The sequence below is a fragment of the Kitasatospora sp. NPDC056076 genome, from assembly GCF_042266305.1.
Classification (GTDB): Bacteria; Actinomycetota; Actinomycetes; order Streptomycetales; family Streptomycetaceae; genus Kitasatospora.
Genome location: NZ_JBHJWG010000050.1, coordinates 1 through 56,131 on the forward strand (window position 1 = coordinate 1; position 56,131 = coordinate 56,131).

General features: G+C 74.3%; 48 protein-coding genes and 1 riboswitch (1 of these 49 cut by a window edge). Of the genes, 24 read left to right on the plus strand and 24 right to left on the minus strand.

The window, feature by feature from the left end:
• On the plus strand, window positions 1-3,196 hold a 3,196-nt coding region (locus ACFC1T_RS31605), incomplete at its 5' end, for a LamG-like jellyroll fold domain-containing protein (RefSeq protein ID WP_375894193.1).
• 109 nt (window positions 3,197-3,305) lie between these two features.
• On the opposite strand, the gene ACFC1T_RS31610 is transcribed toward ACFC1T_RS31605, so the two are convergent.
• Together ACFC1T_RS31610 and ACFC1T_RS31615 are read right to left on the minus strand one after the other, a co-directional pair.
• Window positions 3,306-4,043: a hypothetical protein gene (locus tag ACFC1T_RS31610; protein ID WP_375894196.1), complete on the minus strand. Its 738-nt coding sequence runs from the start codon at window positions 4,041-4,043 to the stop codon at window positions 3,306-3,308.
• 177 nt (window positions 4,044-4,220) lie between these two features.
• The gene (locus ACFC1T_RS31615) at window positions 4,221-6,263 is read right to left on the minus strand and encodes an FAD-dependent oxidoreductase (RefSeq protein ID WP_375894199.1); all 2,043 of its coding nucleotides are present in this window, start codon (window positions 6,261-6,263) and stop codon (window positions 4,221-4,223) included.
• 229 nt (window positions 6,264-6,492) lie between these two features.
• Here ACFC1T_RS31615 and ACFC1T_RS31620 point away from each other — a divergent pair, with 229 nt between their 5' ends.
• The gene (locus ACFC1T_RS31620; RefSeq protein WP_375894202.1) at window positions 6,493-7,749 is read left to right on the plus strand and encodes an FAD-dependent monooxygenase; all 1,257 of its coding nucleotides are present in this window, start codon (window positions 6,493-6,495) and stop codon (window positions 7,747-7,749) included.
• A 50-nt stretch (window positions 7,750-7,799) separates the two neighbouring features.
• Here the strand turns inward: ACFC1T_RS31620 and ACFC1T_RS31625 are convergent, their stop codons facing one another.
• A complete protein-coding gene (locus ACFC1T_RS31625; protein ID WP_375894205.1) occupies window positions 7,800-8,375 on the minus strand; it encodes a TerD family protein in 576 nt (191 codons plus the stop codon).
• A 251-nt stretch (window positions 8,376-8,626) separates the two neighbouring features.
• Between ACFC1T_RS31625 and ACFC1T_RS31630 the strand changes: the two genes are divergently transcribed.
• Entirely contained in the window at window positions 8,627-8,920 is a 294-nt protein-coding gene (locus ACFC1T_RS31630) for a hypothetical protein (RefSeq protein WP_375894208.1), read from the plus strand.
• 84 nt (window positions 8,921-9,004) lie between these two features.
• Complete coding sequence (locus tag ACFC1T_RS31635) at window positions 9,005-9,430, plus strand: hypothetical protein (RefSeq protein WP_375894211.1); 426 nt, start codon at window positions 9,005-9,007, stop codon at window positions 9,428-9,430.
• A 34-nt stretch (window positions 9,431-9,464) separates the two neighbouring features.
• On the opposite strand, the gene ACFC1T_RS31640 is transcribed toward ACFC1T_RS31635, so the two are convergent.
• On the minus strand, window positions 9,465-11,024 hold the full coding sequence (locus ACFC1T_RS31640) for a glycerol-3-phosphate dehydrogenase/oxidase (protein ID WP_375894214.1): 1,560 nt from the start codon (window positions 11,022-11,024) through the stop codon (window positions 9,465-9,467).
• A complete protein-coding gene (locus tag ACFC1T_RS31645; protein WP_375894217.1) occupies window positions 11,021-11,701 on the minus strand; it encodes a helix-turn-helix domain-containing protein in 681 nt (226 codons plus the stop codon). Before ACFC1T_RS31645 ends, ACFC1T_RS31640 begins: the two co-directional genes overlap by 4 nt.
• 20 nt (window positions 11,702-11,721) lie before the next feature.
• Here ACFC1T_RS31645 and ACFC1T_RS31650 point away from each other — a divergent pair, with 20 nt between their 5' ends.
• On the plus strand, window positions 11,722-13,344 hold the full coding sequence (locus ACFC1T_RS31650; RefSeq protein WP_375894220.1) for an FAD-binding oxidoreductase: 1,623 nt from the start codon (window positions 11,722-11,724) through the stop codon (window positions 13,342-13,344).
• On the plus strand, window positions 13,341-14,252 hold the full coding sequence (locus ACFC1T_RS31655) for a diacylglycerol kinase (RefSeq protein ID WP_375894223.1): 912 nt from the start codon (window positions 13,341-13,343) through the stop codon (window positions 14,250-14,252). Before ACFC1T_RS31650 ends, ACFC1T_RS31655 begins: the two co-directional genes overlap by 4 nt.
• A 54-nt stretch (window positions 14,253-14,306) precedes the next feature.
• On the opposite strand, the gene ACFC1T_RS31660 is transcribed toward ACFC1T_RS31655, so the two are convergent.
• The 9 genes from ACFC1T_RS31660 to ACFC1T_RS31700 all read right to left on the minus strand — a co-directional run bounded on the left by ACFC1T_RS31660 (window position 14,307) and on the right by ACFC1T_RS31700 (window position 22,878).
• A complete protein-coding gene (locus ACFC1T_RS31660) occupies window positions 14,307-14,765 on the minus strand; it encodes a hypothetical protein (RefSeq protein ID WP_375894226.1) in 459 nt (152 codons plus the stop codon).
• Window positions 14,766-14,791: 26 nt separating this feature from the next.
• Entirely contained in the window at window positions 14,792-15,709 is a 918-nt protein-coding gene (locus ACFC1T_RS31665; RefSeq protein WP_375894229.1) for a DUF6891 domain-containing protein, read from the minus strand.
• 55 nt (window positions 15,710-15,764) lie between these two features.
• Window positions 15,765-16,127 (minus strand): DUF6193 family natural product biosynthesis protein, encoded by a 363-nt coding sequence (locus ACFC1T_RS31670; protein ID WP_375894232.1) that lies wholly within the window; start codon window positions 16,125-16,127, stop codon window positions 15,765-15,767.
• A 94-nt stretch (window positions 16,128-16,221) separates the two neighbouring features.
• Window positions 16,222-17,580, minus strand: coding sequence for a DUF2252 domain-containing protein (locus ACFC1T_RS31675; protein WP_375894234.1), 1,359 nt, complete (start codon window positions 17,578-17,580; stop codon window positions 16,222-16,224).
• A gap of 156 nt (window positions 17,581-17,736) precedes the next feature.
• Complete coding sequence (locus ACFC1T_RS31680; protein ID WP_375894237.1) at window positions 17,737-19,311, minus strand: multicopper oxidase family protein; 1,575 nt, start codon at window positions 19,309-19,311, stop codon at window positions 17,737-17,739.
• Window positions 19,308-19,781, minus strand: a complete 474-nt coding sequence (locus tag ACFC1T_RS31685; protein WP_375894240.1) for a hypothetical protein — start codon at window positions 19,779-19,781, stop codon at window positions 19,308-19,310. The genes ACFC1T_RS31680 and ACFC1T_RS31685 overlap by 4 nt, the downstream gene beginning before the upstream one ends.
• Window positions 19,782-20,030: 249 nt before the next feature.
• Window positions 20,031-20,819, minus strand: coding sequence for an aminotransferase class IV (locus tag ACFC1T_RS31690; protein ID WP_375894243.1), 789 nt, complete (start codon window positions 20,817-20,819; stop codon window positions 20,031-20,033).
• Entirely contained in the window at window positions 20,812-21,768 is a 957-nt protein-coding gene (locus ACFC1T_RS31695; RefSeq protein ID WP_375894246.1) for a GNAT family N-acetyltransferase, read from the minus strand. The genes ACFC1T_RS31690 and ACFC1T_RS31695 overlap by 8 nt, the downstream gene beginning before the upstream one ends.
• Window positions 21,769-21,882: 114 nt before the next feature.
• Window positions 21,883-22,878 carry a DMT family transporter gene (locus ACFC1T_RS31700; RefSeq protein ID WP_375894249.1) on the minus strand — a complete coding sequence of 332 codons (996 nt, stop codon included), beginning with the start codon at window positions 22,876-22,878 and terminating at the stop codon, window positions 21,883-21,885.
• Between the two features lie 126 nt (window positions 22,879-23,004).
• Here ACFC1T_RS31700 and ACFC1T_RS31705 point away from each other — a divergent pair, with 126 nt between their 5' ends.
• Window positions 23,005-23,901, plus strand: coding sequence for a LysR family transcriptional regulator (locus tag ACFC1T_RS31705; protein WP_375894252.1), 897 nt, complete (start codon window positions 23,005-23,007; stop codon window positions 23,899-23,901).
• Between the two features lie 34 nt (window positions 23,902-23,935).
• Here the strand turns inward: ACFC1T_RS31705 and ACFC1T_RS31710 are convergent, their stop codons facing one another.
• The 5 genes from ACFC1T_RS31710 to ACFC1T_RS31730 all read right to left on the minus strand — a co-directional run bounded on the left by ACFC1T_RS31710 (window position 23,936) and on the right by ACFC1T_RS31730 (window position 27,794).
• Window positions 23,936-24,436 (minus strand): S26 family signal peptidase, encoded by a 501-nt coding sequence (locus ACFC1T_RS31710; protein WP_375894255.1) that lies wholly within the window; start codon window positions 24,434-24,436, stop codon window positions 23,936-23,938.
• Between the two features lie 17 nt (window positions 24,437-24,453).
• On the minus strand, window positions 24,454-26,355 hold the full coding sequence (locus ACFC1T_RS31715) for an ABC transporter ATP-binding protein (protein ID WP_375894258.1): 1,902 nt from the start codon (window positions 26,353-26,355) through the stop codon (window positions 24,454-24,456).
• The gene (locus ACFC1T_RS31720; RefSeq protein ID WP_375894260.1) at window positions 26,352-26,909 is read right to left on the minus strand and encodes a TlpA family protein disulfide reductase; all 558 of its coding nucleotides are present in this window, start codon (window positions 26,907-26,909) and stop codon (window positions 26,352-26,354) included. The genes ACFC1T_RS31715 and ACFC1T_RS31720 overlap by 4 nt, the downstream gene beginning before the upstream one ends.
• 63 nt (window positions 26,910-26,972) lie before the next feature.
• Window positions 26,973-27,500, minus strand: a complete 528-nt coding sequence (locus ACFC1T_RS31725; RefSeq protein ID WP_375894263.1) for a MauE/DoxX family redox-associated membrane protein — start codon at window positions 27,498-27,500, stop codon at window positions 26,973-26,975.
• Window positions 27,501-27,593: 93 nt separating this feature from the next.
• Window positions 27,594-27,794: a hypothetical protein gene (locus ACFC1T_RS31730; protein WP_375894266.1), complete on the minus strand. Its 201-nt coding sequence runs from the start codon at window positions 27,792-27,794 to the stop codon at window positions 27,594-27,596.
• A 374-nt stretch (window positions 27,795-28,168) separates the two neighbouring features.
• Between ACFC1T_RS31730 and ACFC1T_RS31735 the strand changes: the two genes are divergently transcribed.
• Window positions 28,169-29,479 (plus strand): carbohydrate-binding protein, encoded by a 1,311-nt coding sequence (locus ACFC1T_RS31735; protein ID WP_375894269.1) that lies wholly within the window; start codon window positions 28,169-28,171, stop codon window positions 29,477-29,479.
• 82 nt (window positions 29,480-29,561) lie between these two features.
• Here ACFC1T_RS31735 and ACFC1T_RS31740 read toward each other — a convergent pair whose 3' ends face one another.
• Genes ACFC1T_RS31740 through ACFC1T_RS31750 form a run of 3 tightly spaced genes read right to left on the minus strand, consistent with a single transcriptional unit; the run spans window position 29,562 to window position 35,479 of the window.
• Complete coding sequence (locus ACFC1T_RS31740; protein WP_375894272.1) at window positions 29,562-32,495, minus strand: hypothetical protein; 2,934 nt, start codon at window positions 32,493-32,495, stop codon at window positions 29,562-29,564.
• Window positions 32,495-34,366: an HSP90 family protein gene (locus ACFC1T_RS31745; protein ID WP_375894275.1), complete on the minus strand. Its 1,872-nt coding sequence runs from the start codon at window positions 34,364-34,366 to the stop codon at window positions 32,495-32,497. The genes ACFC1T_RS31740 and ACFC1T_RS31745 overlap by 1 nt, the downstream gene beginning before the upstream one ends.
• A gap of 54 nt (window positions 34,367-34,420) precedes the next feature.
• On the minus strand, window positions 34,421-35,479 hold the full coding sequence (locus ACFC1T_RS31750) for a hypothetical protein (protein ID WP_375894278.1): 1,059 nt from the start codon (window positions 35,477-35,479) through the stop codon (window positions 34,421-34,423).
• 222 nt (window positions 35,480-35,701) lie between these two features.
• On the opposite strand from ACFC1T_RS31750, the gene ACFC1T_RS31755 reads away from it, so the two are divergent.
• Complete coding sequence (locus ACFC1T_RS31755) at window positions 35,702-36,016, plus strand: hypothetical protein (RefSeq protein ID WP_375894280.1); 315 nt, start codon at window positions 35,702-35,704, stop codon at window positions 36,014-36,016.
• A 411-nt stretch (window positions 36,017-36,427) separates the two neighbouring features.
• Window positions 36,428-36,973 carry a hypothetical protein gene (locus ACFC1T_RS31760; protein ID WP_375894283.1) on the plus strand — a complete coding sequence of 182 codons (546 nt, stop codon included), beginning with the start codon at window positions 36,428-36,430 and terminating at the stop codon, window positions 36,971-36,973.
• Between the two features lie 78 nt (window positions 36,974-37,051).
• On the opposite strand, the gene ACFC1T_RS31765 is transcribed toward ACFC1T_RS31760, so the two are convergent.
• On the minus strand, window positions 37,052-38,494 hold the full coding sequence (locus ACFC1T_RS31765) for a glyceraldehyde-3-phosphate dehydrogenase (RefSeq protein ID WP_375894285.1): 1,443 nt from the start codon (window positions 38,492-38,494) through the stop codon (window positions 37,052-37,054).
• 225 nt (window positions 38,495-38,719) lie between these two features.
• Between ACFC1T_RS31765 and ACFC1T_RS31770 the strand changes: the two genes are divergently transcribed.
• The 6 genes from ACFC1T_RS31770 to ACFC1T_RS31795 all read left to right on the plus strand — a co-directional run bounded on the left by ACFC1T_RS31770 (window position 38,720) and on the right by ACFC1T_RS31795 (window position 47,177).
• On the plus strand, window positions 38,720-40,855 hold the full coding sequence (locus ACFC1T_RS31770; protein WP_375894344.1) for a UvrD-helicase domain-containing protein: 2,136 nt from the start codon (window positions 38,720-38,722) through the stop codon (window positions 40,853-40,855).
• A gap of 161 nt (window positions 40,856-41,016) precedes the next feature.
• On the plus strand, window positions 41,017-41,484 hold the full coding sequence (locus tag ACFC1T_RS31775) for a GreA/GreB family elongation factor (protein WP_375894288.1): 468 nt from the start codon (window positions 41,017-41,019) through the stop codon (window positions 41,482-41,484).
• A 157-nt stretch (window positions 41,485-41,641) separates the two neighbouring features.
• Window positions 41,642-42,880 carry an MFS transporter gene (locus ACFC1T_RS31780; RefSeq protein ID WP_375894291.1) on the plus strand — a complete coding sequence of 413 codons (1,239 nt, stop codon included), beginning with the start codon at window positions 41,642-41,644 and terminating at the stop codon, window positions 42,878-42,880.
• A 59-nt stretch (window positions 42,881-42,939) separates the two neighbouring features.
• Window positions 42,940-43,809, plus strand: coding sequence for a formate dehydrogenase accessory sulfurtransferase FdhD (gene fdhD / locus ACFC1T_RS31785; protein WP_375894293.1), 870 nt, complete (start codon window positions 42,940-42,942; stop codon window positions 43,807-43,809).
• On the plus strand, window positions 43,810-44,727 hold the full coding sequence (locus tag ACFC1T_RS31790; RefSeq protein WP_375894296.1) for a LysR family transcriptional regulator: 918 nt from the start codon (window positions 43,810-43,812) through the stop codon (window positions 44,725-44,727).
• A 131-nt stretch (window positions 44,728-44,858) separates the two neighbouring features.
• Entirely contained in the window at window positions 44,859-47,177 is a 2,319-nt protein-coding gene (locus ACFC1T_RS31795; RefSeq protein WP_375894300.1) for an FdhF/YdeP family oxidoreductase, read from the plus strand.
• Between the two features lie 6 nt (window positions 47,178-47,183).
• Here ACFC1T_RS31795 and ACFC1T_RS31800 read toward each other — a convergent pair whose 3' ends face one another.
• A complete protein-coding gene (locus tag ACFC1T_RS31800) occupies window positions 47,184-48,509 on the minus strand; it encodes a YhgE/Pip domain-containing protein (protein ID WP_375894303.1) in 1,326 nt (441 codons plus the stop codon).
• Between the two features lie 178 nt (window positions 48,510-48,687).
• A riboswitch (M-box (ykoK) riboswitch) is annotated at window positions 48,688-48,865 on the plus strand.
• A 361-nt stretch (window positions 48,866-49,226) separates the two neighbouring features.
• Between ACFC1T_RS31800 and ACFC1T_RS31805 the strand changes: the two genes are divergently transcribed.
• The 8 genes from ACFC1T_RS31805 to ACFC1T_RS31840 form a co-directional block, all read left to right on the plus strand.
• Entirely contained in the window at window positions 49,227-50,876 is a 1,650-nt protein-coding gene (locus ACFC1T_RS31805) for an NRAMP family divalent metal transporter (protein WP_375894306.1), read from the plus strand.
• A gap of 103 nt (window positions 50,877-50,979) precedes the next feature.
• Entirely contained in the window at window positions 50,980-51,300 is a 321-nt protein-coding gene (locus ACFC1T_RS31810; RefSeq protein WP_375894309.1) for a hypothetical protein, read from the plus strand.
• Window positions 51,301-51,370: 70 nt separating this feature from the next.
• A complete protein-coding gene (locus tag ACFC1T_RS31815; RefSeq protein ID WP_375894312.1) occupies window positions 51,371-51,631 on the plus strand; it encodes a hypothetical protein in 261 nt (86 codons plus the stop codon).
• Between the two features lie 35 nt (window positions 51,632-51,666).
• Entirely contained in the window at window positions 51,667-52,080 is a 414-nt protein-coding gene (locus ACFC1T_RS31820) for a winged helix-turn-helix domain-containing protein (RefSeq protein WP_375894315.1), read from the plus strand.
• An 88-nt stretch (window positions 52,081-52,168) separates the two neighbouring features.
• Window positions 52,169-52,651 (plus strand): hypothetical protein, encoded by a 483-nt coding sequence (locus ACFC1T_RS31825; protein WP_375894318.1) that lies wholly within the window; start codon window positions 52,169-52,171, stop codon window positions 52,649-52,651.
• Window positions 52,648-53,013 (plus strand): glyoxalase, encoded by a 366-nt coding sequence (locus ACFC1T_RS31830; RefSeq protein ID WP_375894320.1) that lies wholly within the window; start codon window positions 52,648-52,650, stop codon window positions 53,011-53,013. The genes ACFC1T_RS31825 and ACFC1T_RS31830 overlap by 4 nt, the downstream gene beginning before the upstream one ends.
• 99 nt (window positions 53,014-53,112) lie before the next feature.
• Entirely contained in the window at window positions 53,113-54,891 is a 1,779-nt protein-coding gene (locus tag ACFC1T_RS31835) for an ABC transporter permease (RefSeq protein WP_375894322.1), read from the plus strand.
• 11 nt (window positions 54,892-54,902) lie between these two features.
• Window positions 54,903-56,131, plus strand: partial view of a nitrate/sulfonate/bicarbonate ABC transporter ATP-binding protein gene (locus ACFC1T_RS31840; RefSeq protein ID WP_375894346.1) — the 5' portion only. It continues 187 nt past the right edge of the window; the window shows 1,229 of its 1,416 coding nt (coding positions 1-1,229); it begins with the start codon at window positions 54,903-54,905; its stop codon lies beyond the right edge, outside the window.

Below are 56,131 nucleotides of genomic sequence, written 5' to 3' on the forward strand. Positions count from 1 at the left end.
GTTCTTCGAGGCCAAGTCCTCCGACTTCTCCTGCACCAACAAGTACACCGTCGACCTCAAGCTCACCACCGCGATCGACGGCAGCACCACCTGGAACAACTCGCCGACCGTCCTCAACGGGATCGGGTCGGCGGACGTCGGCGGCGCGGGCCAGAGCGGCTGCGGCACCACCCAGTTCGACTACGACGTCACCGGCGTCTACCGCCAGTTCGTCGCCGACAACGGCAGCCTGACCTTCGGCCTGTTCGCCCGCAACGAGTCCGACTCGGCGGCGTTCAAGCGCCTCACCTACAACCCGGCCGTCGTCATCGAGTACGACCGCATCCCCAACACCCCGACCAACCCGAACGTCTGGCCCGTCCCCTCGACGGCCGTGCCGTGGTCGGACAACCAGGGTTGTGACGGCTCCCTCGGCTGGATCAACTCCTCCGTCGGCTTCAACGGCTCCGTCAACCTCAACACGACGGTCAGCAGCAACGCGCAGAACGCGCTCGGCGCCTGGGCCCACATCTGGGACTACGCCAACCAGAACGCCGACGCCGACTCCGGCTACACCGCCACGGTGGCCAACGGCAGTGTCGCGAGCTTCCAGGTCAAGCCGGGCGTGATCCAGGACGGCCACGTCTACGGCTGGAACGCCAAGGCGACCGACGGGCTCAGCCAGATGTCGGCGTCCACCCCGACCTGCCGGTTCGGCGTCGACCTGACCCCGCCGACCCTCACCGTCCCGGACACCACCACCAAGTACTCGGACGCCGACCTGGCCAACGTCTTCCCGCCCTCGGGCAACGGCCAGGTCACCAAGAAGCACATCGGCGACACGGGTACCGTCCCCTTCACCGCCGCCGACCCCGCGCCCGGCGGCAACGCCTCCGGCGTGGTCTGCGCCCGCTGGTCCTTCGATCCGCAGTTCTCCGGCGCCTCCTGGGCCTGCGGCAGCGACTTCCCGGCGAACGGCCTCCAGGTCCACCCGACCCGGTGGGGCACCAACATCGTCTACATCCAGGTGATGGACAACGCCCGCAACGTCTCCCCGGTCGCCCAGTACTCCTTCTACGTGCCGTGGAACCCCAACGGCCCGCCGCCGGTCTTCGGTGACGTCACCGGTGACGGCGCGCCCGACATCCTCGCGCCCGACCAGGCCGGCTACCTGCGCGCCTACAACGTCCCGGGCAACCCGAACGCCCGGAGCGCCCCGATGACGACGGTCGCCTCCGCGGCCGCCGCCCCGGGCGGCAAGGGGTGGAACGGCATCCAGCTGACCCACCGCGGCACCCTCACCGGCGGCAACAACATCGACGACGTGATCGCCCACGCACCCGGTGACACCGAGCTCAAGCTCTACCCGAACCCGGGCAACACCGGCGTCTACGGCCGGATCGACAAGCCCGTCGCACTCGCCAAGCCCAAGTGCGCCAAGACCGCCACCGAGGACTGCTCCTGGCTGACCACCACCGGCTACAACGCCACCGACTGGTCCACCACCCTGCGCATCGCCGCCCTCGGCGACCCCGTCAACACCGACCTCGACCCCAAGCTCGGCTTCAAGAACAAGACCGGCCTGCTCACCGTCGAGAGCACCAACAACGGCACCGACGCCGCCCTCTGGTACTACCCCGCCACCAACGCCAACACCCTCGGCAAGCCCGTCCGACTCGCCGCCACCGGCTGGAAGGACAAGGAACTCATCACCCCCGGCGACTGGGCCAAGCAGGGCCACCCTGGTCTGTGGACCCGTAACCTCGCCGCCTCCACCGACGCCGCCAAGGACGACCTCAACGGCCTCACCTTCACCACCGGCACCGTCCTGGCCACCGACAACCAGGGCCAGCCCGTCAACGACCCCACCGGCAAGCCCCTGATGGTCCCCACCCTCACCGGCATCGCCACCAATGCCAAGATCGGTTACGCGTCCACCAGCACCTGGACCTCCCTCGGTTCGGACGGTGACATCACCGGCAGCGGCAACGCCGCCCTCTGGGGCACCAAGGCCGACGGCTCCATCGACATCTGGTGGGGCAGGCCCACCACCCCGGGCAACCCGACCGCCGGCTACGTGTGGGAGGACGGCCCCGGCACCGTCGCCAGCACCGCCGTCAACCCGTCCCAGTGGACGCTCGACGGCCGCACCAGCGGCGACACCGGCGACGCGGACAAGAACCCGCTCTACCCGAACGGCGACCCGGCCACCACGTACCCGGCCAAGGCCGCCTTCACGACCGACCACAACGGCACCGCCGGCAAGGCCACGGTGTTCAACGGCTCGACCCTGTACCGCACCAAGAACGCGGTCGCGGCCAACGGCACCACCCCGGGCCTGGACACCACCCAGAGCTACACCGTCTCGGCCTGGGTGAAGCTCAACACCCTCACCAACATGAACGGCTACCCGACGATCCTGTCGGTCACCGGCCAGGAGCAGAGCCCCTTCTACCTGCAGTACTCGAAGAACCTGGGCAACTGGACCTTCGTCCTGCCGGACTCGGACAACTACAACACCGGTGGCTACTTCGCCGCCTACGACCGGACCGGCCGCACCAAGGCCCAGACCGGCGTCTGGACCCACCTGACCGGCTCGTACAACGCCCTGACCCGCATCGCCACCCTCTACGTCAACGGCAGCGCCGTCGGCAGCACCCAGGTGTCGAGCACCTTCAAGGCCCACGGCGCGGTCAACATCGGCGGCGCGATCTCCGACCGCTACCCGGGCGACAACTACATCGACGGAGCGGTCAGCGACGTGCGGGTCTACCCGTACGCCCTGACCGACCCCCAGGTGAACACCGTCGCCACCACCGACTCGTCGGTCCAGATCCACTCCGCCCTCCCCGGCACCAAGTGCCTGGACGGCCAGGGCGGCGCCCAGGGCGCCCTCCTGGCGATCAACGACTGCTCGAACGGCGACGGCCAGCACTTCACGCTGACCTCGGACAACAAGATCAAGGTCAGTACCGGGCTCTGCCTCGGCACGGCGGGTACCCCCGTCGCCAACGGCACCCGGGTCACCGCGCAGCTCTGCGGCGACCCGACGGTCCAGAACTGGACCCGCCGGTACGACGGCTCGCTCGTCCACCAGGCGTCCGGCCTCTGCCTGGACGTCCACGGCTGGGACACCACCAACGGCAGTGCCCTGGACCTCTGGGACTGCAACGGCGCCGCCAACGAGCGCTGGTACGCCGAGGCCCAGACCAAGTAGGGCCGTGCGGCCGACCCTTCGGCCGCCGAGAACGGTGCCCCGCCCGGACTTCCGGGCGGGGCACCGCTGTTGTTCCCGGGGGCTGGCCGTTCCGGGCAGGTCCGGACGGTCAGACCGACATGCCCCGGGTGGTGGCGGGGGCGGTGGGTGGGGTGGTGGTGCCCGCGGTGGTGCCGAGGGTGCGTTCGACCTTGGCGACGGCGGTGCGGTACTGCACGGAGGCGGCTTGGGGGTCGGCGGCCTGGCGCTGGAAGAAGCCGTAGGCCATGCCGACGGTGCCGAAGCGTTCGATGCCGAGGTAGGCGCTGAGCTGGACGCCCGCGAGGGTGCCGTCGAGGCGGACGGCGGGGGCGTCCTGGCGGTCGCCGAGGGTGACGGGGGTGACGGTGAAGGTCACGGAGGCGTCGGTGCCGGCGTTGAAGGTGATGGTGTGGCAGGTCCTGAACGCGTCGGTGGCGGTGGCGAAGTCGGTGGCGAGCCTGGCCGGGTCCTCGGCGGTGAGGGCCTCGGTCACCATCGGGTTGCCGCCGTCCGGGCCGTCGAGTTCGGTCTCGGCGTGCGGGGTGGCGGGGCCGGGGGCAGTGGCGTGCATGTTGATCAGGGCGTTGAGGGCGTCGCAGCCGCGGACGGGGGTGGGGTTCTCGCTCGGGCCCGGGCTGCCGCTGGCGGGGGCCTCGGTGTAGCCGGGGCCGAGGTCGGTCGCGGTGAGCAGCGCGGCTCTCAGCTGGTCGGCGGAGGGCAGCCCCGGCGTGGGAGCGGCGGCGCTCGCGGCGGCGGTCGGGCCCAGGGCGGCCGCCGCGACGAGGGCGGCGGCGGCGAGGGCGTGGAGAGGCCTCGGGAGGGACATGCGGGCCCCCGGTCGAGAGGTCGGGCAGGGACAGGGCACCAGTGTCGCACCGGGGCCCGGGCCGGGCGCGCGGGGCACGCATCACCGCAGGTCAGTACAGATGCGGGGGGGGCACCGGGGCCCGCAGCGCGGCGCCGCGGGCCCCGGTACGCCGGGTAGCCCCCCGGCCACCCGGCGTCAGAGGGTGGCGGCCAGTTCCGTGCCCTGCTTGATGGCCCGCTTGGCGTCCAGTTCGGCGGCCACGTCCGCGCCGCCGATGACGTGCACGGACAGGCCGCGTTCGCGCAGCGCCGCCTCCAGGTCGCGGCGCGGTTCCTGGCCGGTGCAGAGCACCACGGTGTCCACGGGCAGGAGTTGGCGTTCGCCGTCGACGGTGTAGTGCAGTCCGGCGTCGTCGATCAGGTCGTAGCTCGCGCCGGCGACCATCACCACGCCGCGGTGCTTGAGTTCGGTGCGGTGGATCCAGCCGGTGGTCTTGCCGAGTCCGGCGCCGACCTTGCCGACCTTGCGCTGGAGCAGGTGGACGCTGCGCGGGGGCGTCGGCCTGACCGGCGGGCGCAGGCCGCCGCGCTCGCGGTACTCCGGGTCGATGCCCCACTTGGCCTGGAACACGGGCGGGTTGAGGCTGGCCTCGTCGCCCTGGTCGGTGAGGAACTCGGCGACGTCGAAGCCGATGCCGCCGGCGCCGAGGATGGCGACGCGGTCGCCGACGGGGGCGCCGTCGCGCAGCACGTCCAGGTAGCCGAGCACGCTGGGGTGGTCGATTCCCGGGATGTCGGCGGGAGTTCGGGGCGTGACACCGGTGGCGAGGACGATCTCGTCGTAGCCCTCGGCGGCGAGCTGCTCGGCGCCGACGAGGGCGCCGAGGCGCTGGGTGACGCCCAACTCGGCCAGCCGGGTGCGGTAGTAGCGCAGCGTCTCGCCGAACTCCTCCTTGCCGGGGATCAGCCGGGCGATGTTCAGCTGCCCGCCGACGGTGTCGGCGGCGTCGTGCAGCGTGACGTCGTGGCCGCGTTCGGCGGCGGAGACGGCGAACGCGAGGCCGGCCGGTCCGGCCCCGACCACGGCGATGGACTTGCGCAGCGCGGTCGGGCCGAGGATGAGTTCGGTCTCGTGGCAGGCCCGCGGGTTGACCAGGCAGGAGGTGATCTGGAGGTTGAAGGTGTGGTCCAGGCAGGCCTGGTTGCAGCCGATGCAGGTGTTGATGGAGTCGGCGCGGTCCTCGCGGGCCTTGGCGACGAAGTCGGCGTCGGCGAGCAGCGGGCGGGCCATCGACACCAGGTCGGCCGTGCCGTCGGCGAGCAACTGCTCGGCGATATCGGGGGTGTTGATGCGGTTGGTGGCGACCAGCGGGATGCCGACCTCGCCCATCACCCGCTGGGTGACCCAGGCGAAGGCGCCGCGCGGGACGGAGGTGGCGATGGTGGGGATGCGGGCCTCGTGCCAGCCGATGCCGGTGTTGATGACGGTCGCGCCGGCGGCCTCGACGGCCTGGGCCAGCTGGACGACCTCGTCGAGGGTGGAGCCGCCGGGGACCAGGTCGAGCATGGAGAGCCGGTAGACGATGATGAAGTCCTCGCCGACCCGCTCGCGGACCCGGCGGACGATCTCGACCGGGAAGCGCATCCGCCGCTCGTAGGGGCCGCCCCACTCGTCCGTGCGGTGGTTGGTGGCGGCGACCACGAACTCGTTGATCAGGTAGCCCTCGGAGCCCATGATCTCGACGCCGTCGTAGCCGGCCCGGCGGGCGAGTTCGGCGCAGCGGGCGAAGTCCTCGACGGTCTGCTCGACCTGCTCGGCGGTGAGCTCGTTGGGCACGAAGGGGCTGATCGGGGCCTGGAGGGCGCTGGGGGCGACGAGGTCGCGGTGGTAGGCGTAGCGGCCGAAGTGCAGGATCTGGAGGGCGATCTTCCCGCCCTCGGCGTGCACGGCGTCGGTGACCACCCGGTGCTCGTCGGCCTCCGCCTCGGTGGTCAGCATGGCGCCGCCGTCCCAGGGGCGGCCGGCCTCGTTGGGGGCGATGCCGCCGGTGACGATCAGGCCGACGCCGCCGCGGGCCCGTTCGGCGTAGAACGCGGCCATCCGCTGGTAGCCGCCGGGGGCCTCCTCCAGGCCGACGTGCATCGAGCCCATGATCACCCGGTTGGGCAGGGTGGTGAAACCGAGGTCGAGCGGGCTGAGCAGGTGCGGGTAGCGGCTGCTGCCGGGGGTCGAGCTCATCGACGTCTCCTGTGGGGGCGGCCGGCGGGAGGGTCTCCCGGATTGTTACCGCAGAGTAGGGGACGTTCGCCGGGCTATGCAACTAGTTGCATAGCCCGGCAACCGGCAGCTCCGCCGTAACGGCCGCATTACCCTCCGCACTCGCGCCGCGCCGCGTATCGTCGACTCCCTGCGCAAAGGGCCCGGAAGACCCTTCCCGGCCTCACGGGGCTCGTGGAAGGGGACGCCCGTGCGGGGTGGCTCGGTGGCCGTGGTCGGTGGCAGCATCGCCGGAAGCGCCTTCGCGGGGGCGGCGGCCCGGCTGGGCGCCGAACGGGTCGTGGTGCTGGAACGCAGCCCGGGACGGCTGGAGGACCGCGGCCTGGGGATCTGCACCCACAACGACCGCTTCGCCGAACTGGTCGACGCCGGCCACGTGCCCCCGGACACCCGCCGCCACCGGCTCACCGTGCGGCGCTGGGTCACCCGGGGTCCGGCCGGCGGGACCGGCGGGACCGGCGGACCGGACGGCCGCGGACGGCCGCTCTGGGTCCAGCCGTTCCCGTTCCACTCGCACCACTGGGCGGTGCTCTGGCAGACCCTGCGCGAGCGGACCCCGGAGGCCGTGGAGTACCGGCCGGGCACCACCGTGACCGCCGTCGGCGGCGACCGAGGCGGCGCCTGGACGGAACAGGCCGACGGCACCCGCACCCCGTACGACCTGGTGATCGGCGCGGACGGCTACCGCTCGGTGGTCCGGGCCGCGGTCTGCCCGGAGGCCGCGCCCGAGTACGCCGGTTACGTGTGCTGGCGCGGCAGTTACGACGCCGCGCTGCTGGACGACCTGCCCGGCGGGGCGGCGGCCTGGCCGGAGGAGGAGTGCGCCACCGTCTGCTACCCCGGCGGCCAGGTCGTGCTCTACCGCATCCCCGGGCTCGCCCCCGGCAGCACCCTGGTGAACTGGGTCTTCTACGCACCCACCCCGGACTGGCTGCGCCTGGACGGCCCGACGGCCGTCGCCGCCGGCGCCCTCAGCGACGAACAGCTCGACGGCATGCGGGAGTTCGCCGCACGCCAGCTGCCCCCGTACTGGGCCGCCGTGATCGCGCGGACCCCGCGCGAACGGACCCTGCTGCAGCCCGTCTACGACCTGGCGGTCCCGTACCGCACCGCCGGACGCCTGCTGATCGGCGGGGACGCGGCGACCGTCGTCCGCCCGCACAACACCAGCGGCGCGGTGAAGGCGCTGCAGGACGCCCACGCCTTCGAGCTGGCCGGGCGGCGGCTCGGCGGCCGCTCCTGGGGGCCGCTGCTGGCCGCGTACGACCGGGAACGGACCCCGGCCGGGCGGGAGTTGGTGGACCTGGGCCGGTCACTGGGCCGGGCCCAGGTCACCGCGGCGCCGGACTGGTCGGTCATGGACGGAGCGGCGATGGCCGACTGGTGGCAGGGCCAGCTCAGCGGCGGCTCGGGGTTCGGCGGGCACGCGCTCGGGCGGGCCGGCTGAGCCGACCCGCCCGGGCAGGGGCCGCGCCGGCCCCGAAGGCTTTCAGACGATCAGACGTTCACGCCGTAGTCGGTGGCGATGCCGCGCAGACCGGAGGCGTACCCCTGGCCGATGGCGCGGAACTTCCACTCGGCGCCGTTGCGGTACAGCTCGCCGAAGACCATCGCGGTCTCGGTCGAGGCGTCCTCGGTGAGGTCGTAGCGGGCGATCTCCTGGCCGTTGGCCTGGTTGACGACCCGGATGAAGGCGTTGCGGACCTGGCCGAAGTTCTGCAGCCGGGCGTCGGCGTCGTAGATCGACACCGGGAAGACCACCTTGGCGACGTCGGCCGGCACCCGGTCCAGGTCGATCTTGATCTGCTCGTCGTCGCCGTCGCCGCCACCGGTCAGGTTGTCGCCGCTGTGCTCGACCGAACCCTCGGGGCTGCGGAGGTTGTTGAAGAAGACGAAGTGCTGGTCCGAGACCACCTTCCCGAGCGCGTTGCAGAGCAGCGCGCTGGCGTCCAGGTCGTAGTCGGCTCCGGTGGTGGTGCGGACGTCCCAACCGAGACCCACGATCACGGCGCTCAGTCCGGGCGCCTCCTTGCTCAGCGAGACGTTGCCGCCCTTGGCCAGCGAAACTCCCACAATGCCCTCCTCGGATCTCTCCCTGCGGACGAATCTACAACACTGTAGAGATCACGAGAATCCGCCTGCAGGCGGGCCCCGCCCCGGGGATTTCTCAGGGGCCGCGGCGGGAACCGATCGCCCCCCGATCCCTGCGAACTCCGAACTCCGATCACGGTACCGGCCGGAGCGCCAGGAGGATACGCCCGACCTAGACTGGCGGTGGATCCCCTTGGCCGTCCCCGTTCCGAGGCCCCTCGCGGGAGGTTTCCATGCGCCAGCGGTACAGCTTCCACCTCGACCGGGACGGACACTCGGTCACCGTCAACGTCCGCTCCGGCTGGATCACCGAGACCGAACTGCTGGTGGACGGCAAGGAGTGCGCCTTCCACCGCACCCACGGCCACGGCGGCTACCCGCTGACGCTGTCCGGGCAACTCGCCGAGGAACCGCCGCGGCCCCTGGCCGTCCGACTGGACCGGACGGGCCGGGCGGAGCACCCGCTGGCCTGCGTGCTGGAGCTGGCGGGCGCCGAACACCCGATGCCGGAGCACACCGCGCGCTGATCCGGCCCACAAGGGGCATGTGCGGAGGAATGCCGCGGAACACTACAATCCCCCGTCCACCGCCGCCTGCCCGAAGGCCTCCCGATGACCTCTCCCACCGCCCCCGACGCCCCCGACGCCTTCGACGCCTTCGACGAGCTGCTGCGCGACGCGATGGTCGGCGCCGAACGCTTCGGCCACCCGCAGCACGTCCGGCTCACCTGGCTCGCCGTCCGCCGGCACGGCGCCGCCGCCGCGCTCGACCTGGTCGGCGAGGGCATCCGGCGCACCGCCACGAAGGCCGGGGCGCCACAGAAGTTCCACGTCACCATGACCAGGGCCTGGGTCGAGCTGGTGGCCCGGCACGCCGAGGGCGGCGCGGCCGACTTCGAGGAGTTCTGCGCGCACCACCCCGAGCTGCTCGACCGGGATCTGCTCGCCCGCCACTACCGCCCGGAGACCCTGGCCGGCGACCGGGCCCGCACCACCTGGGTCGAGCCGGACCTCGCTCCCTTCCCCCAGGGCGGCTGAACGCCCAGCGCGTCCCCGACACCCCGCGGCCCCGCTACTCCCCGGCGGCGAGCTCCCCGACGATCTCCTCGACCGCCTTCCGGGCCCGTTCGGCGTCCTCCGCCACCAGCCCGATCCTGGTCCGCCGGTGCAGCACGTCGGCGGCGTCCAGCGCGCCCTCGTGGGTGACCGCGTACGCGATCTCGGCGCGGGTCACGTCGAGGCCCTCCGCCACCGGCGCCGACTCCCCCGCCGCCATGACCTCGTGGGACAGTCCGCCGTGCCGGGCGACCAGTGAGGCGGGCACCCCCTGGATCGGCAGCGGGCGGCTGTCCCGGTGGCCGGGGGCGCCGACCAGCGGCAGCCGGGCCGTCCAGCAGGTGCGGGCGGGCAGGCCGCGCAGCCGGACGGCGGTGTCCACCGCGTCCTCGGCCATCCGCCGGTAGGTGGTGAGCTTGCCGCCGACCACGGTGATCACCCCGGACGGGGACTCCAGCACCGCGTGCTCCCGGGAGATGTCGGCGGTGTTCCCGCCCCCGGTGTCGATCAGCGGGCGCAGCCCGGCGTAGGCGCCGCGTACGTCCGCCCTGCTCAGCGCGGTGGCGAGGGCCGCGTTGACGGTGTCGAGGAGGAAGTCCAGCTCGGCCTCGGTGGGCTGCGGCTCGTCCGGGACCGGGCCCGGGGCGTCCTCGTCGGTCAGGCCGACGGCGACCCGGCCGAGCTGCTGCGGCAGCGCGAAGACGAAGCGGCTGGTGGAGCCGGGCACCGGCACGGTGAGCGCGGCCACCGGGTACCCGAGGGTCGCGGCGTCGACCAGCAGGTGGGTGCCCCGGCTGGGGCGCAGCTTGATCGAGGTGTCCACCTCGCCGGCCCACACCCCGGTGGCGTTGACCACCGCGCCGGCGGTGACGGTGACCGACTGACCGCTGAGCGCGTCGACCAGCTCGGCGGAGGTCCCGGTGACGGACTCGGCCCGCACCCGGGTCAGCACGCTCGCCCCGTACTGCGCGGCGGTGCGCGCCAGCGCGACCACCAGCCGGGCGTCGTCGACGAGTTGGCCGTCGTTGGCGACCAGCGCACCGCGCAGGCCGTCGGTCCGCACGCCCGGCACCAGCTGCCTGGTCCGGGCCGCGTCGATCCGGCGGACCCGGGGCAGCAGGGCGCCCGGGGTCCCGGCGCTCAGCCGCAGCGCGTCCCCGGCGTGGAAGCCCGCGCGGATCAGCGCGGCCTGGCCCGGGCGCAGCAGGTCCGGGAGCAGCGGCACCAGTTGGGGCAGCGCGCGGACCAGGTGCGGGGCGGTGCGGGTCATCAGCACGCCGCGCTCGACGGCGCTCTCCCGGGCGACCTTGACCCGCCCGGAGGCGAGGTAGCGCAGGCCGCCGTGCACCAGCTTGGAACTCCAGCGGCTGGTCCCGAAGGCCAGGTCGCGGGCCTCGACGAGGACGGTCCGCAGGCCGCGGGCGGCGGCGTCCAGCGCCACCCCGGCGCCGGTCACCCCGCCGCCGATCACCAGCAGGTCGATCCGCGGGTCGGCGGCGAGCGCGTCGAGTTCGTGCGTCCGTCGGACGCCGTTGAGCTGGGCGGTGCCGGCGAAGCGGTCGGCCTTGGAGGTCATGGCGCGAGGTATCCGTTCAGCGCTCTGGCCAGTTCGCGCCGCCAGGCCGCCTCGGGCAGCAGGGAGGCGACCATGCGGTGCGACTGGACGGTGGACTGGGCGATCAGCAGGACCATGGCGGCCAGCTCGGTCGGCTCCCCGGCCCGGACCGAACCGTCGGCCTGGCCGAGGGCGATGCCGGTGCGCAGCGCCTCCAGCAGGCCGCGCTGGCTCTCGCCGAGCCGCTCCACCACGTACTGGAGCAGCAGGTCGGAGTCGTCGGAGTGGAGCAGGGCGCCGAGCACGGGGTGGTCGCGCAGCCGGACGGCGACCTCGACCACCTGGTCCACGAAGGCCTCGCGGCCCATGAAGGCCTCCCGGCCCGCGGAGGCCTCCTGGTCCACGGAGGTCTCCCGGTCCACGGCGGTCCCGCGGTCCCCCGGGGTCCCCCGGTCGGGTACGCCCAGCGAGGTGCTCTCCAGGGTGGCCATGATCTCGCGGGTGAGCAGCGCCCCGATCACCGCCTGGACGTCCGGCCAGCGCCGGTAGACGGTCGGGCGGCTGACCCCGGCGCGGCGCGCGATCTCGGCCAGCTGGGTGCGGCGGACGCCGAGGTGCACGACCAGGTCGGCGGCGGCGTCCAGGATCGCGTCATCGGTACTGCGCGGCGCTCCGGCCGTGGCGTTACTACTTGACATGATGTGTGAAACTGTAACGCATGGCACCTGAGACGCAAGCGGGAGCGGCCGCAGCCGCGCTGCCGCTCCCCCCGATGAAGTGGAACGCCTGGGGCGACCCGGCCCTCGCCAAGGAGCTGTCCGCGGACATCAAGGGACTGCTCGCCGCCGCCCTCGGCGTCACCGGCGACGCCGCCCCCGGGCCGAGCGCCGCCGAGGTCGTGCTGCGCCCCACCCGGGCCACCGCCGAGGACGTCGAGGCCCTCGCCGCCGCCGTCGGCGCGGAGCACGTCAGCACCGCCAACGCCGACCGGCTGCCCCGGGCCGGCGGCAAGTCCACCCCCGACCTGCTGCGCCGCCGCAGCCGCGCGGAGCAGGACGCGCCCGACGCCGTCCTGCTGCCCGGCAGCGAGCAGGAGATCTCCGCCGTCCTCGCCGTCTGCGCCGAGCGCCGCCTCGCCGTCGTCCCGTTCGGCGGCGGCACCAGCGTGGTCGGCGGGCTCGACCCCGAGCGCGGCGGCCTGCGGGCCGTCGTCTCCCTCGACCTGCGCCGCCTCGACCGGCTCCTCGACCTGGACGAGACCTCCGGCGAGGCCGTCCTCGGCGCCGGCCTCACCGGCCCCGCCGCCGAGGCCCTGCTCGCCGAGCGCGGCTGGGAGCTCGGCCACTACCCGCAGAGCTTCCGGTACGCCACCATCGGCGGCTTCGCCGCCACCCGCTCCTCCGGCCAGGACTCGGCCGGCCACGGGCGCTTCGACGACATGGTCCGCGGCCTGCGCGTGGTCACCCCCAGCGGGACGCTCGACCTCGGCCGGGCCCCCGCCTCCGCCGCGGGCCCCGACCTGCGCCAGCTCTTCCTCGGCTCCGAGGGCACCCTCGGCGTCATCACCGCCGTGCGCCTGCGCGTGCACCCGCTGCCCGCCGTCAAGGCGTACGAGGCGTGGAGCTTCCCCGACTTCGCCACCGGGGCGGCGGCGCTGCGCGCCGTCGAGCAGCAGGGCACCGGCCCCACCGTGATCCGGCTCTCCGACGAGGCCGAGACCATGATCAACCTCGCCCTCACGGAGCAGATCGGCGGCGCCCCCGCCGTCAGCGGCTGCCTCGCCGTCACCGTCTTCGAGGGCACCGCCGAACAGGTCGCCGCCCGGCACGACCTCACCCGCGCCGTCCTGCTCGCCGCCGGTGGCACCTCGCTCGGCGAAGCGCCCGCCCGGGCCTGGGAGCACGGCCGGTTCAACGCGCCCTACCTGCGCGACTCGCTGCTCAACGCCGGCGCGCTCTGCGAGACCCTGGAGACGGCCACCGACTGGAGCCGGCTCGCCGGCCTGCGCACCGCCGTCACCGAGGCCCTCACCACCGCCCTGCCCGGCTCGCTCGTGCTGTGCCACATCTCGCACGTCTACCCGACCGGCGCCTCGCTCTACTTCACCGTCGTCTCCGCCCTCGGCGAGGACCCGCTCACCCGCTGGGGCGCCGCCAAGCAGGCCGCCGGCGACGCCATCCTCCGCGCGGGCGGCACCATCACCCACCACCACGCGGTCGGCGCCGACCACCGGCCCTGGATGACCGACGAGATCGGCGACCTCGGCGTGCGCGTCCTGCGCGCCGTCAAGGCCGAACTCGACCCGGCGGGCATCCTCAACCCCGGCAAGCTGATCCCGTGACCGCGCCGAGAACCGTCATCCGCAGGGTCACCGTTCTCACCAACCCGGCGGCGGGCACCGGCCACGCCGAACCCGCCGCCCACCGGGCCGTCGCCCGGCTGCGCGCCCTCGGCATCGAGGTCGACCCGCAGGCCGGGCGCTCCGCCGACGACGCCGTCCGCCTCGCCCGCGAGGCGGCGGCCGGCGGGGCCGACGCGGTGGCCGTGGTCGGCGGCGACGGCATGATCAACCTCGCCCTCCAGGCCCTGGCCGACACCGCCGTCCCGCTCGGCGTCATACCCGCCGGCACCGGCAACGACCACGCCCGCGAGTACGGCCTGCCCATCGGCGACCCCGAGGCCGCCGCCGACGTCATCGCCGCAGGCCGCACCCGCGCCGTCGACCTCGGCCGGATCACCGGCCCGGACGGCTCCGTGCGCTGGTACGGCTCCGTCCTCGCCAGCGGCTTCGACTCACTGGTCAGCGACCGCGCCAACCGGCTGCGCTGGCCGCGCGGCCGGATGCGCTACAACCTCGCCATCCTCGCCGAGTTCGCCAACCTGAAACCGCTGCCGTTCCGGATCACCCTCGCCGACGGCACCGTCATCGAACGCGACCTCACCCTCGCCGCCGTCGGCAACACCCGCAGCTACGGCGGCGGCATGCTGATCTGCCCCGCCGCCCTCCCCGACGACGGCCTGCTCGACGTCACCCTCGTCGACGCCATGCCCCGGCTGCGGATCGCCCGCTTCTTCCCCACCCTCTTCAAGGGCACCCACACCAGCCACCCGGAGGTCACCACCCTGCGCACCGCCTCCCTGCGGATCGAGTCCCCCGGCATCACCGCCTACGCCGACGGCGAGTTCATCACCGCCCTCCCCGCCGACGTCACGGTCCGACCCGAGGCCCTGCACCTGCTGGTGCCCTGAGGCCCCCGGAACCCCCCGGGCGGCGGCGGCCGCCCGGGGCCCACGGGCCCGTCGTCACAGATGCGCCCTGATCTGCCGGACCGGGTGGCCGAGGGCAGTGGCCAGGGCCGCCGCCTGGGCCTCGGTGAACCAGGGTCGCTCCGGGTCCCACACCTCCAGCTCGAAACGGGCGAAGCCGCACGGCCAGTCGTGGTCCAGGGCGTCCAGGGTCGTCGCCGCGCCGCAGCAGGGCACCGTCACGGCGAGCGTCGCGAAGCCGCCCTCGGCGTGCTCCTCCATCAGCTCGGACCACCACCCCAGCGGGACGGCGCCGCCGCAGTGCGGGCAGCCGATCCGCTCCAGGTTCGCGCCGCAGTCGACCAGGGTCGTGCGCTCGTGCCAGGTCGACTCCGGCTCGGCGCCGTCGTCCTCGCCGAGGAACTCGGCCGCCAGCGCCCGGGCCCGCTCGGCCGCCGCCGCGTCCGGCTGCCAGTACGGGTCGGTCGGGATCACCGACAGCACATCAGCGCTCATCGTTCGGTCCTCCCCTCCGTCCGTGGTCAGCCGACCAGCCGGCGGCGCCAGAGCAGCGGGCGTACCTCGATCGCGTCGGACGGGTCGCCGCTCCACACCGCCGGCAGGCCGACGGCCGCGAGCGCGGCCACCACCTCCCGGCCGACGGCCGCGGTGGTCGCCGCGGAGCCGTCGAAGCCCCCGTAGAGCAGGGACAGGCCGCGGCCGGCGGCGGCCGACTCGGTGCACTGGGAGTGGAAGTAGACGAAGCCCCGGGCCTCCGGCACCCCGGCCGCGCCGATCTCCGCCTCCCCGCAGGAACGGCAGCAGGCGAAGTCCTCCCGCGCCGTGATACCGCCCGCCTCCAGCGCGGCGAAGGCCCGGGCGAGGCGCTCCGGATCCGTCTCGCCGATCCAGCCGCTCTGCACGCCGACCCGCTCCAGCCAGAGCCGGTCGGCGAGTTGCTCGGCCTGGGCCCGGGAGAGCGGGCGGCGGTCGCCCGACACCAGGTACTCCTCGGCCTGCTCGGCCAGCCGGGCACGGTCGGTGTAGCCTCCGGCGAGGGTCAGCCGCAGCTGCTCCTCCAACTGCCGCCGCTCCTCGGCCGCCAGCTCCGGCGCGGGCACCGGCTCGGGCACCGGACCGAAGTCCAGCGGCGCCCAGGCCAGGCCCTCGCCCCAGCCCGGCTCGTGCCGCGCCCAGCCCGTCATCGCCGCGACCACGGCCTCCGGCCCGTCCACCCGCACCTCGAAGTGCCGGGCGGCGGAGCCGTCGCGGTGCTCCAGCGCGTAGTGGCCCCCCGCCTTGTGCCACACCTGGATGTAGACGTCCGGCAGGTCCGGTATCCGCTGCACGACGAGGAAGGTGTCGGCCCCGGCGCCGATGCGCCGGACCAACCCCGCCAGTCCGTCCGCGGTCACCCTCGGGAGCCGCTCGTCGTTCGTCTGCACCGTGATCGCCAGCATGCGGCCACCCTGGCACACCCCACTGACACCGAATCCGGCGCGCAGGTGGGGCCGCTCAGCGCCGCCGCTCGCGCAGCCAGCCGGCCAGGTACGCGACGGCCACCACCGGGTCGTCCGTCTCCAGCAGCACGGTGTTCTCCCGTCCGTGCCCTTCGAGTACGGTGAAGCCGGAGCGCCAGGCCACGATGCCGGGGATGCCCTCGGTGCCCCAGGTCCGGAAGTCCGTGGAGGCGGAGACGCTCAGGCAGGCCATCGAGGTCCACGGGAACAGCGCCCGCAGCACCGGCTCGGCCGCGGCGGCCTCGATCAACCGCCCCATCGGAACGCCTTGCTCCCCGCGCGCCGCCTCTGCCCGGGTGTGCTCGATCCGGGCCCGCCACTCCGCCGCGACCTCGGCGGCGAACGTCTCCTGGTCCACGGCGAACCATTCTGCCGGACGGCCCGGACGCCGCTGCCGGCAGCCGGACCGGCGGGCGCGGTCGCCCCCACCCGGCGCCGCGGCCTCTTCGCCCTCACACTCCCCGTGTCGCCCTGATCCGGCCCGAGGCGATCGCCTCGACCAGCTCCCGGTGGTCGGCCGCCGTCCGGTCCGCGTAGTGCAGGGCGAAGTCGGCGACGGCGTCGGCGAAGGTGTCGGCGCCGCCCAGGTAGCCGGCGACGGCGAGGCGGTCGCCGGTGCGGGCGTGGGCCCGGGCGAGGGCGCGCCCGCACAGGTCGGCGTAGGCGCGCAGGCCGGACGCGGTCATCGTGTCGACCTCCACCGAGCCCTTCATGTCGCGCAGTTGGCGGCCGTAGAAGTGCCGCCCGGCGGGGCCGGTGGTCCAGCCGAGGAAGATGTCGCTGGCGGCCTGCATCAGGTGCTGCCCGGTGACCACCCGGCGCCCGCCGTGGTGGGCGGCGACCTCGGCCTCCAGTCGGGTGGGCGGCAGGTGGTCCTCCAGCACCGACCGGCCGGCCTCCTTGAGCTGCAGGAACAGCGGGTCGCGGGTGTCCCGGCCCTCCAGCAGGACGATGTAGCAGCGGGTGCCGACGCTGCCGACGCCGACCACCTTCATCGCCGCGTCGACGAAGCGGTACCGGTCGAGCAGGACCCTCCGGTCCTCGGCGAGGGTGGCCCGGTAGTCGCTGAACACCTTGCCGACGCCGCGCAGTTCGCTCCGCTCTAGCTCCTCGACCAGCGGCGGCACACTGACGATCCGGCGCCGGCCGTCGCGCTCCTCGGTGAGCTTGCCGAAGGCCTGGAGGCTGGTGCGGCGCCGGGCGCGGTCGAGGCCGGCCTCGACCGCCTTGCGCCGCTTGGTCCTGCGGACCAGCGCCAGCAGGTCGGCGGTGTCGATCCGGCTGTACCAGACGTCGAGTTCGCCGAGGCCGGCCAGCCGGCGCATCGCCGCGGCGTAGCCCAGGACGGCGGTGCGGGCGGCGCGCCGGGCGCGGTCGTCGTCCTGGCCGCGGTCCCGGGCGGCGACCGCGATGCTGGCGGCGAGGCGTTTGACGTCCCACTCGAAGGGCCCGGGGTGGGTCTCGTCGAAGTCGTTGACGTCGAAGAGCAGCGCGCGTTCCGGCGAGGCGTACACCCCGAAGTTCAACAGGTGGGCGTCGCCGCAGAGTTGGACGGTCAGCCCGGTGTCGGGGACGGCCCCGAGGTCGGCGGCCATCACGGCGGCGGCGCCGCGCAGGTAGCCGAACGGGCTGTCGGCCATCCGCCCGTAGCGGATCGGCAGCAGCCGGGCGACCCGGTCCGCGCCCTGGGCCTCCAGCAGGCTGAGCGGGTCGGGCCGGTCCGCGGCCGGGATCCACCGGCCGTGCTCGGAGCGGGAGACCCGTTCACGGGCGGCCCGGCCGGTACGGCGGCGTTCGGCGGGGGTGGTCATGCGGCGGCTCCGTCCGTCACCCGGCGGCCGCACCCGTCGGCGCGGCGCTGGGACCAGCGTGCCGGAGGGCGCGGCGCGCGCCCTCCGGCACTGGGCCGAACGGAGGAGCGGAACGAACCGGGGGGAACAGGGACACCCCGGCGGGGCGGGGCGGGCTCAGCCCACCGTGAAGTCCGCCATCATCGCCATGTCCTCGTGCTCCAGGTTGTGGCAGTGCAGCATGTACGTCCCCGCGTAGTCGCCGAACCGCACCAGCACCTCCACCGTCTCGGCCGGCCGCAGGTCCACGGTGTCCTTCCAGCCCGCGTCCCACGGGCCCGGGCCCTTGCCGTTGCGCGCGACCACCTGGAAGGGGTCGAGGTGGACGTGCACGGGGTGGTGCACGTCGGTGGAGAAGCGCCAGCGCTCGACCCGGCCGAGGGCGGGGGCGGCGAGGCTGCGCCCGGGCTCGTACGGGTCGCCGTTGATCGTCCAGCCGTCGCCGCCGCTGCGCCGGAAGGCGAAGTCGCGGGTGGCGACGACCGCGGCCGGGTCCAACTGCTCGACGGTGGACAGCTTGTCGGGCACCGTGGCGCCGTCGTCCACCGCCCGGGAGGAGACGTCGAAGCGCATCACCTCGGTGGTCCGCCCGCTGCCGAAGCGGTTGACCAGGCGGACCTGGGTGCCCGGCTGGTAGCGGGAGAAGTCGACGACCACGTCGAAGCGCTCGGCGGGGGCGATCTCGATCCCGTCGTGGGTGACCGGGGCGGCGAGCAGTCCGCCGTCGGAGCCGATCTGGACCAGCGCGTCGCCGCCGGCGGGCTGCGGGTCCAGTTCGAGCCGGTAGAGCCGGCAGTTGGAGGCGTTGAGCAGGCGGAGCCGGTAGTGCGCGCGGTCGACGTCCAGGCGCGGCCACGGGGCGCCGTTGACCAGGATGACGTCGCCGAGGACGCCGTTCATGAAGTCGTTGGTGACGCCCGGCTTGGTCGACGAGGCGTCCGCGGCCGGGTACTTGAAGGAGCCGTCGGCGGCGAAGGAGCGGTCGGCGAGCATCAGCGGGAGGTCGCGTTCGCCGCGGGGCAGCGGCAGGGCGGCCTCCTCGTCGTCCTGGACGAGGTGGAACCCGGCCAGGCCGCGCCAGACGCCGGGGCCGGTGAAGCCCATCCGGTGGTCGTGGTACCAGAGGGTGGCTGCGCGCTGCTTGCCCGGGTAGGTGTGGGTGCGCTCGCCGACCAGGGTGTGGCCGCTCATGTGCCGCATCCCCGCCATGCCGTCCATCGCCGAGGCGGCGGAGGCGGAGTCGGGGGAGCCGACCGGCAGCAGCAGGTCGACCGGGTAGCCGTCGCTGTCGGCCGGGGTGTGCCCGCCGTGCAGGTGGACCACCGAGGGCACCGGCAGCTGGTTGCGGTGCCTGACCACCGCGGCCCGGCCGGAGCGGGTGACCACCGTCGGACCGGGGAAGGTCCCGCCGTAGGTCCAGGCCTCGGTCCGCACCCCGGGCAGGATCTCCAGCTTCGCGACCTGCTGGGTGATCTCGTAGTGGTCGCCGCCGTCGTCGCTGCGCACCGGCTGGAGCACGGCCGGCACCGGCAGCGGGACCTGGAAGGCCGCGGGCAGTGCCAGGTCGCTGCCGAGCAGCCGCCCGGGGCGGCCCTCCGCGAACAGGTACGCCGCCGACGGCACGGCGACGGCGGCCACCGCGCCCGCACCGAGCACCGAGGCGCCGAGGCCGAGGAACCGGCGGCGGTTCACCGCTCCACCGCCACCGGCCCGCCGGGGCGCGGCAGCCGTCCGCCGCCGTCCGGGCCCGGCTCGGGCAGGGCCGCCCGGGCGGGCAGCGGCAGCCGCCAGGCGCCGACCAGGCCGAACAGGATGCCGCTGACCAGCAGCACGCCGAGGGTGACGTGCAGCCCGATCGACCGGGCGTAGCCCGCGCCGATCTGGCCGGTCACGGCGACGGCGAGCAGGGCGGTGGTCCACAGCGGCCAGCGCGGCCCGCCGCCGGGCCGGAGCACCAGCGCGGCCGCCACCAGCTGGAGCACCACCACGGTGGCCAGCAGCATGGCGTTGTCCTCGTGGTCCTTGAGGGAGTCGTAGGTGCCGTTGAGGAAGCTGCCGGCGAGCATGGCCTGGAGCAGGGCCAGCAGCGCCAGCGTGGTGGCGGTGGCGCGCAGGAGGACCAGCGGCCAACGGGGCGCGGGGGCGGCAGGAGGACTGCTCATGGGGTGGCTACTCTCTGCTTCGACGGCTCGGGCGGGGCGGGCGAGAGCGTAGCTGATCTCACCTCACAAACGGCCGCACCCAAGGGTTTTGGGCAGGTCAGCCGCGCCTTTGCACCGGTTCACCCGAGGTTTGTCACCCGTTCGGGCGATCCGCTCGTACGGCCCGCCCCGGCCCCCCGGTCCGCCCCGGCCCGCCGCCCACGTCGAACCGCCGTCCGCGCCCACCCGGCGCCTGCACCCACCCGACGCCTACACCGGGTCGGCGGCGATCCCGAGGTAGGCGGCGCGCAGGTCGGCGAGCAGCGGGTGGTCCGGGTCGAAGGCGGTGCCGTCGACGGCGGCGAGCGGCCGCAGGCCGACGCCCGCGTTCAGCGCGAAGGCCGCGTCGAAGCGCGCCAGCTCGTCGACGCGGACCGGCTCGCGGGACCGCGGACCGTCGTACGCACCGCTCAGCAGCGCCTCGGTGACGCCGGGCAGCGCGGGGCCGGCGGGCAGCACCAGCCGCTCCCCCGCCAGGAAGGCGACGTTCCAGGTCGCCCCCTCGGTCACCAGGCCGTCCCCGTCGGTCAGCAACACGTCGTCGTAGCCCGCGAGTTGGGCCGCACGGCGGTGGTGCACCAGGCCGAACAGGCCGACGTGCTTCACCGCCGGCAGCTCCCGCCGGTGGGCCACCGTGCGCACCCGTAGCGGGGCCGGTTGCGCGGCGCCGACCGGGCGGGCGGTCACCAGCAGGACGGGGGCGGCCGGGGCGGCGGGGCGTTCCAGGCCGAGCGCCGGGTCGTAGCAGGTCACCCGGACGATCCCCGGCCCGCCGTCGGGCGGCAGCGCCGCACGGATCCGCTCCCGGACCACCGCCCGGTCCAGCTCGGCGGCGAACAGCACCCGGCAGTCCCGGACCAGCCGGTCCAGGTGCAGCTCCAGACCGCGGACGGCGCCCGCCTCGACCCGCAGGGTGGTGAAGTGCCCGTAGTTGAGCAGTCCCAGCGCGGCGAGCCGCGCCGGGTCCGCGGGCGCGCCGTCGATCTCGATCTCAGCCATCCCCCGAGTCTGCCAGCCGCGGCGACACCAGCGGTGGCGCCTCCGGCAGCACCACCGGGCGGTACGGGCCGGCCACGGCACGGCCCGCCGCCCGCTCGGTCCGCTCGAACTCCTCGATCCTGGCCGCCAGGCCCTCCGGCTCGCCCGCCTCCGCCCAGCGCCAGGCCTCCGCCCACCACTGCGGCCCGCGCACCAGCGGCCGGCCCGCCAGCGCCAGGTACAGCGCCAGCGTCGACCGGGCGTACTCGTGCACCCAGCCGTCACAGCCCCGGTAGTGCGCCGTCTCGTCCAGCCGCAGCCAGCGGCCCTCCTGCCCGGCGGCCAGTATCGGCACCCAGCCGCGCTGCCGGTCCGCGACCAGCAGGAGCAGCCGTCCGTCCTCCTCCCGCACCCGGTGCGAGGGGAGTTGGGGCATCCGGGCGAACGACAGCGAGCGCTTCCAGCCCACCACCCACAGCCCGCGGCGCAGGTAGTAGCGGACCGCCGACTGCCAGCCCCAGTGCGCCTCCAGCCGGAAGCCCGGCAGGCCCTCGGCGGTGGCCGCCGCGTACACCTCGTCCAGCGCGGCGGCGGCCAGCCCCTGCCCGCGCGCCTGCGGCCGCAGGTAGAGGGAGGACACCGCGAGCTGGCTCGGGCCCTTGGTCCAGTTGTCCACCGCGACCGTCCCGGCGACCTCGCCCCGCGCATCCAGGATCCAGTACCGGCGCCGGTACAGCTCACCGCCCGGCCAGTCCCGGCCGCTCTCCCCCAGCCGCTCCCGCCAGGCCCGTTCGGCGGGCAGGTCCAGCCCGTCCGGGTCCACCAGCTCGCCCGGACCGCCCTCCAGCAGGGACGCCAAGTCCCAACGGGCGAAGCGCCGTTCCTCCCCGTCGGCGACGGCCCGCAACCGCACCCCCGCCGCCAACCGGTCCTGCGCCCGCTCGACCGCCGCATCCCACGACCTCACCACGGGGGCCACCCTAGCGGCCCTCCGGGCACGACCCGTAATCCATCGGCCACCGAACGTCAGCCCGACCGCGCGGCGGGGCCGAGGCCCAGGGCGCAGGGGGTGGAGCGGCCGGAGTCACCCGGCCGGGCGGCGGGTCGCCCCGCCCGGCGCCGCGCTGGTGGTCCGGACGGCCCGGCCCGACGGGGCGGGGGTGCCCGACGGGGCGGGGGTGCCCGACGGGGCGGGCGCGGCCGCCGGGGTCCTGGGCGGGCGGGTGAGGGCGACGGCGGCGATCACCAGGACGCCGCCCGCCAGGGCGTTCCAGCCGACCGGCTCGGCGAGCAGGGCGGCGCCCAGCGCGGTGGACCAGAGCGGCATGACGTAGGTGACGGCGGAGGCCACGGCCGTCCCGGCGGTGCGGACCAGGCCGAGGTTCAGCAGGTACGCGAGCCCGGTGCCGAGCGCGCCGAGCACCAGCAGGGCGGTGGCCGCCGACCCGCCCGGCCAGTGCGGGGCGCCGGCGGCGAGCGGGGCGACCAGGGCCAGTTCGGCGGTGGCGCAGGTGATCTGGACGGCGGAGAGGGTGGTGACCGACTCCGGGCGGCCGGACAGGAAGCGGCGCAGGTAGGCGAAGCCCGCGCCGTAGCAGCAGGCGGCGGCCAGGCAGGCGAGGGCGCCGGCGCCCGCCCCCGGGCCGAGGCCGCGCCACACCCCGAGCACGGTGAGCACGCCGACGAAGCCGAGCCCGAGGCCGGCCAGCCGACGGGCGCCCGGGTGGCGCTCCTCGGGGACGGTGAGCACCGTGAACAGCAGGGTGAACAGCGGGGTGGTCGCGTTCAGCACTCCGGCGAGCACCGAGCTCACCCTGGTCTCGCCGAACGAGAACAGCGTGAACGGCACCGTGTTGAGCAGCACCGCGACGACTGCCGAGTGGCCCCACAGGGCCCGGTCGCGCGGGGCCCGCTCGCCGCGCAGCAGCAGGACCGCCCAGAGCGTGGCGGCGCCCAGCAGGCTGCGCCACAGCGCCACCCACACCGGCGGCACCCCCGCGTCGACCGCCACCTTGATCAGGGCGAAGCTGGCGCCCCAGATCGCCGACAGTGCCACGAAGCCCGGCCACCAGCGCCGCACCCCGACCACCTCCCCGTCCGTTCCCGTGTCCGCCGCGCGGCCCGTTCCCGCGTTCTGGACAGAGGGTGGCCCACCGACGGAACATGAGTCCAACAAGTGACGATGCATGAGGGATAAGGAAGTCTCATGGCACCGGAGGTCAACCTGGCCCAGCTCAGGGCGCTGGTCGCGGTCGCCGACACCGGCGGCTTCGGCGCGGCCGCCGACGAACTGGGCATCAGCCAGTCCGCCGTCTCGCACGCCGTCGCCGCCCTGGAACGCGCGCTCGGCGCCCCCGTGCTGCGGCGCGGCGCTCCCTGCCGCCCCACCCCGCTCGGCGAGCAGGTGCTGCCGCACGCCCGCACCGCCGTCGCCTCCGCGGCGGCCGTCCGCACCATCGCGACCCGGCACTGCGGCGGCCTCACCGGCACCGTGCGGCTGGCCGCGCCGACCACCGTCTGCCAGGCCCTGCTGCCCGGGCTGCTGCGGGACTGGAAGGCGGCGCACCCCCAGGTCACCGTGCGGGTCTTCGAGGGCGAGGACGTCGAACTGACCACGTGGCTGGAGGCGGGCACGGTGGACGCCGCCGTCCTGGTCGACGCCGGGCCGCTGCCGCCCGGCGCGGTCGCGCTCGGCGCTGACTCGATGCACGCGCTGCTGCGCCGGGACCACCCGCTGGCCGGCCGGCCGACCGTCCACGTCGGCGAGTTGGAGGACGACGACTTCCTGCTCTCGGAGGGCGGCTGCGAGCGCCACATCCGGGAGGCCTACCGGCGGGCCGGCACCCGCTTCACGCCCCGGCACCGGATCCGCGACCTCAACACCCTGATCGGCATGGTCCACGCGGGCGTCGGCGTCTCGGTGATGCCCGCGCTGGCCGTGACCATGCTGCCGCCGGAGTGCGTCCTGGTGCCGATCCGGCCCGCCGTGCACCGCACCCTCACCCTCACCGGGCCGACCGGGCGCCCCTGGTCCCCGGCGGTCGGCGGGCTGCTCGCCGGGGTGCGGGCCGGCCTGCTCCCGACGGTGGCCGCACCGGCCTGAGCGAACCCGGCCCGAGCGAACCCGGCAGGGCCGCTCAACCCCGCAGCCGCACCCGGTCGAGGACCACCCCGACCACGCGGTCCGCGGGCACCGCGCCCCACAGCCGGGAGTCGGTGCTGAAATCCGGGTTGTCGCCCAGCAGCACCACGTGCCCGCCCGGCACGGTGCCGGCCGGGAGCACCGGGCGGACCGGCGGCGGCACCGGCTCCCCGGGCAGCGCGGCCAGCCGCTTCACCAGCAGCCGGGCGGGCCGGGCAGCCGCCGGGCCGTCACCCGCCGGACCACCGCCCACCGGGCCGTCACCCGCCGGGCCGCCACCCCTGGCGGCGAGCCCGGCCGGGGCGACCACCACGATCCGCCCCGCCCGCAGCCGGGCCAGGCCGCGCCGCAGGACCAGGACCCGCTGCCCGGGCCGCAGCGCCGGGCTCATGCTCGGCCCCGCCACCACGACCACGGACAGCGCGGTGCGCAGCAGCACCAGTCCGGCCGCCGCGGCGGCGAGCCCCGCGAGGGCGAGCACCAGGAACAGCCGCATCGCTCCGCCTCCTCCGGTCAGCCGGCCGACGGGGCCGCTACGGCGGCGTCCTGGTAGCCGGACGCCTGCAGCGTGAACAGTTCCGCGTACGGGCCGCCGCGCGCCATCAGCGCCCGGTGCGTCCCCTCCTCGACCACCCGCCCCGCGCCGAGCACCACGATCAGGTCGGCCTCGCGCACCGTGCTCAGCCGGTGCGAGATCACCAGGCTGCCGGTGTCGCGGCGCAACTCCCGCAGGTTGTCGTGGAGTTCCTGTTCGGCGGCGGCGTCGAGCCCGGCGCTGGGTTCGTCCAGGATCATCAGGTCGGCGTCGCGTCGCATGAACGCCCGTGCCACGGCGAGCCGTTGCCACTCCCCGCCGGAGAGGGAGCGGCCCCAGCCGGCGTCCGTCCCCTCCGGCAGGAAGATCCGGCTGAGCAGGGCGCCGTAGCCGCCGTCGAGGCGCTGCACGCGCTCGTGGATGCCGGCCGCGCGGGCGGCGGCGGTGATCCGGTCCGGGTCGTCGAGGTGGGCGAGCCGGCCGAGGCCGATGTTCTCGCCCGCCGTCAGGTCGTAGCGGCAGTAGTCCTGGAAGACGACGCCGATCCGCTGCCGGTACTCCTCGGGCGGGAAGGCGCGGATGTCGACGCCGTCCCAGAGGATCCGGCCGCGGTCCGGGTCGTAGAGCCGGCACAGCAGCTTGACCAGGGTGCTCTTGCCCGCGCCGTTGAGGCCGACCAGGGCGGTGACGGCGCCGGCCCGCAGGGTCAGGTTCACGCCCCGCAGGATCCACGGCGCGTCCTGGTGGTAGCGGAACCAGACGTCCTGGAACTCGACGGTGCCGGTGAGCGCGCCGGGCGTGCGCGGGTCGGCGGCCGGGGTGAGGTCGGGCGGGGCCTGGCCGAGCGCCCGGTAGTGGTCGAAGGTGAGGGCGGCCTGGTAGGCGGAGGCGCCGCCGGCGGCGAGCTGGCCGACGCCGGTCTGGATGCCGGCCACCGCGGCCAGGCACATCGAGACCTGGCCGAGGGAGAGTTCGCCGTGCCGGGCGGCGCGCACCGCCCACAGCAGGCCGAGCGCGTAGACGCCGACGCCGAGCAGCGAGGCGGGCAGCCGGCGGGCGAGGTTCTGCCGGTCGGTCCGCTCCTCCGCGCCGTTGACGGCCAGCAGTTCGCGCCGGGCGCGCCCGCGCAGGAAGTCCTGGAGGCCGAAGAGCCTGATCTCCTTCACCGCGTCGACGTCGGCGATCAGGCTGCCGTAGAAGGACTGGCGGCGGCTGCGGGCCATGGTCTCGCCGAGGACGGCGGCCCGGCGGCGCCCGGCCGCCAGCTGGCTGCGCACCAGGGGCAGGGTGAGCAGCAGGGTGAGCAGGCCGAGCAGCGGGCCGACGACGAAGACGGTGCCGAGGAAGCCGAGCACGGTGATCAGCGCCTGGAGGCTGCCGAAGGCCGCGCCGACCAGGATGTCCGGGGCGGCGCCGCCGGCCTGCTGGGCGAGCCGCAGGCGGTCCTGGAACCGCGGGTCCTCGAAGGGGCGCAGCCCGGGCAGCCGGTTGACGGCCTGGAACAGCTCCTCCTGCACCCGCAGCCGGATCGCCCGCCCGGAGCGGGCGCGGGTGTACTCGCTGAGTGCGGGGGCGAGCGCCAGGCCGAGACCGGCCGCGATCAGCAGCAGGCAGGTGCCGGTCAGTGAGCCGGCGGCCGGGCCGGGGGTCGGGCCGGGCGGCGAGCCGGGGGCGGCGCCGCCGAGCTGGTCGAACAGCCGGCTCACCAGCAGGGCGGCGACGGCGGGCAGCAGACCGGCCGTCACCCCGCAGAGCAGGGAGAGCAGCAGGGCCGCCCGGCCGGAGCGCCAGGCCAGTGCGCAGGCGGCCAGGGCCGAGCGCAGGGCCCGGCCGGCCCCGGGCGGCTCGGCCCCGGGGTCGGCGGACCAGGGGGTGCTCATCGCGCGGCGGTCGGGAGGACGAGCTCGCCCGGGGCGAGGTGGTTGGTGATCCGGCCGTCGGCGGAGACGTCGACGTAGCTGGGCCAGCGGACGATTCCGAACGCCTCGGCGGTGGAGCCGGGCTGGGCTCCGGCGGGCTCCACCACCACCCGGGCCACCGGCTCCAGCAGGGTGCGCAGTTCGGCGACCACCGGGCCGCTGCCCTTGACCACGGCCAGGACCTGCCCGCGGCCGCCGGGGAAACCGGTGACCGCCTTGACGAAGTCGGGGGCCTGCTCCAGACAGGGTCCGCAGCTGCCGGAGAAGAAGCCGACCACCGCCGGCGCCCCGGCGAGGTCCGCCCGGGTGACTTCTCCGTCCGTTTCCGAAACCGCCCGGAATTCCGGTACCGGGGTGCCGTCGGGAAGTCGGTTCTCGGGCATGGAAACACCGACCCGGACATTTCCGAAGGAGGTCGACGAACCGTTGTTGTTGATTTTCCGGGCGAGCGCCAGGGTCAGCATCAGATTGACCAGGGAAATGCCGCCGATGAGGACGATGAAAAGCGTGGACATGACGGTTTCGCGCCTCGTTCCGGATTGCGGGGATGCGGGGAGGTGGTGACTCGGTGCGGCGGCTCAGCGGGCCGTGGAGAAGAGCTCGATCAGGGTGTCCGTGGCGATGATCAGGGCGCTCAGGAAGCCGGCGGCCAGCAGCACCACCGCCGCCCCGGCCGTGCCCGGACCGCTGCCGGGGTCGGGTGCGGCGCCCGCGACGAGGCCCGCCGCGGCGACGGCGAGCAGCACCAGGTTGCGCGCCACGTGCGCCCGGGTGACGGGTACGCCGGAGGCCCCGAAGCAGGGGCAGGAGACGTCGGCGCCCTGCCGCAGCAGCCGGACCAGCACGGCGGCGAAGAGCGCGATCAGTCCGCCGGTCGCGGCGAAGGCCCAGCTGGTGACGGGTGCGGGCACCCAGACCAGCAGGGCGAGGAGGGCCTCGGCGAGCGGTACGCCGATCGCCGCGGCGCCGGTCAGCCGGGGTGGCAGGACGGCCATCGCGCGCAGCGCGGACCGGAAGTCGCGGCGGGCGCGGAGCTTGGCCCAGGCGGATCGGGCGAACACCACCGCGATGACGGCGCGGCAGCCGAGCAAGAGGTATGCGGTCATGACTCCCCCTCCGCCGGTGCCCCCGCCGACGCAGGGCGGGGACACCGGCGGCCGTGTGTCAGCCGGCCGGATCAGTCGGCCGAGCCGGTCGGGTCAGCAGCCGCCCACGATCGCGTAGGTGATGCAGCTGGGGGCGACGGCACAGTTCCAGGAGCAGCACTCCCGGACGTAGAGCGTCTCGCCGACGCAGTTGGTGGTGGTGCCGGCCGGGCACTGGCAATACGCGTCGGCGGCCTGCGCCTTGCGTCCGCCGGAAACCGCCCGGTCGACCAGGTTGAGAATCGCCTGAACCATTTTTTCCTCCGCTCGGGAAGGTGGACTGGAGAGGCTGTGCGGTTACCCACGAGATCTCGTGGTCCGAAAGCTAACCGACCGTTCGAGAACCTGTCTAGACCAAATTCGAGGATCATCGAGCTTTGATCCGGACGAGCCGATTCCCTTTCCGCGGCCCCGCTCCGCCGCCGTCGCGCCTCCGCCACACCCGCGCCCGCCCCCCGCCCGACCGGGCCCTCGACCGGACCCTTGACCGACCCTCCGGGAAAGGTCTATACCAGTGGGAGCTCTGGGCAACCACCCCACGCCCCGGGACAGTTCGGCCTGCCCGCGCCACCCCCACCTCCGGCGCGCACGGGCCCTCCCCCACGCATGCCTCCCGGAAAGGCCCCCCGATGCACCGCGTACTTCCCCCACAGCCACGCACCGCACCGACCACCCGCAGATCCCGGGCCGCCCTCGCCGTGGCCGGCGTGCTCGGCCTGGTCGCCGGCGGCTTCGCCGCCCTGGCCGGCACCGGCCCGGCCTCCGCCTCCACCACCGGCACCACCGCCGCCGGCCTGGGCAGCAACTGGTACGCCTCGGCGCCGTACCTGATGCCCGAGGACAACAGCCCGCCGGACGCCGCCGCCGTGATGGACGCCACCGGCCAGAAGGCCTTCCAGCTGGCCTTCGTCCTCGCCCAGGGCAACAGCTGTTCGCCCGCCTGGGGCGGCACCTCCTCGATCGACTCCGACACCGCCATGCCCGCCGTCATCCAGACCGTCCGCGGCAAGGGCGGGGACGTCTCGGTGTCGGTCGGCGGGTACGGCGGCACCAAGCTCGGCCAGGTCTGCGGCACCCCGGAGGCGACCGCGGCCGGGTACCAGCAGGTCATCACCAAGTACGGCCTCAAGGCGATCGACTTCGACCTGGAGGAGCCGGAGTACGAGAACACCGCCGCCATCCACAACGAGATCGGCGCGGCCCGGATCCTCCAGCAGAACAACCCCGGCCTGTACGTCTCGATCACCACGGCCGGGACCAACGCCGGCACCGGCTGGTTCGGCACCCAGATGCTCAACGAGGCCAAGTCGCAGGGCTTCACGCCGAACAACTACTCGATCATGCCGTTCGACGGCGGCTTCAACGGCGCCGCGGCGCAGACCGACGCGCTGGTGAAGTTCAACCAGATCCTGCAGACCACCTTCGGCTGGAGCGAGGCCACCGCGTACGCCCACGAGGGCGTGTCGATGATGAACGGCCGCACCGACGCCGCCGAGTACTTCCGCCAGGCCGACTTCCAGAGCGTGCTGGACTTCGCCACCGCGCACGGCCTGGCCCGCTACACCTTCTGGTCGGTGAACCGGGACCGCCAGTGCACCGGGCCGGTGGACCCGGGCCTGTCCGGCTCCTGCTCCAGCGTGGCGCAGAGCGACTGGGACTTCACCAAGTACACCGTGAAGTTCGCCGGGGCGACCCCGCCCACCACCCCGCCGACCACGCCCCCGACCACCCCGCCCACCGGCCCGGGCACGCCGACCGGCAGCCCCACCGGCAACCCGGGCACCTGCACCGCCCCGGCGTGGAGCGCGAGCACCACGTACACCGCGGGCGCCAAGGTCTCGTACAACGGCCACGCCTACCACGCCAAGTGGTGGACGCTGAACGAGGTGCCGAGCGCCAGCGGCCAGTGGGGCGTCTGGGGCGACGACGGCCCCTGCTGACCCCGCCGGAACAGCGGTGAGGGGCGGGCGTCCTGGACGCCCGCCCCTCTTCCGGTACTTCTGGTACCGGTGACGCCCCGGCTCAGTCGCCCGCGATCCGCCCCCGCAGCTCGGCGAGCACCCGCGGCGCCTCGGTCAGGCCGGCCGCCTCGGCGCGGGCGATCGCCGCGGTCAGCCGCTGCACCGCGGCCTTCGGGCGGTCGAGGTCGCCGCCCTCGATCAGCGCGGCCAGCCGGACCGACTCGGCCCGCAGCGACTCCGGCTGCGGCGCCCCGGCCGGTTCACCCTGCTCGCCGTAGACCTCGACGGCCCGCTCGGCCTCGGCGAGCGCCTCCTCGAAGCGGTCGGCGACGGCCAGGCAGCGCGCCCGGGCGTAGTGCGAACCGCCGCGCAGGTACCAGGCGGTGTACTGCTGCCCGCGCCGCTCGGCGGCCTCGCCCAGCGCGTCGGCCTCGGCCAGCAGGGCGAGCGCGGCGTCCAGCCACTCCGGGCCGCCCCGCTCGCACACCGTGAGCTGGGCCAACTCCCTCAGGGTCGAGGCCAGTTGGTCGACCTGCGGAGCCTCCTCGTGCGCCTCCCGGGCCCGCCCGAGGGCGGCCTCGGCGGCGTCCCAGCTGCCCGCCCGGGCCAGCGTCAGGGCCGCCTCGCAGGCGACCATGGTGTGGGTCTCCTGGTCCTCCCAGTCGGCGACCAGCTCGGCCAGCCGCAGGTACTCCTCGGCGGCGTCCCGGTACTCCTCCAGCTCGACCAGGCCCCGGGCGAGGTCCAGCCGGGCCTGGGCGACCATCCGGGCGTCCAGGCCGGCGGTCGAGGCCGAGGCGTCCAGGACGGACTCCAGCACGGCCACCGCGTCGGCGTCCCGGCCGGTGCCGCGCAGCACGTCGGCGAGCTGCAGCCGTACCCGGGCGGCGTCCTCGACCACCCCGTCCCCCAGCCGGTCGAAGCGCGCGGCGGCCTCGGACAGCGCCCGGACCGCCCCGCCGAAGTCCTCGACCTGCATGGCCGCGTGGCCGAGCAGCATGTACGTCGGCGCGTACGGGTAGGCGTCGTCGCCCCAGCGCACGGCCTCGGCCAGCGCCCGGTGGAACACCTCGACCGCCTCGCCGGGCTCGCCGCCCTGGAGCAGCACCTGGCCGAGCAGGCCGAGCACCCGCGGGGTGTGCCAGGGCAGTTCGGCCGCCTCCAACTGGGCCAGCACCTCGCGCAGTTCGGCCGCCGCCTCGGCCGACCGGCCCTGCCGGGCGGCGGCGTCGGCGAGGTACTGCCGGGAGGTCGCGGCCCGGCGGGCCGAGCCCAGCTCGACGGCCGCGCGCCGGTAGCCGCCGACGGCCGCCTCGAAGCGCGCGGTCGTCCCGGCGGACGGCTCGGGCAGCGCCTCGACCAGGTCGTGGTGGGCGGCGTAGGCGAGCGACTGCAGGACGATCAGGCGGTCGTCGTCCGTCATGTCGCCCATGGCGTGCAGCTCCTCGGCCCGGGCCGACGCGGCGTCCAGCGCCGGCCAGTCGGCCACCGCGCCCTCGACCTCGCCGAGTTCGACGATCAGCGTCCGGGTGCGGACCATCAGGGCCGGGCCGGGCAGCCCGGCCCGCTCGAACAGTTCGGCGGCCGCCAGCAGGCCGGCCGCGCCCTCGGCGTGGTCGTCCCGTTGCAGCGCCTCGTGGGCCCGCTGCTCGGCGAGTTCGGCGCGCAGCCGCTCCGGGCCGCCGAGTTCGGCGTGCTCCGGGTGGGTGAAGTCCGCGGCGGCGGCCCGCTCGGAGACCCGCTTCCACAGCCGGTCGCCGTCCGGGTGGCCGAGCAGCTCCAGCTCGCGGGCGCGCAGCACCAGGGCGGCGAAGTCCTCCGGTACGGCCTCGACGGTGCGCCGCGGCGCGGGGGCCACGGCCGGGGCCGCGCCCGCCAACTCCGGTGCGGCGACCGCCCGTACGCCCAGTGCCAGCGGCTCGGCCAGCAGCGGCCGGACGGCCAGCCGGGCCCGCCGGGCGGCGCCGACCGTGTCGGTGCCGTTGCGGGCGTCGAAGCGGGCGGCCAGGGCGTCGGCCTCGGTGCGCAGGTGGGCGAGCAGGGTGTCGACCGTCCAGCCGCGGCCGGCCGGGCCGCTGACCGCGAGCTCGCCGTGGCCGGCCGCGGCCAGGGCGGCGATCAGCACCTCGACGCCGGTCAGGAAGTCCAGCCGGGCGCCGGGCTCACCGGTGACCGCGAACAGGTCGCGGTTCTCGGCGAGCAGCTCCAGCCCGCGCGGCTCGTTGCCGGACAGCGCGCAGAACTCGATGTGCCGGGCCACCGCCGCCAGCATGGAGGCCTTGCCGCGGGCCGCGCGGTAGCCGGCGAGGTGGGTGGAGCGGGCCTCGTCGAGGCGGCCCAGGCGCAGCAGCGGCAGCAGCGCGACGGACTGGCTGAGGCAGGGCTCCTCGGCGCAGCTGCTGCGGCCGCTCAGCACCGGGACGAGGGTCTCCAGGGCGCGGGCGTCCTCGCCGAGGTCGAGGAAGTGCCGGGCGCGGGCGCGGGTCTCGCAAGCGTGGCAGTTGCTCAGCTCGGTGCGCGGGCGGGCCGTCCACAGCTCGTAGGCGTCCTGGACCCCCACGCCGGTGTGCCGGGCCAGGTGGTAGCGCTGGGCGTAGTACGGCTGGAGGCCGTGGCCGGCCGCCCGGTAGCGGTCGCGCAGTTCGGTGAGCCAGCGCTCGACGGCGGGCAGCGGGACGTCCGGATTGTCCCGCAGCGAGCCGGCCACCCACTTGAAGCGCCAGAACACCTGCTGCGCGGCCCAGTCGCCGAAGCCGTCCGGGTCCTGGTCCCACAGCTTGAGGATGCGGGCGAAGACGACCGGGCTCTTGTTGCTCTCGCCGTCGTACTCGTAGGCCTCCATGAGTTCGAGCAGGGCCATCGAGCGGACCTCGGTGTCCTCGAACTGCTCGGCGGCGTCGACGAGTTCCTCGGCCGTGACGGTGCGGGTGCGGCCGTACGGGCGGGCGTCGTTCTCGCGCAGCGCGGCCATCACCGCGCCGGGGGTGTCCAGCATCACGCCCCCTTCGGGCCGTCGTGGTCCGGGCCAGCCGCCTCGTGGCCGAGCATCGCGTGGTCGAGCAGGCTGATGAACGAACGGTTCAGCAGCGCGGACTCGCTGGCCTTGAGCGGGCGGCGGGTCATCAGCACGGCCTGCCCGTACAGCGCCTCCACGGCGGTGACGGCCAGGTCGTGGTCGGTGACGCCGGCGGCGCGGCGCACCAGCGGGTTGAGGTGGTTCAGCACCAGCTGGGCGCGGGGCGCCTCGGCGCGCAGCGAGCCCAGGATGTCCGCCCACAACCCGTCGGCCTCGTCGGCGAGTTGGGCGCGGGTGCGCTCGTGCCGGGCCTCCCGGTTGTCGAGCAGCAGGGCGGGTGCGTTGGTCGGGTGGAAGCTGCGCAGGGCGACGTCGCAGTCGAACCGGCCGACCACCTCGCGGGCGATCGCCAGGAAGGTGGCGGCGGCCAGTTCGGCGGCCGGGTCGACGGTGTCCAGGTGCGCGGTGACGGTGCCCGGGTCGAGGTCGGAGACGGAGACGCCGGGGCGTATCTCGGGCAGCCGGTGGACCAGGTCCCGGTCGTAGGTGTAGCCGCCGTTGACCACGCCGAGCCCGGCCGCGCCGGCGACCGGGGCGACCTGGCGGAACTCCTCGACCGTACGGGTCACCAGCACCACCGGGTGGCTGCGGGCGAACTCGTCCAGGGTGACGTTGCCGTCGGTGGTCTCGAACGGCAGCCAGGGCAGCATCATCCGCAGCAACTCGTCGTCGTAGCGGGCGAGTTCCTTGACGGCCAGGTGGTGCACGGAGAGGAAGCGGTGCAGCAGCGCCGGGTCGCTCGCGGACAGGCCGGTGAGCCAGTCGCGGATCCGGGCGCCGAGCGCGTCGCGGACGGCGGCCAGCGTCTCGTCGGCGTACAGGCCCTCGCGCGAGGCGGTCGGGCGCAGCCCGTCGGTGTCCACCACGCAGCGGACGAAGAACGCCCAGTCCGGCAGCAGTTCGTCGGCCTGGTCGGAGAGCAGCATGCCCTTGAGGTGCACCCGGTGGCCGTGGCGGCGCGAGGGCGGGGCGGCGTCGGGCAGCACGTACGCGACGCCGCGCAGGCCGACCAGCGGGAGGTCCAGCTCGATGGTGTCGAGCGGGACGAAGTCGAAGGTGCTCCGGCAGTACTCGGCGAGCGCGTCGCGCCGGGCCAGCGGGGAGCCGTGCCGCTCGGCCCACGGCGGGGTGCGGTTGACCGCGTGCTCGGTGCCGTTGGCGTCGATCACGGTGACGTCGTGGCGCAGCAGGCTGCCGAAGTCCCGGGCCAGGGTGAGCACCCGGGCGGGGCGGGTCCACTCGGCGGCGTCGGCGCGCGGGGCGAGGGTGACGGTGGTGCCCGGCTCGGGCTTGGCCGAGGCGGGCAGGGTGCGGATGGTGTAGCTGCCGTCGGACAGGCCGCGCCACTCGATCACCGGCGCGTCCGGGCTGCCCGCGTGCCGGGTGACCACGGTGATCTCGTCGGCGACCACGAAGCAGGCCAGCAGGCCGATGCCGAACTGGCCGATGAAGTCGCCGCGGGCCCGGGCCAGGCCGTCGCCGTCCAGCCCGCCGTCGGCGTCGCGCTTGGAGCTGCGGCCGATGGTGGCGAGGAAGGTGTGGACGTCCTGCTCGGTCAGGCCGATGCCGGTGTCGGTGACGGACAGCTCGTCGTCGGCCCGGACGGTGATGGCGGCCGGCGCCCCGGGGTCGACGGCGCGGCGGGCGGAGATCGCGTCCACCGCGTTCTGCAGCAGCTCGCGCAGGTAGACCCGCGGGCTGGAGTAGAGGTGGTGGGAGAGCAGGTCCACCAGGCCGCGCAGGTCCACCTGGAAGGTGTGCGCACTCGTCGGGTTGTCGGTTGGGGACACCGGAGGCTCTTTCGGTCGCGGAATGCGGAAGGGGTGACGTACGGGGGGCGCGGGTCAGTACGCGGCGCAGCGGTCCCGGTGGGCGCGGAAGGCCTTGACCGGGTCGCCGGCCAGGTAGTGCCAGGGCGACTCGGTGACCGTGCCGTCCAGCGCGTCGAACAGCAGCCGCGCCGTCTTGCGCTGGTCGGCGAGCGAGAAGGCCATCGCGAAGGTGTTGAAGCTCGACTGCCAGCCGCGGTCCGGGACGAAGTCCGGGTGGAGGACGGAGCGGAACGCGGCCTCCTGCAACTCGGCCACCACGGCGGGGCCGGACAGGTAGGCGTGGTCCTCGCCGTCCGGCAGGTCCAGCCAGCGCTCCAGGTGGGCGAGCGCCACCAGCTCGCCCAGCGGGCTGCCCTCGGGGGCGGCCAGCATCGAGGAGCGGGCGAACCCGTGCATGGCGTCGTGCGAGCCGCCCCACTTGGCGGACAGCTGCTGCAGGCGCTGGCGGTGCGAGCCCGGGTGCCCCGGCGCCCGGCGCACCGCCGCCTCGAAGCGGGCGGTGGCGACCTCCTCGCCGAGCGAGGCGCCGCGCGCGCTGATCTGCAGGAAGAACCAGGGGGCGAGCCAGCCGGGCTCCCGCTCGGCGACCTCCAGCAGCTGCTCCTCGGCGACGTCCAGCCGCTGGTGGAACAGCTTCCACTGCTCCTCGCCGACGTGCTTGGCCCGGGCGCCGCTGCGCGCCTCCCAGGCCCAGGTGACGTGCCGGGCGCCGGAGAGCAGCAGCGGCAGCGCGTCGCCGGGGGCGTCCGCCACCGCGCGGGCCGTCCACTGCTCGACCCCGGCGACGTCGGAGACCGCGCCGACCAGGAAGGTCAGCTCGGCGCCGGTCGCGGCGGCCAGCGCGGGGCGCAGCGCCGTCCAGTCCCCGGCGGCGGCCTGCCCGAGCAGCAGCCGCACGGACTCGTCGCCGAACGCCGGGTCGAGCCGCGGCGCCGACCCCGGGCCGGCGGCCGGCCCGGACGCCGCCGAGGCGGCCCGCCGGCCCAGCCCGAACCCGAACCCGCGCCCACCGGCGCGGTCCTGCGCGCCGGGCTCGCCCTCCCCGCCCGAGCGGCGTCGGAACAGCGGCATGTGTGTGGCCCCCTCGAACATCATCGGCATCAATCGCACGGCCGCACAGTGACCGCCCCAGGTGAGTACATATCACGGCCGACCGACATCCGTTTGCCCAGCCCAGCGCCGCCCGGAGCCGGGGGCGCCGGAGCCCGGGAACGGGTGACATCTTGCTGCCTGACAGTTTTCTGACAGCGGGCTGGGTGCCGTCGGCGCCGACGATCCGTCAGGCTGGGTCACGTGCACGCCATTCGCTTCCACCTCCGCGCCCCGGACCGCCCCGACCGCCCGGCCCCGCACCCGCCCTCCCCCGAGGCCGTCCGGGACGGGCTGACCCGCGGCCTGCCCGCCGGGGCCCGGATCGAGCACACCCGGATCCTGGTCGGACCGGACGCGGTGGACGGCGTCGCCTTCGTCCTCGCCGACGGCCTGCTCGCCGCCGAGGCCGCCCTCACCGCCGCCTGCGCCGCCGCGACCGGCCCGACCGGCCCGCTGGCCGGCTGGCTGGTGCCCCACTGCGCCCTGGACACCCTGCTCGCCCTGGGGCGTGTCTGACGATTCCCGCCGGGCGCGCGACGCCGGGGCACGCACCTCGCCGCGTTGTCGTGGGGCCGGGGGTGGCTCGTGAGACCCGGGCCGGGGCCGTTCGTGTGCAGGGGGGTCGCTATCTTGAGGGTTCACGGACAGCCGTAAGGGAGTGGGCGCATGGGGATGGGTGGTCGGCGGGTCACCGTCGTGGTGGCGGCCGGAGTGTTGGCCGGGGTGCTGGCGGGGTGTTCGTCCGGAGGGTCGGAGGCGGCCAAGGGGGCTGCGGGGACGCCCGGTTCGACGGCTGCGGGCGCTGCCGTCCCGAGTGGCACGGCGTCGGCCCCGGGCGGTACGGCGTCGGCACCGACGGCGGCCGGGGCCCCCTCGCCGGGTGGGTCCGCCGGGGCCTCGGCGCCCGCGGCCGGGGCGGGCGGCGGGGTGACGGCGCCGGCGGCGGCGCCCAGCGCGGACCTGGAGGCGCCGCTGCTGGACGACAAGGTGGTCGGGCAGGTGCTGCCGGACGCCAAGGCGATGGCCGGGTGGCAGGAGGAGAAGCGCAAGGTCGACACCGCCGACCACGCCGTGACCTGCACGGCCTCGGCCCCGTGCAGCGGCAAGCCGCTCAGCGGGTCGGTCCGGTTCTCCTCGGGGGACCTGGTGACCCGCTTCCTGGTGGAGACCCTGCCCAGCCGGGACGCCGCGAAGAGCCGGGCGAAGGAGACGTACGCCTCCTACCCGGTCGGGCCGTTCAAGAAGGTCGAGGCTCCGGCGGTGGGCAGCGAGAGCCAGGCCTTCGTGGGGCCGCTGGCGGACGGTGACGGCGTGAGCATCGTGGTGCGCTCGGGCACCGTGGTGGCGAGCGTGACCACCGAGGGCGGGCCGGTGGACCTGCCCGCCGCCCGGCGGTTCGCCGTGATGCTGGTCAACCGGATCGAGCAGGCGCAGTCGGGCAAGGTCCCGGACGCGGGGCTGGCCAAGGCCTGACGGCCCCTCCCCCACCCCGACGCCGACGGGGCGGCGACCAGAAGGTCACCGCCCCGTCGAAACCGGTCAACCGGTGGATCAGCCCGCCGACACCGGGAACGTCGGGTACTCGACGCCCGAGATGTACTGCACGACCCGGACCACCTGGCACGAGTAGCCGAACTCGTTGTCGTACCACAGGTAGAGGATCGCGTTGTCGCCGTCGACCTTGGTCGCACCGGCGTCCACGATCGAGGCGTGCCTCGACCCGATGAAGTCGCTGGACACCGCGTCGGGCGAGTCGGTGAAGTCGATCTGCCGCTTGAGCGGCGAGGTCAGCGAGATCCCGCGCAGGTGGTCCAGCACCTCCTCGCGGGTGGTCTCCCGCTTGAGCTGGAGGTTCAGGATCGCGATGGACACGTCCGGAACGGGCACCCGGATCGAGCTGCCGGTGATCTTCGCCTTGAGGTCCGGCAGCGCCTTGGCGACGGCCGAGGCGGCACCGGTCTCGGTGATCACCATGTTCAGCGGCGCCGAGCGGCCGCGACGGTCGGCCTTGTGGTAGTTGTCCAGCAGGTTCTGGTCGTTGGTGAACGAGTGGACGGTCTCGACGTGGCCGCGCACGACGCCGTACTCGTCCTCCATCGCCTTGAGCGGCGGGACGATCGCGTTGGTGGTGCAGGAGGCGCAGGAGATGATCTGCTCGTCCGGCTTGATCATGTCGTGGTTGACGCCGTGCACGATGTTCGGGACGTCGCCCTTGCCCGGGGCGGTCAGCACGACCTTGGCGATGCCGGGGCGCAGGTGCTTGGACAGGCCCTCGCGGTCACGCCACCGGCCGGTGTTGTCGATCAGGATCGCGTCCTTGATCCCGTACTCCGTGTAGTCGACCTCGCTCGGGTCGTTGGAGTAGATCACCGTGATCTCGTTGCCGTTGACGACGATCTTGTTGTTCGCCTCGTCGACGGTGATCGTGCCCTGGAACTGTCCGTGGATCGAGTCCCGGCGCAGCAGCGAGGCGCGCTTGACCAGGTCGTCGCCGCCGCCGTTGCGCACGACGATGGCCTTGAGCCGCAGGCCGTTGCCCGAGGCCTTCTCGATCAGCAGCCGCGCGACCAGCCGGCCGATGCGGCCGAACCCGTACAGCACGACGTCCTGCGCGGACCGGCGCTCCAGCTTGTTGGCACCGGTGGCACCGGCGACGGCCTGGGCGGTGAACTCCGCCACCGACAGGCCCCGGTCGTCCGCCCGGTAGGCCGAGGCGAGCATCGCCAGGTCGATCTGCGAGGGGCCGAGGTCCAGGGTGGTCAGGGCGTCCAGGAACGGCATCGTCTCGGTGACCGAGAGCTCCTCGCCGGCTATCTGCCGGGCGAAGCGGTGCGTCTTGAGGATGCTGACCACCGACTTGTTCACCAGGGAACGGCTGTGGAGCAGGACGGTGACGTCCTTCTCCCGGTGCAGTCGCCCGATGATCGGGATCATCGACTCCGCGATCTCCTCGCGGTTCTTCCAGTCCGTGAACACGTCGTCGTTGACAGTCACAAGTCCATCTTTCGAGCTGAGGGTGTTGCGCACATGGTAGCTTCGCCCGCTTCCGGCCCGACGGCCGGTCCCTCCCCCGCCCCTCCGCCCCACCCCTGCGACCTGCGCTTTCCCCCGCCTCCCCGCCCCCGGAGGTGACCACCGCCACCTCCAAGTCCCCCAGTAGAGTGGGCACACCGAAGATCCGGACAGAGGCGTGAGGGGGCCCGGGTGGCGACGTTGGGGATGCACCGGGACTTCCTGATGGAGTTCGCGGCACTGGAGCGGTCGGTGCAGCGGCGGGTCTTCGAGACCTTCGAGAAGTTCACCGGGGCCACCCACGCCGGCACCCACCTGGAGAAGCTCACCCACCAGCGGGACCCGCGGATCCGGACCATCCGGATCACCGACTTCTGGCGCGGGGTCGTCCTCAAGGCCGACCGGGGCGACGGCTACCTGCTGCTCAAGGTGCTCCCCCACGACAAGGCCAACGACTGGGCGCTCAAGCACCGCGCCTCGGTGAACGCCGCCACCCAGGGCGTCGAGATCCGCAACGACGTCGCCCTGGAGCGCGCCTCCGCCTCGCTGCGGGCCCGGGCCTCGGACGAGCCCCAGCGGCTCTTCGCCGACCGCTCCGACAAGGTCCTGCGCAGCCTGGGCATCGAGGAGGAGATCCTGCCGATCATCCGCCTGCTGCCCGACGAGGCGCACCTGGAGGCGCTCCACCGGGTCCTGCCGGAGCAGCAGTTCGACGTGCTGATCGGCCTGGCCAGCGGGATGGAACCGGCCGAGATCGACCGCGAGATCGTCCAGGCGTACGCGCGGGCGGCGGACCCGGCGGGCACCGGGCGCCCCGGGGACGAACTGGTCTCGGCGATGGCCCACGCCCGCGGCCGGGTCGCCCTGGTGTCCGGGCCCGAGGAGCTCCAGGAGATCCTGGAGCGCCCCTTCGACGCCTGGCGGATCTTCCTGCACCCGGCCCAGTACCGGATCGCCTACCGGGGTTCGTACCAGGGCCCGGCCCGGGTCACCGGCGGCCCCGGGACCGGCAAGACCGTGGTCGCCCTGCACCGGGCCTACCACCTGGCCCGCCGGCTGCCCGCCGACGCCCCCGACGGGTCGGTGCTGCTCACCACCTACACCAAGGACCTCGCCGCCGAACTGGAGCGCTGCCTGGGCCTGTTGATCACCGACGGGCGGATCCGGGCCAAGGTCCGGGTGGTCACCGTCGACGCCCTGGCGAACGAGGTGCTGCGCCGCTCGCTCGGCGGCGCCCCGTTGAAGATCCTGTTCAACCAGCGGGCGGTGCTGGCCCGTTGGCGCCGGGTCGGGCAGCGGCTCGGGGTCGACTTCACCGACGTCTTCCTGGACCAGGAGTGGCGGCAGGTCGTCCTGGCCCAGGCGATCGAGAGCCCCGAGCAGTACCTCAAGGCGCCGCGGACCGGCCGGGGCACCGCGCTCGGCCCGCTGCAACGCGCCCAACTGTGGCGCACGGTGGCCGCGTTCGAGGAGGAGCTGCGGCAGAGCGGGGAGCGGACCTTCCTCCAGGTCTGCGCGCACGCCGCCCGGTCCCTCGACGAACGGGACGAACGCCCGTTCCGGCACGTGGTGGTCGACGAGGCGCAGGACCTCCACCCCGCGCAGTGGCGCTTCCTGCGCGCACTCGCCGCCCCCGGACCGGACGACCTGTTCCTCGCCGGCGACCCCCACCAGCGGATCTACGGCAACAAGGTCTCGCTGCGCTCGCTCGGCATCCAGGTGGTCGGCCGCTCCTCCCGACTGCGCGTCAACTACCGCACCACGCAAGAGATCCTGAGCTGGGCCGCCTCGCTGCTCACCGGCGAACGCCCGGACGACCTGGACGGCGGCGAGGAGTCGCTGGCCGGCTACCACTCGACCCTGCACGGCGCCCAGCCCGAGGCGCGCGGCCACGCCGACCAGGACGAGGAGCTCCGGGCCCTGGTCGCCCGGATCGAGGCGTGGACCGCCTCGGGGGTCGGCCCGGAGGACATCGGCGTCGCCACCCGCACCGCCCAACTCGGCCGCGACACGGCCCGGGCGCTGGAGCAGGCCGGCACCCCGGCCCACCTGCTCGGCAGCGCGCCGGCCCCCGGCGTGCGGATCGGCACCATGCACCGGATGAAGGGGCTGGAGTTCCGTTGCGTCGCCGTGGTGGGCGTCGGCGACGCCATGGTGCCCAACGGCAACGCGCTCACCCCGGAGGACACCGACCCGCAGCAGCACCGGGAGGACCTCAACGGTGAGCTGAACCTGCTGTTCGTGGCCTGCACCCGCGCCCGCGAGGCCCTCGCCGTCTCCTGGCACGGCGCCGCCAGCCGCTTCCTCGAACCGGTCGTCCCGGCCGAACTGCTCACCCGCTGACCCCCGGCCGGGCCGGGCCGGTGCCCCGTCGCGCGTCCCGGCCTGCGTCCCGTCGCGCGTCCCGGCCCGCGTCCGCCGAGGATTTGCCCGGGCTTCGGTGGGGTGGGGTAATGAGAGGCGACCGGTGTTTGGGTGTTCCCTCAGAGACCCGGGAGCGTGCGATGAGCGGTGGGCCGGAACCGATCAGTGCCGAGGGGCTGCGTGCCGTGCAGGAGGAGTTGGCGCAGCTGCGGGCGGAGCGGGGGGAGGTGGCCGCGACCCTGCGCGGGGAGGATCCGGTGGGGGACCGCGCCGACGCGGCGGACGAGTTGCAGCGGGCCTCGGACGTGACGCGGCTGGACCGGCGGATCGTCGAGCTGGAGGGGCGGCTGCGGGAGGCCGAGGTGGCCGGGGCGCCGTCCACGGACGTGATCGGGGTGGGGTCGACGGTCACCGTGCGGTTCTCCGACGGCGAGCAGGAGACCGTCGAGATCTCCGAGCTGGCCGAGGAGCGCGAGCTGACCCTGGTGACGTACGACAGCCCGCTCGGGAAGGCGCTGCTGGGCCGCCACGCCGGGGAGACGGTGAACTACGAGACGCCGGGCGGCGCGGCGAGCGCGGTCGTGCTGGCGGTGGGCGGCAGCGGCTGACCGGGGCACGCGGGGGTCGTCCCGTTCGATAGGCCGCGCCGATCGGACGACTGGTACGACCTCTTTGACCTGCGACGATGCCGGACAGGACACTGGACGGGCGGCCCACCGCCGCCGGATTCCCCGTCCGAGCGAACCGTCCGAGGAGACCCCGCACGTGCGCACCGCCCGCTGGATACCGGCCGCGGCCGCCGTGGCGGTCGCCGCCTGGGGAGCGAACCAGTTCACCGCGCTGGCGAGCGTCTACCGGGCGCACACGGACTGGTCGCCGGTGTCGCTGGCCGGGATGTTCTCGGTGTACCTGGTCGGGCTGGTGCCCGGGCTGCTGCTGGGCGGCCCGGCCGCGGACCGGTACGGGCGCCGGCGCACGGTGCGGGCCGGGCTCGCCCTGTCGGCGGCCGCCAGCGCGCTGCTGGCGCTGGCCGACGAGCCCACCGGGTACGTCGCCCGGCTGGCGACCGGCTTCGCGGCCGGGCTGGTGTTCCCGGCCGGGACGACCTGGCTGCGGGAGCTCTCCGGCCCCGGGGTGTCGCCGGTGGCCGCCGCGCGCCGCGCGATGTACGCCACCGGGATCGGCTTCTCGGCCGGTGCGCTGGCCTCCGGCGTCCTCTCCGAGTGGCTGCCCGGTCCGACCGTCGTGCCCTGTCTCGCCCACGCCGCGGCCTGTCTGCTGGTCCTGCGGGCCACCGGCCGGCTCCCGGACGCGGCGCCGGTGGGCCGCCCGGTCCGGCCCGCGGAGCACCACCGCGCGGCCGTGCAGCACCCCCGGTTCCGCTACGTCGTGCTGCCCGCCAGCCCCGCCGTGCTGGGCGCCGCGACCGTCGGCTACGTCGTGCTGCCGCCGCTGGTCGCCCACCATCTGCCGGGCTACGCACCGCTGTTCAGCGGTCTGGTGGCGGCCCTGACGCTCGCCATGGGGGTGCTCGCCCAGCCCTTCGCGGCCCGGCTGGACGACGCGGGCAGCGCCCGGGCCACCCTCACCGCGATGGCGACGGTGATCGCCGGACTGCTGCTCGGCGCGCTGGCCGCCGACCGCGACTCGGTGGGGCTGGTGCTGGCGGCCGCCGTCGTGCTCGGCACCGGGTACGGACTGACCCTCGGCGCGGGCCTGCACGAGGTGGAGCGGCTCACCGCCCGCAGCGTCGGAGGCGCCACCGGACGCAACCCCGCCGGACCGACCTCCGCCGCGCTCTACCAGAGCACCACCTCCAGCGGCTTCCTCACCCCGCTGCTGCTGGCCGGCACGGCCGGGCGCGCGTCCTACCCGGCGCTGCTGGTCGGCATGGCCGCCGTCGGCGTGCTCTGCCTGGCGGTCACCGGCGCGCACAGCCGCCGCCACCTGCCCGGGCACCCGGCCGGCCCGGAAACGCGCGAGGATTCATCCGTACAGACCTGACCGGCCGCGAGGCCGACCCACGACCCGCGACCCGCGACCCACCCGAGGAGCCGACGACCATGGGCCGAGTGACCGTACCCCGCAGGGTGCTGCGGCTGCGCAAGGGCGTGCCCTCGCACCGCCCCGACACCCTGGCCGCCGAGGAGCCGATGGAGATCCGGGTCGGCGGCCGTCCGCTGACGGTGACCATGCGCACCCCCGGCAGCGACTTCGACCTCGCGGCCGGCTTCCTGGTCAGCGAGGGCGTGCTGCACGCCGCCGACCACCTGGCCGGGATCCGCTACTGCGCCGGGGCCACCGCCGACGGCGGCAACACCTACAACGTGGTGGACGTGGTGCTCGCGGCCGGTGTGCCCGCCCCGGACGCCTCGCTGGAGCGCAACTTCTACACCACCTCCTCCTGCGGCCTGTGCGGCAAGGCCAGCCTGGACGCGGTGCGCACCACCGCGCCGTGGAGCGTCGCGGCGGACGGGCTGCGGATCACCCCCGAGCTGCTGTCCGCGCTGCCGGACCGGCTGCGCGCCGCCCAGAAGGTCTTCGACAGCACCGGCGGCCTGCACGCGGCCGGGCTGTTCGACGCCCAGGGGCGGCTGCTCTGCCTGCGCGAGGACGTGGGGCGGCACAACGCGGTGGACAAGGTGGTCGGCCACGCGCTGCGCGAGGGCCTGCTGCCGGCCCGGGGCACGGTGCTGATGGTCAGCGGCCGGGCCTCCTTCGAGCTGGTGCAGAAGGCGGTGATGGCCGGCATCCCCGCGCTCGCCGCCGTCTCCGCGCCGTCCTCGCTGGCGGTGGACCTGGCCGAGGAGAGCGGGCTGACCCTGGTCGGCTTCCTGCGCGGCGACTCGATGAACGTGTACACCCGCACCGACCGGATCGACCTGACCGACCTGACCGAGGCCGGGCACGCCGCCGAGGCCGAGGCCGAGTAGATGCTGTTCCGCCAGCTCGAGTACCTGGTCGCCCTGGCCCGCGAGCGGCACTTCGCCCGCGCCGCCCAGGCCTGCCGGGTCTCCCAGCCGGCGCTGTCCGAGGCGCTGCGCAAGCTGGAGGACGAACTGGGGGTGCTGCTGGTGCGGCGCGGCCGGGCGTACGAGGGCCTGACCCCCGAGGGCGAGCGGATCGTGCGGTGGGCGCAGCGCATCCTGGCCGACCGGGACGCCCTGCGGGACGAGGTGGACGCGCTGCGCACCGGGCTGAGCGGACGGCTGCGGATCGGCTCGGTGCCGACCGCCTCGGGGGCCGTCCCGCTGCTCACCGGACCGTTCTGCACCACCCACCCGCTGGCCGCCGTGGAGCTGTCCACCGACCTGCGCGCCGATGAACTCCTGCGCCAGGTAAGGGACTTCGAGATCGACGCGGGCCTCAGCTACCTCCCGGAGCAGGGCACCGAGGGCGTGCGCACCGTCCCGCTGTACGAGGAGCGGTACGTCCTGCTGACCGGCCCCGCCGACGGTCTCGCCGGGCAGCCGCACGCCACCTGGACGGAGGCCTCCCGGCTGCCGCTGTGCCTGCTGCACCCGGGCATGCAGGGCCGCCGGGTGCTGGACGGGGTGTTCGCGGGCCTCGGACTGGCGCCGGTGCCCCGGGTGGAGACGGACTCGGTGGGCTCGCTGTTCGCGCACGTGCGCACCGGCCACTGGGCGAGCGTGGTGCCGTACGCCTGGCTGCACGTGTTCGGGGTGCCGCCCGGGATGCGGGCCGTCCCGCTGGTGGAGCCGGTGCACAGCACGCCGATCGGGCTGGTGACCGCGGCCCGGGAGCCGGGGTCGGTGATGGCCCGCGCCCTGCGGGAAGTGGCCCGGCGGACGGACCTGGCCGGGGTGCTGGGCGCCCTGCCGAAGGCGTAGCTGTCGACGCGCGGGAGCCGTAACGGTCGGTGCACGGGAGCCGTAGCGGTCGACGCGCGGGGGCCGACGGCCCGGCGTAGCGTCGACCCGGACCCCCGAGTGACCCAGCCGCGCGACGGAAGGCGAGCACCGTGACCACCTCCGACGACGAAGCCACCGCCGCCCCGCAGCAGCCGGAGGAGGTCGGCCCCTCCCCCGCCGCGCCGCCCCGCTACGCGCCGTACCACCACCCCGCCGCCGGCTGGGGCGCGGCGAAGAGCGTCACCCGTTTCATGGCCCGCGAGGGGGCGTACCTGGACGGCCCGCGGGCCGTCATGCGGATGAACCACGAGAACGGCGGCTTCGACTGCCCGGGCTGCGCCTGGCCGGACGACACCAAGGGCCTGCACCTGGACATCTGCGAGAACGGCATCAAGCACGTCACCTGGGAGATGACCCGCAAGCGGGTCGGCCGGGAGTTCTTCGCCGCGCACTCGGTGACCGAGCTGTCCGACTGGAGCGACTTCGCCCTGGAGGACCAGGGCCGGCTCACCGAGCCGATGGTCTACGACCCGGACACCGACCACTACCTGCCGATCGGCTGGAAGGACGCGTTCGACCTGGTCGGCCGCACCCTGCGGGGGCTGGACGACCCGAACCGGGCGGCGTTCTACACCTCCGGCCGGCTCGGCAACGAGGCGACCTTCCTGTACCAGCTGATGGCCCGCGAGCTGGGCACCAACAACCTCCCCGACTGCTCCAACATGTGCCACGAGGCCAGTGGACGGGCCCTCCAGGCGGCGCTGGGCACCGGGAAGGGGACGGTCGACCTCAAGGACTGGGAGGTCACCGACGCGCTGTTCATCCTGGGCGTCAACGCGGCCTCCAACGCGCCCCGGATGCTCACCTCGCTCGCCGAGGCCTTCCGGCGCGGCGCGCAGATCGTGCACGTCAACCCGCTGGTCGAGGCGGCGGCGACCCGGACGATCATCCCGCACGACTTCACCGACATGGCGCTGAACCGGGCGACCCGCACCAGCACGCTCAACCTCCAGCCGCGGATCGGCGGCGACATGGCGCTGCTGCGCGGCATGGCGAAGGCGCTCCTGGAGCAGTCGGCGGCCGACGACGGGGCGCTGGACCGGCTCTTCATCGAGCGGCACACCAGCGGCTTCGCGGCCTACCGGCGCGTCTGCGAGCAGACGCCCTGGGCGGAGCTGGAGCGCCAGAGCGGGCTGGGCCGGGCGGAGATCCTCAAGGCGGCGCGGGTCTACCGCGAGGCGGACCGCTCGATCTTCAGCTGGTGCCTGGGCGTCACCCAGCACGAGCACGGGGTGGACACCGTGCGGGAGATCGTCAACCTGCTGCTGCTGCGCGGCAACCTGGGCCGGGAGGGGGCCGGGCCCTCGCCGGTGCGCGGGCACAGCAACGTGCAGGGCAACCGCACCTGCGGGATCGACCACCGGCCGGCCGACGCCTTCCTGGACCGGCTCGGCGCGGTCTGCCGGATCGACCCGCCGCGCGCCCACGGCCTGGACACGGTCGGGACGATCGAGGCGATGCGGCGCGGCGAGGTGACCGTCTTCGTCGGCATGGGCGGCAACTTCGCGCTCGCCGCCCCGGACTCCCCCTACACCTACCAGGCCCTGCGCACCTGCGAGTTGACCGTCCAGGTGAGCACCAAGCTGAACCGCAGCCACCTGGTGCACGGCCGCCGGGCGCTGATCCTGCCCTGCCTCGGCCGGACCGAGAAGGACCACCAGCGCGCCGGGGTGCAGTCCACCTCGGTCGAGGACTCGATGAGCATGGTGCACCTGTCGGCCGGCATGAAGCGCCCGGCCTCACCGCACCTGCTCTCCGAGCCCGCGATCGTCGCCGGGATGGCCCGCGCGGCCCTGCCGGACAGCCCCACCCCGTGGGAGTGGTACATCGAGGACTACGACCGGATCCGCGACACCATGGCCGAAGTGCTGGACGGCTTCGAGGACTTCAACCGCCGGGTGCGGCTGCCGCTGGGCTTCCGGATCAAGCAGCCCGCCCGCGAACTGGTCTTCCTCACCCCCTCCGGCAAGGCCGAGTTCTCCGCCGCCGCGCTGCCCGATGTCGTCCCCGCGCCCGGCACCCTGGCGCTCGGCACGATGCGCTCGCACGACCAGTGGAACACCACCATCTACTCGGACGACGACCGCTACCGGGGCGTGCAGAACCTGCGCACCCTGGTCTTCCTCAACCGGGACGACATGCGCGAGCGCGGCATCGCCGAGTTCGACCCGGTGGACGTCACCAGCACCGCCCGGGACGGCTCCACCCGCTCGGTGCACGGCTACCTGGCCGTCCCGTACGACATCCCGCGCGGCTGCGCGGCCGGGTACATGCCGGAGCTGAACGTGCTGTGCGCGATCGGCGACCACAGCACCCAGAGCGACCAGCCGATCATGAAGCACCTCAAGGTGACCGTGACGAAGAGCTAGACCGGCCTACTCCGAGGGCTGGGGCGTCCAGCGGTGCAGGCCCTTGCGGTCGTAGTAGCGGGTCATCCCGAAGCCGAAGGCCAGGGCCAGCGCCACCCCGATGGCGATCATGACCCAGCCGCGGGCCAGCCCGGCGTCCGAGCGGGCGTCGAAGAAGAGGATCGCCCGGATGCCGTCGCTCAGCTGCCGCATCGGCTCGAAGACGGCCAGGAAGCGGTAGAAGCCGGGCACCGCCTGGAGCGGGACGGTCGCCCCGGAGGACGGCAGGGCGAGCGCGATGAACACGAACATGGACACCAGCTGCCCGATCCCGCCGAACGCGGCGTTGATCGCCTGCACGCCGAGGCCGACGGCGAGGCTGGCGCAGTAGGCGAACACCCACAGCAGGGCCTGGTGCGGGGCGTCCATGCCGAGGATCCCGGCCGTGCAGAGCAGCACCAGGGAGGTGGTGACCAGCATGATCCCGGCGGTCATCAGCATCTTGAGCAGCAGGGTCTGGGTGCGGCTGATCGGGACGGTCGGGCGGCGGGTGTGCCAGGGGCCGATCTCGCTGTCGCTGTAGCCGAGCGCGGTGTCGACGCCGTTGTGGATGATGTTGCCGCCGATGAAGCCGGTCAGCACGGCGAGCAGGGTGAAGTAGAAGGCGCTCAGGCCGAGGCCGCTGTGGCTGCCGATCGGGTGGCCGACCTGGGTGGCGACGGCGAACGGGTCGGCGAGCAGCAGCCGGGCGGTGGCGCCGGTGTCCGGCCCCTGGGCGCCCGGGCCGCCCTGGGCCGGTACGGCGGCCAGCAGCCGCTGTCCGGCCGCGACCGAGGCCTGGTGGGCGGCGTTCTGGGCGATCTGGGCGGCGATCGAGGAGCCGAGGCTGCCCAGGCCGGGGTTGGTGAGGACGGTGAGGGTGGGCCGGTGGGTGGCCCCGCCGGCGGCGAGCGCGGTGACGGTGGCGGTGAAGTCGGCGGGGACGAGCAGCACGCCGTAGACCTTGCCGGCGGCGAGCAGGTCGCGGGCGCCCGCGTCGTCGGTCTGGCGCCAGCGGACGTTGTCGTCCGGGGTCCCGGCCACCACGGCGCGGGTCAGCTGGGTGCCGAGGTTGACCGGCTGGCCGGGCGGGGGCGGGGCCTGGTCGGCGTTCACCAGGGCGATCGGCAGCCGGTGCAGGTGCCCGGTCGGGTTGACGATGCCGCCCAGGTAGAGCAGCGAGAGCAGCGCGGCCACCAGGGCGCACAGGACGCCGGGGAAGAGCCAGAGCTTCGGGCGCCGGGCGAGTGCCAGCGCCCTCGCCCGCCGGGGAGCCCCCGGAGGTCCTGCGGTCTGGGAGCCTGCGGTCGCCATGCCACCCCTCAGCTGCGTGTGCGTGTGCGGGTACGGATCCGGCGGGAAGTCGTTCCGTCGTCACGTGGCGCTCAAACCCGCGTCACCCGGACGGAGGTCACGCCTCGCGAAAGGTAAAGGTTCTACCAAGTGCGCAAGTATCGCGCTTCCGTCGGTCTATGCTTCTGGAGGTTTGAAGAAGGCACCTCGTTCGGTGAGGCTTCTTCACGGACACAGGCCACTGATCCGACGACGTCGAGAGACGCCCAGGGTTAGGACAGATCTTCCCGACCTAAGGGTTGATCCGAAGTGGCTTCCGGCCCGAACGGGTTGGACACGCCGTGGAGTGCCAAAGCTCTGACGAGTTGGGGTGAACCGGTGGCAGTCGCGCGCGCCGGTGAACTCCTTGCCGTGTCGATGACACGCACCACGGGGTGCGTCGACCGGGAGGAGGCGAGAGACATGGATTGCAGTAGTCCGGGCCACAGTAGCCCCTACCCCCGCCTGTCCTCGTACACCTCCGGCACGCGGTAACAACCTTCCCTGCGCGTACAACTGACGCACCGTCACATCACGGCGGCGACGTCGTCGCACCGTTCGCCAGCACGCACGCGGCTCCGCCGTGCCCGCCCGGGCACCGCCCCGCCGCGGGCCGGTGCGCCGTGCCCGCACGCAGGGGGAATTACTGCTGCGCGCCCCCATCACCCCGCCTGTCCCGGGGTCCACGGGAGGAACGTCATGACCACCAACGCCACACTCAACTCCAAGCCGCAGAAGCAGCGTTCGGCCGTACTGGACGACGCCCACGTCGGCGACATCAAGGGTGCGCTCGGCACCATCAAGCTCGATGACGACGCACCGCGCCAAGGCCTGTCGGCAAGACTCAAGACCCTGCTGGCGATCGTCGGCCCCGGCCTGATCGTGATGGTCGGCGACAACGACGCCGGCGCCTTCTCCACCTACGGCCAGGCCGGCCAGAACTACGGCACCCAGCTGCTGTGGACGCTGCTGATGCTGGTGCCCGTGCTGTACGTCAACCAGGAGATGGTGCTGCGCCTGGGCGCGGTCACCGGTGTCGGCCACGCCCGGCTGATCCTGGAGCGCTTCGGCAAGTTCTGGGGCGCGTTCAGCGTCATCGACCTCTTCCTGCTCAACGCCCTCACCCTGGTCACCGAGTTCATCGGCGTGACGCTCGCGGCCGGCTACCTGGGCCTGCCCAAGGTCGCCTCGGTGGTACTGGCGGCGGCGATCATCATCGCCTCGGCCTTCACCGGCTCCTTCCAGCGCTTCGAGCGGGTCGCGGTGACCCTGTGCATAGGCTCGCTGCTGCTGGTGCCGATCTACTTCATGGTCCACCCGAAGACCTCGCAGATGGCCCACGACTTCGTGGTGCCGCAGATGCCGGGCGGCGCGGGCGAGTTGGCCGCGGTCATGCTGGTGATCATCTCGATCGTCGGCACCACCGTCGCCCCCTGGCAGCTGTTCTTCCAGCAGTCGTACGTCATCGACAAGCGGATCACCCCGCGCTTCATGAGGTACGAGAAGGCCGACCTCTGGATCGGCATCGCGATCGTGATCATCGGCGCCGCCGCCATGATGGGCTTCACCGCCGCCGCCTTCGCGGGCACCGACGGCTTCGGCCAGTTCTCCGACGCCGGGGCCGTCGCCAAGGGCATCGAGGACAAGGCCGGCCACCTGGCGGGCGTGCTGTTCGCCATCGCCCTGCTGGACGCCTCGATCATCGGCGCCTTCGCCGTCTCGCTCTCCACCGCCTACGCCATCGGCGACGTCTTCGGCATCAAGCACTCGCTGCACCGCGGGGTCAAGGGCGCCAAGGGCTTCTACGGCATCTACGCGGGCCTGGTGATCGCCGCGGCCGCCATCACCCTGCTGTCCACCGGCTACATGCAGGGCCTGATGACCCAGTTCGTCCAGGTGCTGGCCGGGGTGCTGCTGCCCTCCGCCACCGTCTTCCTGCTGCTGCTCTGCAACGACAAGGCGGTGCTCGGCCCCTGGGTGAACGGTCCCAAGACCAACGCCTTCACCGCCGCCGTGGTCGGCGTGCTGGTCACGCTGTCGCTGATCCTCACCGCGGCCGTCGTCTGGCCGGACATCAGCTCGGACGCGATCCTGCGGATCATGGCCGGCTGCGGGGTGGCGGGCGTCCTGGTCGCCGGGTACTCCTTCCTCTCCGGCCGCCGCGGCACCAAGGAGGACCCGATCGACCGCACCGGCCGGGAGAACTGGCGGATGCCCCCGCTGGAGACCCTGGAGAAGCCGGTGATGTCCACCACCCGCAAGCTCGGCATGGGCGCCCTGCGCGTCTACCTGCTGGTCGCGATGGTGATGGTGATCGTCAAGATCGTGCAGACCGCACTGAACCACTGACCCGGACGCCGGGGGCGGCGCCGCACACCACGGCCCGCCGCCCCCGGCCCCGCCCCGGAACCCTCGACCACCCCGCACCCGGGGGAAGGAAGGCAGTACGGCCATGCGCACCACCACCCCCTTCCACCACCTCTTCCACCACTGCCCCAGCGTCCGACTCGCCCTGCACGACGGCGTCGAGCGCGCCTACCGCCTCGACGACCCCGGCAGCTGCCCCCGCTCGGGCACCCGCAACACCCCGGCCTCCGCGTACGAGCCCCGTGTCCACCTGGCCTACCTGCTGGCCCGCCAGGGCCACCGCCCGGACTGGCTCGCCCGCTTCGCGGACCTTCCGCCGGCCGCCGCGCACCGGATCGCCCTCGCCGCCGCCCGCCACCGGGCCGCCGCCGCGACCACGCCCGCGCCCGCGCCCGCCGCTGCCTGAATCATCAACTCCCCTGCGCACCGGCGCACTTGTTCAGATCTTGCCTGTCCTGTCACGGAGGTGACCAGCCATGTCCATCGTTGCCGCTTTCCAGCCCGCCCTCCCGTCCACCGATCGCGGCCGACTGCGCGCCGCCCTCGCCACGGTGGGCCGACGGCTGGCCGCCAGCCCGCTCGACAACACCGTGCTGCGCGCCGTCGGCGCCCCGGCCCCGAGCCCGGCCCCGGGACTTCCGAACGACCGGCCCACCCGGATGCGGGCCAGCTGGCACTCCGTCACCGGCCCGGACGGGACGGCCCGACTGGAAGCCTCCTGGCACCCCGGCCACTGACCCGACCGACCCCACCCGCCGAAGGAGCATCCGCCATGGCCGTGCGCTACCGCAGGCTCGACGCCATCTTCTCGGACCACACCGCCGCCCCCGCCCTGCGGGCCGTCCCCGCCGCCCGGCCCGTCCCCGGCCCGCGGCCCGTCCTCGACTCGGCCGGCCTGGTGGTCGACCAGGAGCAGCGCACCGTCACCGTCGACGGCCAGCACCTCGACCTGCCGTACCTGGAGTTCGAACTCCTCGCCCACCTGGTCGGCAACCCGCTGCGGGTGCACTCCCGCCGCCAGCTGATGGAGTCCGTCTGGGGCCGGCCGGACACCGGCGACACCCGCACCATCGCCACCCACATCGCCCGGATCCGCCGCAAGCTCGGCCCCGGCCACCGGGAGGCGATCGCCACCGTCCGGCAGATCGGCTACAAGTACGACCCCCGGCTGGTCCGCGCCGCCTGAGGCCGGCCCCGCCGCAGCGCCAGTGGCACCACCGACAGCACCAGTGGCACCACCGACAGCGCCGACACCAACCGGAGGAGGACACCGCATGACCCGGACCGCCCTGTTCCCCTGGACTAGCCGAGGTACGGCGCTCTGCGTCGCCGTGCTCCTCCTCGCCCTCCAGGTCGCAGCCCTCGGCGCCGCGCCCGCTCCGCTGCGCCTGTTCCTCTCCGGCGTGCTCATCGGCGGCTCGGCCGTCGGGCTGCTGCTCGCCCTGCTGCTGGCCCACAGCCGGCAGCGGGCGGGCCTGGCCGCGCCTCCCGCTCCGGAGGACGACGCCCAGTGGTTCAGCGCCCGCTCGCTGGAGGGCTTCCCGATGGAGCAGGTCCGCCCGCTCCTGCTCGGCCCCGACGCCCCCGGCCTCAACCGGCTCTACACCGCCTGGGTGTTCGCCACCCACGGGCACGACCCCCAGTGGATCGCCCACCACCTCGGCCTGCCCACCCCGACCGCCCGGCTGCTGGTCACCGCGGCCCGGCAGCACGCCACGTCCACCCCGTCCGACCCCTTCGAGAGGAAGCCGAAGTGATCACGGCCCTCGACCACGTCCAGCTCTCCGCGCCGCCCGGCAGCGAGCCCCTGCTGCGCGCCTTCTACGGCGACGTCCTGCAGATGGCCGAGATCCCCAAGCCCCAGCCGCTGACCGGCCGCGGCGGCTGCTGGTTCGCCGCCGACGGCGGCCGGGTCCGGCTCTACCTCGGCATCGAGGAGCGCTTCCGCCCCAGTGTCAAGGCCCACCCCGGGATGGCGGTCTGCGAGATCGAGGACTTCGCCGAACGCCTCGCCGGACTCGGCGCCCAGGTCGTCTGGGACGACAGCCTCCCGCCCCGGCGCCGCTTCTACACCACCGACCCGGTCGGCAACCTGCTGGAGTTCGTCGAAACCGCGTAGGCCCCCTCCGGCCTGAGCACCGGACCGAAACACCGGTCCATTTGCGTACGGACGTCAGAAGGGAGCAGACTGCCCGGGTTTGCGCCGGAGGTCCCCGTCATGTCCTTCCCGAAGTCCGCCCCGGGCCCGTCCCGGGGCCCGCTGCCGCCCCGGACCGCGGGCCGCCCGTCCCGGGCGGGCCGGGCCCCCCGGGCGGGCTGGGCGGACGTGGTCGTGGCCGCCGCCGTCCTGGTCCTGCTCTACCTCGCACTGCGGGTCGGACAGGGCACCACCGTACGGTTCTCCACCGCGCGCGACGCCGCCGTGGACACCGACCCGGCCCGGCTGCCGTACGACGCGGCGCGCTCGCTGCTGCGGATGTTCGCGGCGCTGGTCCTCTCGGTCGGCTTCACCTTCGGCTACGCCTACGCCGCCGCCCGCAGCCGCCGGCTGGAACGGGTGCTGATCCCCGCGCTGGACATCCTCCAGTCGGTGCCGGTGCTCGCCTTCCTGACCGTCGCCGTCACCGGCTTCCTCGCCCTGTTCCCCGGCTCCGAGCTCGGCCTGGAGTGCGCGGCCGTGTTCGCCATCTTCACGTCCCAGGCGTGGAACATGACCTTCGGCTTCTACCACTCACTGGTCTCGCTGCCGCGCGAACTCGACGAGCTGTCCCGCTCCTTCCGGTTCAGCCGGTGGATGCGGTTCCGGAAGGTCGAACTGCCCTCCGGCATGATCGGCCTGGTCTGGAACGGCATGCTCAGCTTCGGCGGCGGCTGGTTCTTCCTGGTCGCCTCCGAGGCGATCAGCGTCGACAACCAGCGCTACGCCCTGCCCGGGGTCGGCTCCTACGCGGGCGCCGCCATCGCCGCCGGCGACCTCGGCCGGGTCGGCTGGGCGATCGCCACCATGGCCGTCCTGGTCATCGGCGTGAACTTCCTGTTCTGGCGGCCGCTCACCGCCTGGGCCGAACGCTTCAAGAACGAGCAGTCCGAGGCCACCGAGGTGCAGCGTTCCGTCGTGCTCGCCCTGCTGCGCCGCTCCCGGCTGCCCGGCCTGCTCGGCCGGGCGATGCGGCCCCTCGGCCGGGCCCTGGACCGGGCCGGACGGGTCTTCGGCACCGACGACCGGCCGCTCGCGGTCAGCCGCGCCCGGCAGCGCACCGGCGACCTCCTCTTCACCGTCGTCTCCGGCGGCATCGTGCTCTGGGGCCTGGTCGACCTCGGCCGCTACCTCGCCGGCACCACCGGCCTCGGCGTCTTCGGCGAACCCCTGCTGCTCGGCCTCGCCACCCTGGCCCGGGTGGTGGTGCTGGTCGCGGTCGCCACCGTCGTCTGGGTGCCGATCGGCGTGCGGATCGGCTTCTCCCCCCGGCTGACCAGGATCGCCCAGCCGCTGGTCCAGGTGCTCGCCAGCTTCCCCGCCAACTTCCTGTTCCCGCTGGTGGTCTGGCTGCTGCTGCGCACCGGCCTGTCGATCGACCTCGGCGGCGTGCTGCTGATGGCCCTCGGCGCCCAGTGGTACATCCTGTTCAACGCCATCGCCGGCGCCATGGCGATCCCCAGCGACCTGCGCGAGGCCATGGACAACCTCGGCGTGCGCGGCCTGCAGCGCTGGCGGCGGCTCATCGTCCCCGGCATCTTCCCGGCGTACGTCACCGGCGGCATCACCGCCTCCGGCGGCGCCTGGAACGCCTCCATCGTCTCCGAGGTGGTCACCTTCGGCGGCACCACCCTCACCGCCACCGGCCTCGGCGCGTACATCGCCGGCGCCACCGAACGCGGCGACCACCCGCACCTGCTCGCCGGGGTCGCGGTGATGAGCCTGTACGTCGTCGCCCTCAACCGCCTGCTCTGGCGCCGGTTGTACCGCCTGGCCGAACGCCGTTACTCGCTCCAATGAGGTTCCCCCCGATGCGCTTCCCGTTCTCCTCCCGCCCCGCCCCCGCCGTCACCCAGCCCGCCGTGGCGGACGGCGCGACCCTGCTGGAGACCGTCGGCCTCACCAAGTCCTACGCCGGCGCCGACGGCGAACTCCCGGTGCTCTCCGGGATCGACCTCACCGTCCGGGCCGGCGAGATCGTCGCCCTGCTCGGCCGCTCCGGCTCCGGCAAGTCCACCCTGCTGCGCTGCCTGGCCGGCCTGCTGCCGCCCAGCTCCGGCACCGTCCGCTACCGCGGCACCCCCCTCACCGGCGCCAACCCCGGCACCGCGCTCGTCTTCCAGACCTTCGCCCTGCTGCCCTGGCTGACCGTCCGGCAGAACGTCGAACTGGGCCTGGAGGCCCGCGGGGTGCCCCCGCGCGAGCGCGCCCGCGCCGCCGACCAGGCCATCGACCTGATCGGCCTCACCGGCTTCGAGAACGCCTACCCCAAGGAGCTCTCCGGCGGCATGCGCCAACGCGTCGGCTTCGCCCGGGCCCTGGTCGTCGAACCCGACGTGCTGATGATGGACGAACCGTTCTCCGCGCTCGACGTGCTCACCGCCGAGAACCTGCGCGGCGAACTCCTGGAACTGTGGGAGTCCGGCCAGTTCCCCACCCGCGCCGTCGTCCTGGTCACCCACAACATCGAGGAGGCCGTGCTGATGGCCGACCGCGTCGTCGTCCTCGGCTCCCGCCCGTACGGCACCATCCGGGAGACCGTCGACGTCGACCTGGAACGCCCGCGCGACCGCGACTCCGCCGCCTTCGACGAACTCGTCGACCGGGTCTACCGGATCATGACCGGCCGACCCAAGGACCCCCGGGCGACCGGGCGCCCCGAGCCGGACCGTACCGAGCCCGGCCCCACCGAACCCGGCCGTACCGACCCGGACGGCACGGACCCGGACCGCCCCGACCGCCGGACCGTCGCCAACACCCCGCTGCCCAGCGCCAGCGTGGACGGCCTCTCCGGCCTCGCCGAGATGATCGCCCACCGCGCCGGCCGCTGCGACCTCGCCGACCTCGCCGACCAACTCGGCCTCGACATCGACGACATGCTCCCCCAGGTCGACGCCCTCGACCTGCTCGGCTTCGCCGAGATCCACGGCGACGACCTCCTGCTCACCGAGGACGGCACCGCCTTCGCCCACGCCGACGTCCAGGACTCCCGCGCCCTCTTCGCCGGCGCCGCCCTCGACGTCCCGCTGGTCAAGCTGAT

Coding starts and splice junctions, on each gene's coding strand:
- ACFC1T_RS31775 (WP_375894288.1), top strand. CDS start 41,017: ATGAGCGGTGGGCCGGAACCGATCAGTGCCGAGGGGCTGCGTGCCGTG.
- ACFC1T_RS31735 (WP_375894269.1), top strand. CDS start 28,169: ATGCACCGCGTACTTCCCCCACAGCCACGCACCGCACCGACCACCCGC.
- ACFC1T_RS31705 (WP_375894252.1), top strand. CDS start 23,005: ATGGCACCGGAGGTCAACCTGGCCCAGCTCAGGGCGCTGGTCGCGGTC.
- ACFC1T_RS31650 (WP_375894220.1), top strand. CDS start 11,722: ATGGCACCTGAGACGCAAGCGGGAGCGGCCGCAGCCGCGCTGCCGCTC.
- ACFC1T_RS31635 (WP_375894211.1), top strand. CDS start 9,005: ATGACCTCTCCCACCGCCCCCGACGCCCCCGACGCCTTCGACGCCTTC.
- ACFC1T_RS31815 (WP_375894312.1), top strand. CDS start 51,371: ATGTCCATCGTTGCCGCTTTCCAGCCCGCCCTCCCGTCCACCGATCGC.
- ACFC1T_RS31725 (WP_375894263.1), bottom strand. CDS start 27,500: ATGACCGCATACCTCTTGCTCGGCTGCCGCGCCGTCATCGCGGTGGTG.
- ACFC1T_RS31825 (WP_375894318.1), top strand. CDS start 52,169: ATGACCCGGACCGCCCTGTTCCCCTGGACTAGCCGAGGTACGGCGCTC.
- ACFC1T_RS31640 (WP_375894214.1), bottom strand. CDS start 11,024: ATGACCTCCAAGGCCGACCGCTTCGCCGGCACCGCCCAGCTCAACGGC.
- ACFC1T_RS31805 (WP_375894306.1), top strand. CDS start 49,227: ATGACCACCAACGCCACACTCAACTCCAAGCCGCAGAAGCAGCGTTCG.
- ACFC1T_RS31800 (WP_375894303.1), bottom strand. CDS start 48,509: ATGGCGACCGCAGGCTCCCAGACCGCAGGACCTCCGGGGGCTCCCCGG.
- ACFC1T_RS31750 (WP_375894278.1), bottom strand. CDS start 35,479: ATGCCGCTGTTCCGACGCCGCTCGGGCGGGGAGGGCGAGCCCGGCGCG.
- ACFC1T_RS31645 (WP_375894217.1), bottom strand. CDS start 11,701: ATGTCAAGTAGTAACGCCACGGCCGGAGCGCCGCGCAGTACCGATGAC.
- ACFC1T_RS31690 (WP_375894243.1), bottom strand. CDS start 20,819: ATGGCTGAGATCGAGATCGACGGCGCGCCCGCGGACCCGGCGCGGCTC.
- ACFC1T_RS31810 (WP_375894309.1), top strand. CDS start 50,980: ATGCGCACCACCACCCCCTTCCACCACCTCTTCCACCACTGCCCCAGC.
- ACFC1T_RS31740 (WP_375894272.1), bottom strand. CDS start 32,495: ATGCTGGACACCCCCGGCGCGGTGATGGCCGCGCTGCGCGAGAACGAC.
- fdhD (WP_375894293.1), top strand. CDS start 42,940: ATGGGCCGAGTGACCGTACCCCGCAGGGTGCTGCGGCTGCGCAAGGGC.
- ACFC1T_RS31685 (WP_375894240.1), bottom strand. CDS start 19,781: ATGAGCAGTCCTCCTGCCGCCCCCGCGCCCCGTTGGCCGCTGGTCCTC.
- ACFC1T_RS31730 (WP_375894266.1), bottom strand. CDS start 27,794: ATGGTTCAGGCGATTCTCAACCTGGTCGACCGGGCGGTTTCCGGCGGA.
- ACFC1T_RS31770 (WP_375894344.1), top strand. CDS start 38,720: ATGCACCGGGACTTCCTGATGGAGTTCGCGGCACTGGAGCGGTCGGTG.
- ACFC1T_RS31665 (WP_375894229.1), bottom strand. CDS start 15,709: ATGCTGGCGATCACGGTGCAGACGAACGACGAGCGGCTCCCGAGGGTG.
- ACFC1T_RS31790 (WP_375894296.1), top strand. CDS start 43,810: ATGCTGTTCCGCCAGCTCGAGTACCTGGTCGCCCTGGCCCGCGAGCGG.
- ACFC1T_RS31715 (WP_375894258.1), bottom strand. CDS start 26,355: ATGAGCACCCCCTGGTCCGCCGACCCCGGGGCCGAGCCGCCCGGGGCC.
- ACFC1T_RS31630 (WP_375894208.1), top strand. CDS start 8,627: ATGCGCCAGCGGTACAGCTTCCACCTCGACCGGGACGGACACTCGGTC.
- ACFC1T_RS31660 (WP_375894226.1), bottom strand. CDS start 14,765: ATGAGCGCTGATGTGCTGTCGGTGATCCCGACCGACCCGTACTGGCAG.
- ACFC1T_RS31835 (WP_375894322.1), top strand. CDS start 53,113: ATGTCCTTCCCGAAGTCCGCCCCGGGCCCGTCCCGGGGCCCGCTGCCG.
- ACFC1T_RS31710 (WP_375894255.1), bottom strand. CDS start 24,436: ATGCGGCTGTTCCTGGTGCTCGCCCTCGCGGGGCTCGCCGCCGCGGCG.
- ACFC1T_RS31675 (WP_375894234.1), bottom strand. CDS start 17,580: ATGACCACCCCCGCCGAACGCCGCCGTACCGGCCGGGCCGCCCGTGAA.
- ACFC1T_RS31820 (WP_375894315.1), top strand. CDS start 51,667: ATGGCCGTGCGCTACCGCAGGCTCGACGCCATCTTCTCGGACCACACC.
- ACFC1T_RS31610 (WP_375894196.1), bottom strand. CDS start 4,043: ATGTCCCTCCCGAGGCCTCTCCACGCCCTCGCCGCCGCCGCCCTCGTC.
- ACFC1T_RS31720 (WP_375894260.1), bottom strand. CDS start 26,909: ATGTCCACGCTTTTCATCGTCCTCATCGGCGGCATTTCCCTGGTCAAT.
- ACFC1T_RS31615 (WP_375894199.1), bottom strand. CDS start 6,263: ATGAGCTCGACCCCCGGCAGCAGCCGCTACCCGCACCTGCTCAGCCCG.